The sequence below is a fragment of the Bradyrhizobium sp. CCBAU 45389 genome (assembly GCF_028128625.1).
Taxonomy (GTDB): Bacteria; Pseudomonadota; Alphaproteobacteria; order Rhizobiales; family Xanthobacteraceae; genus Bradyrhizobium; species Bradyrhizobium liaoningense_B.
Window position 1 is genome coordinate 4,490 of the sequence record NZ_LBIY01000006.1, and the last position, 57,671, is coordinate 62,160.

The following is a 57,671-nucleotide window of genomic DNA, read 5'->3' on the forward strand; positions in this document are numbered from 1 at the left end:
GGAGAGCTCTTCGGTCGCGGAGGCAACTGCCTGAACATTGGCCGAAGCTTCCTGGGAGGCGGACGCCACCTCGGTGGAGATATCCTGGGCGCGCGAGGCGGTCGCCGTCAGCGTCCCGGCAGAGGCTTCGAGCTCGTTCGAGGCCGACGACACGGTATTCACGATCTCGCCCACGGCCTGCTCGAACTGGTCTGCGAGCCTGACCATGTCAGCCTTGCGGCTCTCGGCCTGCCGCGCCTCGACCTCCACCTGCTCGTGACGCAGGCGCTCGGTCTCGACCATATTGTCCTTGAACACCGCGATCGCCTTGGCCATGTCGCCGATCTCGTCGCGATTGCCACGGCCGGGAATCTCGACCGCGAGATTGCCGCCGGCAAGCAGCCCCATCGCGCGCGTCATCGAGGTCAATGGACCGACGATGCTGCGGGCGATCAGGAAGGCGACGATCAGTCCGAACAGGACCGCGAGGCCGCCCGCGATCGCCTGCACGGACGTCGTGCCCTCGATCACGGCTTCGGCGGCGGAGCGCGACTCCTTGTAGTCCTTCTTCAGCGTGGTTTCCGCGACCTTGAGCTTGCCGATGCTCTCGACGATGAGCGGGGCGAGGTTCTTGTGGTAGATCTCGTCGGCCTGGAGCATCGCAGCGGAGGTCGTCTCGAACGCGGATTTGTAGATGCCGAGCGAGGTCTTCACCGGCGCGAGCGTGGCGCCCAGCTCCGTCGCCTGCGGGCTCTTTTCGAGCGCCGAAAGGCGCTGCATCGCCCTGTCCACATTGGTCCTGAAATTGGCGGGGCCCTTGGTGTCGCGCAGCGCCAGGAAACGCCAGTTGGCGATCTGAACCTGCAGAAGCCGGGATTCGAGGTCCGCGACGAGGGCCGCGGTGTCCTCATCGACGGCCGCGCGGGCCACATCGACCAGCTTGCCCACCTTGACGGTCAGCTCATCGCCGCTCGGCAGCAGCGTCGCCTTGCCGGTTCGCGCCTCGTTGACGGCGTCCCCGAGATTGTCACGCAAGGCCTTCATCTTGGCGATGTCGGCGATCAGGTCGTTGTAGAGTTTTCGTCGCTCTTCCGAGGCCGTCCCGTTCGCGCCGACCTTCAACAGCTCGGTCGCCGCGGTTTCCCGTTCCGAAGCCTCCTTCATCGCAGGCTCGCTGGCGTCGTAGATGTAGCGCAGATTGGCCCGCTGGATCGCCTGAAGGTGGGTCGATATCTCCAGCACCCGCGCGGTGCTGTCCGAGAGCGCCGATTGCTTTGCGACCTGATCCTGCACGGCCCGCAAATTCCAGACGGCAACCACCGCCATCACGACACCAACCGCCACCAGGGCCATGAAGCCTGCGTACAGGCGTCCCCTGATCCGCAAACGAAATTTCGGCATTCCCACTGTCCACCCAGATGCATGTGACTTCGAGCGGCCGAACGTCCGGCGATCGTCACCCCGGCCACCCCGGCAGCCGCGCGTCGTTTCGCGACGACCCACGCTGCACCGCGATACAATGGGGGACACTCGTTAATTGAACCTTCCAATTTTTCGCGCAGACTCTTGGCGACGCGCACAACTTCTGCTGATTTTATAGCCAGTTGCGCAGGGATTTGGCCTGCGGCCAGCACGCCGCAAGCATTTCGACGATCAACGTCTGTCAGGCGCACCGCCTGCGTCAATTTGCCGAGGGCGCCCGACCACATGGCGCCCCGCCTGCTCCGGGCTTCTACTTCCGCCGAATGGGCTTCTTCAGCTCGTAGGCGATCTCCGACCGGGTCATTCCGCAATCCTGAAGTTCCCGTTCAGTCATGGCAGCGAGCTGGCGTCGGGCCCGGGACCGCTCCCGCCTGATACGCATGAGATCCACCAGCGTCCGCCAGGCCCGCACGAGCATCGCGGGGCGCGATGGACAGGGGCGGCCGGCGGACGTGATATCGTCCAATCCGGTCAGCTCGCGGCCCTCACGGGTGCTTGCGGAAACGGGCCCAGCGCCCTCTCGGTCAGGATCGAGTCGCAATACTCGCGGATCTCCTTGATCTTGCCGTCCTCGAGGCGGAACACCAGGCAATAGTCGTTGTCGTAGCGCACGCCGTCGGGCGTGACGTTGTCGCCCTTGGCTTCCACCACGACGATGTCGTCATCGGCAATGAAGCGGTGGGCCACGGTGCGCGTCCTCTCGCGCAGGCGGGTGCGGACATAGCCGTGCAGATCGTTGAGGATCGCCTCCTTGCCGGTGAAGGTCCGCGACCAGGAATACTGGCCGGTGACGACCCATCTGGCATCGTCGGCAAGGCTTGCGGTGAAGAGTGCGCGGTCGCGCGCAGCCGGATCGGGATTGGCGGCGGCGGCGAAAATATCCTGCATCAGTTTCTTGTTGGCGCTCGCGCTCATGGCGGCATCTCCGTGTGGTGGCAACGCGGAGATCATCGTCGGTCGATCAGCATTCTTCAAATCGATAGAGAATATGATATCTATTCGCCTTATGAATTTGAATTCTCTCGACCTCAACCTGTTGACCGCGCTCGACGCGCTGCTGCGCGAGGCCAATGTCAGCCGCGCGGCGATGAGGATCGGCCTGTCGCAGCCGGCGACGAGCCACGCGTTGCAGCGCTTGCGCGACATCTTCGGCGATCCGCTGCTGGTGCGCACCGGCGCGCGCATGGAGCTGACGCCGCGGGCCCAGGCCCTGCGCGCACCGCTGGCGCAGGCGCTCGATCAGGTCCGCGGCCTGTTCGTGCCTGATGAATTCGATGCCGCGCGCAGCGAGCGGCAGTTCCGTCTGATGATGCCGGACCTCGCGGTCGAGCTGCTGATGCCGCCTCTGATGGAGAAGGTCACGCGCCTTGCGCCCAACGTCCGCATCGACGTGGTGCCGTGGCGGGGACCTGCGATCTTCCATGCCGAGTTCGCCCGCACCATCGACCTCGTGATCTCGATCGGCAATGCCTTCAAAGGCTTTCATCGCCAGCTGCTCTACACCGACAGCGACGCGCTGGCGGTGCGGCGCGGCCATCCTGCCGGAGCGAAGCTGAAGCGGCGCGAGACGTTCCTCGCCGCACGCCATGTCGGCGTCATCATCCGCGGCAACAGCGAGGATCTGATCGACACATGGCTGCGCGCCAAAGGCATCGAGCGGCACATCTCGCTGGTCGTGTCGGGCTATCTCGAAGCGCTGCACGTCGCTGCGCGAACCGACCTCGTCGCCTTCGTGCCGCGCCGGCTAATCGCGGCGCTGTCGAAGCAGCTCGGCCTCGTCACGGTGACGCCGCCGCTCGACCCAGGGATCGACGAGCAGTTCATGTTCCATCCGACCCGGGCCCAGATGGACCCGGGCTCGATCTGGCTGCGGCGGCTGATGCTGGCGACGGGGCGGGAGTTGGAGCAAGCCAGGCGCAAACTCTCGTAGGGTGGGCAAAGCGACTTGTCCGCCGAAGCTCGAAGAGCGAAGGCGGAAGCGTGCCCACCATCCGTCGCCGCCGGAAAAAGATCGTGGGCACGGCGCTTCGCGCCTTTGCCCACCCTACGAGACCTGATGCTGGAGACGGGACGGGAGCTGGAGAAGCGGGGGGCTTCGTAGGGTGGATTAGCCGAAGGCGTAATCCACCAACTTCTGCATCTGCGGAGACAAACAGAGGTGGGTTACGCCGGCGGACTGCGCTTCGCGCAGCCCGCAGGCTAACCCACCCTACGAGAGCCTCACGCCTTCTGCGCGGCCATCACCTTTGCCACGGCCGGGCGATCCGACATGCGCTTGAAATGATCGGCGATCTTGGGCGTGGCATTGATGTCGACGCTGTCGCCTTCGAGCCAGTGCGAGAGCGTGTGGAGGTAGGGATCGCAGATCGTGAACTGATCGCCCATCACCCACGGCCCTTTGAACATCTTCTGCTCGATGAGCTTGAAGCAGGCGGCCATGGTCTTCGGCACCATCGCCTTCATGTCGGCAAACGAGCTCTCCTCCGTCGCCCAGCGCGCGCCGCGCATCTTGTGGGCGTGGTTGATGTGCACGGTCGAGCAGAGATAGGAGTTGAACGACTGCACCTGGGCGAAATCGAAGGGATCGTCCAGCGGCGCGAGCTTCGCCTTGGGGAAGGTTTGCGCGATGTAAGCCAGCATCGCCGGCGTTTCGGTCAGGACGCCGCGGTCGGTCACCAGCGCCGGCACCCGGCCCTTCGGGTTGATGGCGAGATAGTCCGGGCTGTTCTGCTGGTTGTCCTTGAAGCTCAGCCGTTCGGCCGTGTAGTCGGCGCCGGCCTCCTCCAGGGTCATGTAGGTGGCGAGCGCGCAGGTGCCGGTTGCGTAGTAGAGCTTGAGCATGTCTGACCTCATGGGGAAAGCTCGAAATTAACGGCTGTCGGGCGCGAGGTCCATAGCACGCTGTTCGACGTGCTTTGCTCTTCGCAGTTGCCCACATCCGCCCGCCTGTGCCAAGACGCCCGCAATCGGAGGGGTTTTGTCATGACGGTACTCATCGCCGGCGGCGGCATCGGCGGACTGACGCTCGCGCTGAGCCTGCACCAGATCGGCGTTCCCGCAAAAGTGTTCGAGAGCGTCGCGGAGCTGAAGCCGCTCGGCGTCGGCATCAACGTGCTGCCGCATGCGGTGCGCGAGCTGATCGAGCTCGGGCTGATGGACAAGCTCGATGCCAGCGGCGTGCGCACGCGCGAGCTCGCCTATTTCTCCAAGCACGGCAAGCCGATCTGGAGCGAGCCGCGCGGGCTGGAAGCCGGCTACAAATGGCCGCAATTCTCGATCCATCGCGGCACGCTGCAGCAGCTCCTGCTCGACACCGCGGTCGAGCGGCTCGGCCGCGAGAATATCCTCACCAGCCATCATCTGACCGGATGGACCGCGACGGCGAATGGCGTGCGCGCCGACTTCGTCGACAAGGCGACCGGCAAGGCGGCCGGCACTTACGAAGGCGCGATCCTGATCGCCGCCGACGGCATCCATTCCGCCGCGCGAGAGAAGCTCTATCCGAACGAGGGCCCGCCGATCTGGAACGGCCGCATCCTCTGGCGCGGCGTGACGCCAGCAAATGCCTTCCTCAGCGGCCGCACCATGATCATGGCCGGACACGAGATCCTGAAATTCGTCTGCTACCCGATCTCGAAGGAGCCGGATGCGGCAGGCAACCATCTGATCAACTGGGTCGCCGAGCGCCACATGCCGCCGACCTATCAGTGGCGGCGCGAGGACTATAACCGCACCGCGCGGCTGGAAGAGTTCCTGCCCTGGTTCGAGAGCTGGACGTTCGACTGGCTCGACGTGCCCGGCCTGATCAGGAACTGCCCGCACGCCTATGAATATCCGCTGGTCGACCGCGATCCGGTGTCGCAATGGACGTTTGGCAAGGTCACGCTGATGGGCGACGCCGCCCATCCGATGTACCCGATAGGCTCGAACGGCGCCTCGCAGGCGATCCTCGATGCCCGCGTCATCACCCGCGAGATCCTGGCGCACGGCCCGACGCAGGCGGCGCTGCTGGCCTATGAAGCCGAGCGCCGGCCCGCGACCACCGACCTCGTGCTGCTCAACCGCAAGAACGGGCCCGAGCAGGTCATGCAGCTCGTCGAGGAGCGCGCGCCCGACGGCTACAAAGTCGTCACCGACGTGCTGTCGCAGCAAGAGCTGGAGGACATCGCTGCGAACTACAAGCGTGTCGCGGGATTCCAGGTCGAGGCGTTGAACGCGAAGCCGCCGATCGTGAGCAAGGACGCGCGCGCGAGGGCGTGACGTGCTCGCTCGAAGCGAGATGCGCATGAATGTGCCCTCGCCCTTGTGGGAGAGGGCAGCGACGCTGGGAGATGCGAGTTCACTTGGGTGAGGGGTGTCTCTCCGCGAATCCAACTCGCAGTTTGAATCCGCGGAGAGATACCCCTCATCCGGCGCCATAGCCGAAGCTTCGCTTCGGCGTTTTTAAGAACGGCGGCCGAAGGCCGCCCATGCCACCTTCTCCCACAGACAGGGGGAGAAGGAAGAAAGCGCCAGACTATTTACCCACCACCCTCGCCGCCTCCAGCAGCCGCTCACTCGCGCTTGCCGTCGCCAGCACGGTGCCGTCCGCCGCCATCAGCTTGGCCTCGACGAAGGCGATCGTCCTGCCGAGCTGCGTCACCCTGGCCTCGCCGATGATCGGCCCGGGCTTGGCGGGCGCCAGGAAATTTACGGTCATGCTGATGGTGGTGGTGTAGAGCCGCCCCTCGCTCATCACCAGCACGGCGGGACCCATGGTGTCGTCGAGCATGGCCGAAAGCATGCCGCCCTGGATGAAGCCCGCCGGATTGCAGAATTCGGGCTTGCCGTCGAAGCCGAGCCTGATCCAGCCCTCCTCCGGGCGGGCATCGAGCAGGCGCCAGCCGAGCAGCTCGGCGCAAGGCGGCCTTGGAAACTCGTCGAGCGCGGTCTTGACCATGGGGGACCTCCATTGCCGTCACCGATAGCGGAAGCCTGCTGACAGCCTGGTGTCAGCAGGGGGAGCCCGGAGCACGCAATCCGCGGGATTATGGAACCTGGGGGATCCGAAGGGAATTAGGTTCGCTTCAACCAAACGGCTTCACGACCGATTCAATACGATCCAATTGGGAAATCTGCCGGTAAGCGGTTGGAAGTTACCTCATGGGACAAGCGACGGCACAACCGGAGCCTCTCCATGCGGACCTTCCTGCAACAGGCAGCAGACCGCCTGCACGCGATCGAAGATCGACTGGCCGTACGGACGCAGATCGCCGCGGCCGTCGCTGCCATGTCCATCGTGTTGGTGGGCACGCTCGCCGCCGGTGCGGCCCTCGTCAGCTACAGAAACACCGCAACACTCATCGAGAACAATCTGGCCGGGACCGCGGCCATGGTGTCGGGCCGGCTCGATCGCGTCATGGCGACGCGGCGGCAGGAAATGAAGCTGTTCGCAGAGCTGCAACCGATGGAGCAGCTATGGCAGGGCGACCCGGCCGCGTTGCGCAGCTCGCTCGAGGCACTTCAGCATTCCTTCGATTTCGCCTGGATTGGTTTCGCCGACATAAACGGGAACGTCGTCGCGGCAACCGGCGGCCTGCTGGAAGGCAAGTCCGTGGCTGCACGCCCATGGTTCAAGCAAGGCCTCGAGCGAGTCGCCGTCGGCGACGTGCACGAGGCCCTCCTGCTCGCCTCGCTGCTGACGCAACGCGCCAACAACGAACCCTATCGCTTCGTCGACATCGCCGTTCCCGTGCGTGATGCCGGCGGCAAGCTGCTCGGCGTGCTCGGCGGACATCTGGACTGGAATTGGGCGACCAGCCTGATCAAGGACGTCGAAGCCAATGACGGCAATGCCGATGCAACGCTCTCGATCATCAGCAAGGGCGGAATGGTCTTGGTGGGGCCACAGAAGGAAACCATCCGCTATGACGGCGACGACCTCGCCGGCATCCTGAAGGCGGGCGACGGCACCTTCCACGAGACCAGGGACGGACGGCAGATGCTGACCGCGTTCCATGTCGGTCGCGGCTTCCGCGACTATCAGGGGCTGAACTGGATCGTCACCGCGAGCCAGCCGGCGAGCGTCGCGCTCGCGGCAGCGATCTCGTCGGCGCAGACGATTCTGGCTATCGGCGCCGTGACTGCGCTGATCGCGCTGTCGCTGGCCGTACTGGTCTCTCGCCGGATCGCCGCCCCGATCCTCGCCATCACGCAGGAAGCCGATCGCATCGGACGCGCCCATGGCCCGACCATGCTGGCGCGGCAGAGCGGCTCGGCCGAGGTCGTCCAGCTCTCGCGCGCGCTGCGCTCGCTCTTGCGCCGCATCGGCCTCGCCGAGGAGCGCACCAAGGAAGCCGAGCTGCGCGCGAGCGAGAACGCGATGCAGCTCCAGGAGGACATGCTGAAGCTGCGCCAGCTCGCCGACACCGATTTCATGACCGGCCTGATGAACCGCCGCTCCTTCCTCGCCGTCGCCGACGACGCCGTCGCGTTCTGCCGCCGCTACAGGCGCAACATGGCGACGCTGATGATCGACATCGATCATTTCAAGAAGATCAACGACGCTCACGGCCACGCCGCCGGAGACGACGCCATCAAGCGCGTTGCCGAGATCGTCAGCCAGTCGATCCGGACCACCGACAAGGCCGCCCGCTTCGGCGGCGAGGAGTTCGTGGTGCTGCTGCGCGAGATCGACCAGGAGACCGCCGTGCTGCTCGCCGAGCGCATCAGGACGTCGATCGAGAGCGCCACAATACGTCATGGCGACACCGTCATTCCCCTCACCGTCTCGGTCGGGCTTGCGCTGTTCGACGAGCACGACCGCGACGTGCAGGACATCATCGAGCGCGCCGACCAGGGCCTCTATGTCGCGAAGAAGACAGGGCGCAATCGCACCTTCCTGATGCCGGCCGAAGACGAGCGCGCCGCGCGCGCCGCCTGAGGCGTTTCAGCCGAGCGCGTGCGCGATCACCTTGCGCATGACGTTGGGCAGCGCTTCGTCCGCGAGGGTCGCGATCGGCACCCAGCGCATGCCTGTGGGCGCGCGTGTGCGGGCTTCGGCCTTCGCCGTGTAGACCACCAGCTCCAGCGGAAAATGCGTGAAGACGTGGGTGACGACGCCCACCTTGCGCTGCCAGCGCGACAGCCCCTTCATATCAGGCGCCTGCTGCCTGGCCGTCGCATCCTCTTGTCCCGCGAGCCAGTCGGAGCCCGGCACCTCGGTCATGCCGCCGAGCAGGCCCTTTTCCGGCCGCGAGCGGACCAGCAGCTCGGCGCCGCGCGTCACCACGAAAGCGGCGCCGCGCCGCAGCGTTCCGCTCTTCTTCGGCGCCTTGCGCGGAAAGGTCTCCTGGGTGCCCTGCGCGCGCGCCGTGCAGTCCTCGTTCAGCGGGCACAGCGAGCAGGCCGGCTTCTTCGGCGTGCAGATCGAGGCGCCGAGATCCATCAACGCCTGCGCACTGTCGCCGGCGCGCGAGTTGGCGAGCAGGGTCGTAGCCAGTTGCTGGATCAAGGGCTTTGCCTGCGGCAGTTCCTCTTCAACGGCAAAGAGCCGCGACACCACCCGCTCGATATTGCCGTCAACAGGCATGGTGTGGCGGTCGAAAGCAATCGCGGCGATCGCCGCCGCCGTGTACGGCCCAATGCCCGGCAGCGCGCGCAGGCCCTCCTCCGTGTCCGGAAAGACGCCGCCATGCTCGCGCGTCACCGCCACCGCGCAGGCATAGAGATTGCGCGCACGCGAATAATAGCCGAGCCCGGCCCACATCCGCAGCACGTCGTCCTGCGAAGCCCGCCCCAGCGCCGTGACGTCAGGCCAGCGCGCGACGAATTTTTCGAAATACGGCCCGACCGCCTTCACCGTGGTCTGCTGAAGCATGATCTCGGAGAGCCAGACGCGATAGGGATCCGACACCTCGCCGGGCGCGGCGCGCCAAGGCAGGCGGCGGCGGTGGCGGTCGTACCAGGCAAGCAGCAATGTCGGACGAGCCGGCGACGTGCCTGCCGCCGTGCTCTGTTCCTTCTTGCGCGCAGTCGTGGAGGGCATGCGCTTTTACTAGAGGAGGATTTCGCGCGTGGCCAGCGGGACCGAACCGTTGCGCACTATAACGTCTTGCGTTATACACAAGCATGATCCAGAGTTTCGCCAACTCCGAGACAGAGTTGATCTGGTCCGGGCGGCGAAGCCGAAAACTGCCGCCCGACATTCAGAATGTGGCTTTGCGAAAACTGCGCTTGTTGAACCAGGCGCGAGTGTTGGCTGACCTTAGGGTTCCTCCTGGCAACCGGCTGGAGGCCCTCAAGGCCGACCGAGAAGGTCAGCACTCGATCCGGATCAACGATCAGTGGCGCATCTGTTTTGTTTGGGATGACGGAGGACCGAGAGATGTCGAAATCGTCGACTACCACGACTAGGAACGGGCTCCTCCGCAATCCCCATCCCGGCGAGATCCTGCTGGAGGAGTTCTTGAAGCCGATGGAGCTCAGCCAGAACGCGCTGGCGCGGGCCGTGCGTGTGCCGCCGCGACGGATCAACGAGATCGTCCTGGGCAAACGCGACATCACCGCCGATACCGACCTGCGGCTCGCCCGCTATTTTGGTCTGTCGGAGGGCTTTTTCCTGGGGCTCCAGATGGACTACGATCTGATGCAGCGACGGCGGGAGATTGATCGCGACCTCAAGGCCATCCGGCCTCGCGCGGCGGCCTAGCGGACACGGCCCATGTCCAAATCCGGTCCCATCTTCAAGCCCGGTCCCATCAGCGCAAAACCGCTCGGGATCCTGCTCAACGACGTCTTTGCCGAGGCCTATGCCAAGCAGGGCTTTGCCGCGCGCGAGCTGGTGACGCGGTGGGCGCAGATTGCGGGGCCCGAGATCGCGGCCCATGCCGAGCCGCTCAAGATGCAATGGCCACGGCCGGTCGAGGGCCAGCCGCAGGAGCCGGCGACGCTGGTGCTGCGGGTCGAGGGGCCGATGGCGCTGGAGATCCAGCATTCCGCGGACGTGATCCTGGAACGGGTCAACCGCTTCTTCGGCTGGAGCGCCGTCGGCAAGCTGGCCTTCCGCCAGGCCCCCCTGTCGCGGCCAAGGGCCCGGAAGCGGCCCAGCCCACCGGACCCCAAGGCGGTCGCCAAGGTGGCGGAGAGCCTGACCGACATCGAAGATGAACAATTGAAGACCGCGCTGGCGCGGCTCGGGGCCGCCATCAAGCGAAATTGAGCCTCATTTCGCGGGCAATCTGGACCCGTGCTTGCGGCCCGCCATTGCCTCAGGCGACGTTTCAAGCTAGCGACAGGCCGCCCGGGCGGGAACCTTGACCCGATCCCTTGGGCGACATCTTGCCAATTCGGGAGCCGACCTTGATCATCACCCGCCGCGCCTTCACCACGATGCTGTCGCTGACCGGGCTTGCCGCGGTCGCCGGGCTCTCGCCGCTGCGGTTCATCTCGGAAGCCATGGCGCAGTCTGCCGCCGATGTGGCGAAGCCCGTGTCGCTGCCCGACATGGCGCTGGGCCCGAAGGACGCAGCGGTCACCATCACCGAATATGCCTCGATGACCTGCCCGCACTGCGCCGCCTTCAACGAGCAGGTGTTCCCCAAGATCAAGTCGGAATACATCGACACCGGCAAGGTGCGTTACATCTTCCGCGAGTTCCCGCTCGACATCAAAGCGGCAGCCGGCTCGATGCTGTCGCGCTGCATCGCCAAGGACGATGCGCCGAAATACTTCGCCGTCACCGACATGCTGTTCCGCCAGCAGAGCGACTGGGTGTTGAAGAACACCACCGAGACCCTGACGCGGATCGGCAAGCAGGCCGGCCTCACCCAGCAGCAGGTCGAAGCCTGCCTGAAGGACCAGGCGCTGCTCGACAAGATCGCCGCCGACCAGAAATACGCCAGCGACGTGCTCAAGGTGGATTCGACGCCGACCTTCTTCATCAACGGCGAGAAGATCAAGGGCGAGGCCTCGTTCGAGGAGTTCGCCAAGAAGATCAACCCGCTGCTGAAGAGCTGATTCGCTCGTCAAGATCCTGATTCGCATCTCGAAAGCCGTATCTTTCCCGGCATAAATCCCTTGGGAAAAGCAGCTTTCGCCGGTTGCCCTCGCGGCGCACCGCGGCCATTGTCCAGCCGCATGAGGCGCCTCGCGCGACTCGCCCCGGATAGCGACATTGCCTTCCATGGTAGTGTCCCGGCAGGGGGATTCGCGCCTGCCAACAGAGATGCGTGCTTATGAAAATCACCCGCCTGCGACTTCACGGCTTCAAGTCCTTCGTTGAGCCCACGGACTTCGTCATCGAGCCCGGCCTGACCGGCGTCGTTGGACCCAATGGCTGCGGCAAGTCGAATCTCGTCGAAGCGCTGCGCTGGGCGATGGGCGAGACCTCGTACAAGTCGCTGCGCGCCGCCGACATGGACGCGGTGATCTTCGCCGGCTCCGGCAACCGTCCGGCACGCAACCACGCCGAAGTGACGATGACGATCGACAATGCCGATCGCACCGCGCCGGCGGCGATGAACGACAGCCAGCTTCTTGAAATCTCCCGCCGCATCGAGCGCGAGGCCGGCTCGGTCTACCGCATCAACGGCCGCGACGTGCGTGCCCGCGACGTGCAGATCCTGTTCGCCGACGCCGCCACCGGCGCGCGCTCGCCCGCCCTCGTCCACCAGGGCAAGATCGGCGAGATCATCCAGGCCAAGCCCGAGCAGCGCCGCCGCGTGCTGGAAGACGCCGCCGGCGTCGCCGGCCTGCACGCCCGCCGCCACGAGGCCGAGCTGCGGCTGAAGGCGGCCGAAACCAACCTCACCCGCGTCGAGGACGTGATCGGCCAGCTCGCCGGCCAGATGGAAGGCCTGAAGAAACAGGCTCGCCAGGCCGTGCGCTACCGCGAGGTCGCGGCCAAGGTCCGCAAGGCCGAAGCCACGCTGTTCCACCTGCGCTGGATCGGCGCCCATGCCGACGTCAACGAGTCCGGCCAGACTCATGATCTCGCCGTCCGCGAGATGGCCGAGCGCACCCAGCACCAGGCCGAAGCCGCCCGCATCCAGGCGATCCGCGCCGCCGAAATGCCGGCGCTGCGCGATGCCGAAGCGCGCGCTGCCGCCGGCCTCCAGCGCCTGACCAATGCCCGCGAATTGCTCGACCGCGAGGAAGAGCGCGCCAAGGAGCGCGTCGCCGAGCTCGAGCGCCGTCTCGCCCAGTTCGAAGGCGACATTTCCCGTGCTCAGCAACAAACCATGGACGCCGACGTCGCGCTGCAGCGGCTCGACACCGAAGACGCCGAGCTGAAGGAAGAGATCAAGTCGCGCGTCGAGAAGCGCTCCGGCGTCGACGAGCGTGTCGGCGAAGCCGAGGCGGTGCTGACCGAGACCGAGCAGCAATTCGCCGAGCTCACCACCGCGCTCGCAGACCTCACCGCCAAGCGCAACCAGCTCGAAGCCAATGTCCGCACCCATCGCGACAAGCTCGCCCGGCTCGACCAGGAGATCGCGAACGTCACCGCCGAAGAGCAGAAGCTCACCGAGGCGACCGGCGGCTTCGGCGATCTCGACGAGCTGACCGCTCTGGTCGAGACCGCGGAGCAGACGCTGGCGGCCTCGGAAGCCGCGGCGCAGGCCAGCGAAGCCGCGCATGTCGCCGCACGCCAGACGCTGGAATCCTCGCGCTCGCCGCTGAACGAAGCCGACAAGCGCGTGCAGCGCCTCGAGACCGAGGCGCGCACGATCTCCAAGATCGTCAACGGCGAGACCAAGAATCTGTGGCCGCCGATCATCGACGGCATCACCGTCGACAAGGGTTTTGAAAAAGCGATCGGCGCTGCGCTGGGCGACGACCTCGACGCGCCGATCGATCCGTCGGCGCCGATGCGCTGGACCAATGTCGGACACACCGAGGGCGATCCGGAGCTTCCCGAAGGCGCCGTTCCGCTCTCCAACCATGTGCAGGCGCCGGCCGAGCTGGCCCGCCGTCTGGCGCAGATCGGCGTGGTGCCGCGCGAGCGCGGCGCCGAGCTTGTCTCGCAGCTCAAGACCGGCCAGCGGCTGGTTTCGCCCGAGGGCGACGTCTGGCGCTGGGACGGTTTTGTCGCCGCCGCCCACGCTCCGACCGGCGCCGCCCGCCGGCTTGCCGAGCGCGCCCGTCTCGTCGACATCGAGAACGAGCTGGAGCAGGCCCGCATCGACGCGCAGATCAAGCGCCAGGCGCTGGAGAATGCCGAGTCCGAGCTGCAGATGGCGGCCAGCACCGAAGGTGCCAGCCGCGAAGCCTGGCGCGCCGCACAGCGCGAGCTCAACGTCGCGCGCGAGCGTCATGCCACCGCCGAGCGCGAGATCAGCCGCCACGCCGCGCGCAAGGCGACGCTGTCGGAAGCGCACAGCCGTCTCGCCGCCGACCGCGCCGAGGCCGAGGCCGCCTACGAATACGCCGAGGCCGGCATCAGCGAGCTGCCGTCGAGCGAGGACACCGAGACCCGTCTCGCCGCCGTCCGCAGCGACATCGAAGCCCATCGCCGCATGGCCGCGCAGGTCCGCGCCGAGGCGCAGGCGCTGGCGCGCGAGGCCGAGCTTGCCGACCGCCGCGTGCAGGCGATCCTCGCCGAGCGCACCGAGTGGGCGAACCGCAAGGAGAGCGCGGCCTCCCACATCGACACCATTCAGGCCCGTATCGCCGAACTCACGATCGAGCGCAGCGATCTCGAAAACGCGCCGCAGGTGTTCGCCGAGAAGCGCAGCGCGCTGATCACCGAGATCGAATACGCCGAGAACGACCGCCGCATGGCCGCCGACGCGCTCGCCACCGCGGAGACCGCGATGGCCGAAACCGATCGCGTCGCCAAGCTGACGCTCGAGGCGCTGTCCAGCTCGCGCGAGGCCACCGCCCGCGCCGAGGAGCGCATGGAAGGCGCCCGCCGCCGGCTGGAGGACATCGAGCGCGAGATCCGCGACATGCTCGAGGTCGAGCCGCAGGCCGTTGCCGGCCTCGCCGAGATCGAGCCCGGCGCGGAGCTGCCGCCGCTGCACGACATCGAGGAAGACCTCGAAAAGATGCGCCGCGACCGCGAGCGCCTCGGCGCAGTCAACCTACGCGCCGAGGAAGAGCTGCGCGAGGTCGAGACCCAGCACACGGGTCTGGTCACCGAGCGCGACGACCTGGTCGAAGCCATCAAGCGGCTCCGCCAGGGCATCCAGAGCCTCAACAAGGAGGCGCGCGAGCGGCTGCTGACCTCGTTCGAGGTCGTCAACAACCACTTCAAGCGCCTGTTCGTCGAGCTGTTCGGCGGCGGCGAGGCCGCACTGCACCTGATCGAGAGCGACGACCCGCTCGAAGCCGGTCTCGAGATCATCGCCAAGCCCCCGGGCAAGAAGCCGCAGACGCTGTCGCTGCTCTCGGGCGGCGAGCAGGCGCTGACCGCGATGGCACTGATCTTCGCGGTGTTCTTGACCAACCCTTCGCCGATCTGCGTGCTGGACGAAGTCGACGCACCGCTCGACGACCACAACGTCGAACGGTACTGCAACCTGCTGCACGAGATGACCGGCTCGACCGACACGCGCTTCATCATCATCACCCACAACCCGATCACGATGGCGCGGATGAACCGTCTGTTCGGCGTCACCATGGCCGAGCGCGGCGTCTCGCAGCTGGTGTCGGTGAGCCTGGCCGAGGCGGTGGACATTCTCGACCAGAACGTGGCTTGAGAAGATTGACCGTCATTCCGGGGCGATGCGCAGCATCGAACCCGGAATCTCGCGCTACAATCTCTGGATTCCGGGTTCGCGCGTCGCGCGCCCCGGAATGACGCGAGGTTGTTAATGATCCCCCCCACCCTCCCCGCCGAATTGAAAGCCGCGCTCGACGGCAAGCTCCAGGGCTTCTCCCGCACCGACGCCGCACAGCGGTCGCAGAAGATCTCGACCACCTACCGCGCCGGCGGCGGCTCCGGCACGATCAAGTCGGAGGCCGATGCTCTCGCCTATGCATTGGCGCGCATGCCGGCGACCTACGCGGCCGTGGCCGCGAGCCTGAATGCCCTGACCGAGATCGCACCAAGCCTTGCGCCTGAAACGCTGCTCGACGTCGGCGCAGGCCCGGGCACCGCGAGCTGGGCCGCCGCGGAAGCCTTTCCATCGCTGCAGGATTTTACGCTGCTCGACGCCAACGCCACCCTGAGCCGGCTCGCGCTCGAGCTGGCGCGCGACAGCACGCGCCTCGCGGAGTGCCGCTATCTGCCGGGCGATGCCGGCGGCAACCTCGCCGAGGTCTCGCAAGCCGATCTCGTGATTGCCAGCTACATCATCGGCGAACTCAATGAAGGCGACCAGCGCGCGCTGACAGAGGCGATGTGGGCGAAAGCCAGCCATGCGCTGGTCGTGATCGAGCCCGGCACGCCCGCCGGCTATGCCCGCATCCTCGCGCTGCGCCAGCAGCTGATCGCAGCTGGTGCCTACATCGCCGCCCCCTGCCCGCACGAAAAGCCCTGCCCGCTCACCGCGCCCGACTGGTGCCATTTCTCCCAGCGCCTGCCCCGCTCGCAGGCGCATCGCCAGATCAAGGGCGCCGAGGTGCCGTTCGAGGACGAGCGCTTCATCTACGTCGCCCTGACCCGCGCGGCGCCAGAGGCCCGCGCCGCGCGCGTGCTGGCGCCGCCGGATGTCGGCAAGGCCGAGATCACGGCCAAGCTCTGCACCGAGGACGGGGTCGTGCTGGCGAAGATCCCGCGCCGCGACAAGGCCGCCTACGCGAGCGCCCGTCGCTGGCGCTGGGGAGATACGGCGGACTAAGTATCAAAGATTGAGACTGGTGCCGGCTACAACTCTTGTCGATTACCGGCTATCATGGGCCGCACTTCGGTCGGATCACCGCACAATGGTCGAACCTCATCCAACCGTCCTGGACGGAAAGCTCACCTACGTTTCGTCCAAACCCAGTTTGGGCGCAGCCATCGGCGGGACCGTCATTGCCCTCGGCTTAATGTTGGTTTTCGCAAATGGCGCGACCGGAACGGTCGTGACGCCTGCAGGCGCGGCTGGGCTTCTCATCGCCCTCGTCGTGCTCGCGATCTCTCTGCTTCTGACGGTCATGCGACGCTGGACAGTGGAGTTCGATCTCACCGGTCAAAAGTTGACGATTGCGCAAAGCCTGCTTGGCCGCCCGAACACGATCGTTTTCGATTGTCCGCTCGACGAATGCATCCGAGTTGGAACGATGGAATACCGCAACGACGGCGGAGCCAGTTACGGTGCCTATGTCGAACTGAAGCAAGGTGGGAAATATTCCATTCCCCTACCAAACGGGACGCTTCGCGATGTCAGTCTCGCCGTATCGCATCTGGTGCGTGCCACCGGCATCCCCAGGTTCGATACCGTGGCGTAACCGGCAGCCACCGCCATTGCCGAAAGTTAACCCCGATCCGCGCTTTTGCCTTGAACTCGGACGGTTCCTGATCCGACCAAGTCTTACCTCCTCTCCGCGCCGGGGCTCTCGCCCTGTGCCAATTTGGTCTACCCTAGCGCCCGACTTCTTTCCCTCTTCAGGAGTTCTCCATGTCGACCGGCTGGATCGTTCTCGGCGTCATCGTCGTCCTCGTGTTCCTGGCCTTCAGTGCCTACAACCGCCTGGTGGCGCTGAGTCAGCGCGTCGGCCAGGCCTTTGCCGATATCGACGTGCAGCTCAAGCAGCGCCACGACCTGGTCCCGAACCTGGTCGAGACCGTGAAGGGTTATGCCTCGCATGAGCGCGGCACGCTCGACGACGTCATCAAGGCGCGCAATTCGGCGATGTCGGCGCAGGGCCCGGCGCAGGTGTCCGCCGCCGAGACCCAGCTCTCCGGCGCGCTCGGCCGGCTGATCGCGCTGTCGGAGGCCTATCCGGACCTCAAGGCCAACGCCAATTTCCAGCAACTCGCGAGCGAGCTGTCGGACCTCGAAAACAAGATCGCGGCGAGCCGCCGTTTCTTCAACAACGCGGTCCAGGAATACAACACCGGCATCCAGCAGATGCCCGCCGCGCTGTTCGCCGGCATGTTCGGCTTCACCAGGAAGGACTTCTTCGATCTCGGCGCCAGCCGCACCGAGGTCGAGGCGGCGCCTCAGGTGAAGTTCTGATTGCTGCATGACCCTCACCTTCGTCGTTCCGGAGCGCGTCGAAGACGCGAACCCGGAACCTCGACCGCGACACTAAGCTCTGGATTCCGGGTTCACGCCGTTGGCGTGCCCCGGAATGACAGAAGCTAACGGAAGCAGTCATGGCCGCGTATGGTCTCTACACGCACATCGCCTCGAACAAGTTTCGTTCGATGCTGCTGCTCGGCGGTCTGTTCGCGCTGGTCTACGTGCTGGTCTATGCCGGCGCGCTGGTCGCCGAAGTTCTCATCGACAGCAACCGGACCGTCGCCTTCTACCTGAGCCATGCCTTCCATGATCTGATCGTCGCTGCGCCCGTCGCGACGGTCGTGACGGCGCTCTGGGTCGTGATCGCCTATTTCTTCCATCAGTCGATGATCGACGCGGTGACCGGCGGCCATGACGTCACCCGGCAGGAGGAGCCGCGGCTCTACAATCTGCTCGAAAACCTCTGCATCTCGCGCGGCATCACCATGCCGAAGCTGAAGATCATGGAGAGCCCGGCGCTGAACGCGTTCGCGACCGGCCTCAACCCGCGGCAATATTCGGTCACCGTCACCACCGGCCTCCTCAACGCGCTGAACGACAAGGAGATCGAGGCGGTGCTGGGCCACGAGCTGACCCATATCAGGAACGGCGACGTGCAGCTGATGGTGGTCGCCGTCATCATCGCCGGCGTGGTCGGCTTCTTCGGCGAATTGTTCTTCCGACTGTTCACGAATTTGAGCTGGAACTCGGGCGGCTCGTGGTCCTCGGGCTCCTCCTCGTCGTCGCGCTCGTCCTCCTCGAGCAGCGACAGCAAGAGCTCGGGCGGCGGCGCGGTGATCGTCATCATCATCGCGGTCGTGCTGATCGTGGTGGCCTGGCTGATGTCGCAGGTGGTGAAGCTCGCATTGTCGCGCTCGCGCGAATATCTCGCCGACGCTGGCTCAGTCGAGCTGACGAAAGATCCGGATGCCATGATCTCGGCACTGCGCAAGATCGAGAATCGCGGCGAGCTGCCGGCGCGACCTCGGCGGTGATGGAGCTCTGCGTCGACAATCCGCGCGAGGGCTTTGCCGACCTGTTCGCCACCCACCCTTCCGTGCAGTCCCGCGTCGATGCCCTCGTCAAATTCGCCGGCGGCCGTGACCCCGGTCCGCTGCCGGACCCCACTGAGGAGACGGATCAGGGCGAGACGGAACGGCCGGAGACGCAGGATACCCCGCCGCCGCCGTCGCAGGGGCCATGGGGCGATGCAGCCGGTCCGGCCAATCCGCCGCCCGTTCCCGCACCACACCCCTCAGGCGCCCCGGCAGGCAATCCGATGGGACCATGGGGCCGCCACTGAGCGACGCAATCGGCCGCGGTTCGTGGCGGGTTTGACACCGATCGGGAAAAACCTCGGGAATTGCCGCAACCTGGGCGCAAGGAATTGAATTCTCCCTTGTTTCTGCCATGTTCGCGCCCAACAGCAGACTTGGGACGTCCTTTCGGACATCGATTTGGGGCCCGGCCGATTGCGACCTCGCGATCGGGGGCGCGCGTTAGGGGACAGCAATGGCAAAGCCGGCAGTGGTTGTGGTGGGCGCGGACAAGGGCGGGGTCGGCAAGACCACGGTATCGCGCACCCTGCTCGATTATTTCTCAGCCAACAACGTGCCGACCCGCGCGTTCGACACGGAGTCGCCGCGCGGAACCCTGAAGCGCTTCCACCCCGACATCACCGAGATCGTCGACATGACGACGACGGCCGACCAGATGAAGATCTTTGACACGCTCAACGCTGTCAGCCCGTCGGTCACCGTCATCGACGTCCGCGCCGGCCTGCTCTCGCCGGCGCTGGCTTCGCTGCGCGACATCGGTTTCCTCGACGCCGCCAAGGCCGGCCAGATCACCTTCGCCGTGTTCCATATCCTGGGACCATCGATCGCCTCGCTGGAGGAGATCGCCGAGACCGCGGGCTTCATGACCGGTGCGAAATACTTCCTGGTGAAGAACTTCATCAACGACACCCAGTTCTTCCAGTGGGACCAGGCGACCTATAATTCCTACTTCCACCGCATCAAGGACGCGACCGAGCTGACCATCCCCAAGCTCAACGAAATGGCCTATGAGCAGGTCGAGGTGTCCTCCGTTCCGTTCCTGAAGTTCGTCGCCAACAAGGGCATCAGCGACGAGGCCGCGAACTATTCGTTCGTGCTGCGCGGCTATGTCCGGCACTGGCTGGCCAACGTCTGGAGCGAGTTCGACCGCATCCGGCTGACCGACATCGTCGGTTCGAAGCCGGCGACCCGCAACACCGAAAAATAGTTGCGCAAGCAGGGCTGATACGGCTGGATTGGGCGGTGAGTTGGCCTGATATAGCTGTTGATGCCCGCTACGCCCGTCTACATCATCTGCTCGCCCCGCCCGCAGGTCGGTAAGACCCTGCTGGCGCGACTCTTGAGCGAATTCCTGTTGCTCAAGAACGGCAACGTCGCGGCCTTCGACGTCAATCTGAAGGAGCCGTCGCTGCTCGACTATTTGCCGAAGATCACCGAGACCGCCGACGTGATCGACACCTACGGCAAGATGCAGCTGATGGACCGCGTCATCGTCGATGACGGGCTCTCCAAGGTGATCGACCTCGGCTTCCACGCCTTCGACGAGTTCTTCAAGATGAGCGAGGAGATCGGCCTGCTCAAGGAGGCGGCACGCCGCCACGTCGCGCCGCAGATCCTGTTCGTCGCCGACACTGACCGCGTCTCGGCCCGCGCCCATGAGATGTTGCGCGGGCAGATCCCGCGGATGAACCTGATCACGGTGGACAACGAGTATGTCGTGCGCGGCGAGCTGCCGCCTGCAATGGAAGGCGGCCGGCTGTTCCGCCTGCCCGCGCTGCCGGGCTTCCTGAAGACCTATATCGACCGGCTGAGCTTCTCCTTCACCGGCTATCTGCGCCAGGAGAAGGACCACTCCACCGAGCTGCACCAGTGGACGCGAAGGAATTACATCGCTTTCCGGGAGCTCGAGCTCAGCCTGATCCTGCAGCGGTCCTGACCGTCGTCCCGGCCTAATGCGCAATTGCGCACTAGGCCGGGACGACAAGAAGTCAATGTCCCTCGAACGACATCAGCGTGCGCACGGGCACATCCATCGCGCGCAACTTGGCGGCGCCGCCGAGCTCGGGCAGGTCGACGATGAAGCAGGCGGCGACGACGTTGGCGCCGATCTGGCGCAGCAGCTTCACCGCGCCCTCGGCGGTGCCGCCGGTGGCGATGAGGTCGTCGACCAGGATCACGCGCTCGCCGGGCGCGACCGCGTCGACATGCATCTCCATCTCGTCGATGCCGTATTCGAGCGAATAGGCGATCCGCACGGTGGTGTGCGGCAGCTTGCCCTTCTTGCGGATCGGCACGAAGCCGGCGGAGAGCTGGTGCGCCACGGCGCCGCCGATGATGAAGCCGCGCGCCTCCATGCCGGCGACCTTGTCGATCTTGTTGCCGGCCCAGGGATTGACGAGCTCGTCCACAGCGCGGCGGAAGGCGCGCGCGTCCGCGAGCAGGGTCGTGATGTCGCGGAACATGATGCCCGGCTTGGGATAGTCGGGGATGGTGCGGACGCTCGCCTTGATGTCGTGGTCAAAGGTCATTCGTTTCTCGTTTCGTTGTCATTCCGGGGCGGCTCGAAGAGCCGAACCCGGAATCTCGAGATTCCGGGTTCGATGCTGCGCATCGCCCCGGAATGACGAGCATGAAGCATGCACTCAATTCGCCCCGGCATCCAGCCGGAACGCATTTTCGACAATACGCAAGCCCACCTCGCCGCCGAGCGACATCAGCGATTCCGGGTGGAATTGCACGCCGGCGACCGGCAGGGTCTTGTGCTCCAGCGCCATGGCGACGCCGTCCTCGGTGCTGGCGGTGACCGACAACACGTCCGGCATGCTGTCGCGCTCGACATAGAGCGAGTGATAGCGGCCGATGACGATCTCGTTCGGCAGATTGCGCATCAGCCGCCCGCCGCGTACCTGGACCCGCGAGGGCCGGCCGTGGGCGGGATGGGTCAGCTGGCCGAGCTCACCGCCGAAATATTCGCCGATCGCCTGCACGCCGAGGCAGACGCCGAACACCGGCAGCTTCTTCTCCAGCGCCGCATCGATGGTCTTCTTGATCCCGAAATCCTCAGGTCGGCCCGGGCCGGGCGACAGCACCAGCAAATCCCACCTCTTCTGCTTGAGCATGTCGAGCGCATGCACATAGCGGACCACGGTGACCTCGGCGCCGACCTGGCGGAAATAATCGGCGAGCATGTGCACGAAGCTGTCGTCGTGATCGATCAGCAGCACGCGCTTGCCCGACCCGGTCGCATCGGGCGCAAAGGTCGAGAGCGGCTTTGGCGGATCGCCGCGCAGCGCCTGGAACAGCGCGGCAGCCTTGACCTGGCATTCACGGTCTTCCGCAGCCGGATCTGAATCGAACAGGCAGGTGGCGCCGACGCGCACTTCGGCGAGGCCATCCTTCATGCGGATGGTGCGGATGGTGAGGCCGGTGTTGATGCTGCCGTCGAAATTCACCGCGCCGATCGCACCCGCATACCAGCGCCGCGGCGAGCGCTCGTGATCCTCGACGAACTGCATCGCCCACAGCTTGGGCGCCCCGGTGACGGTGACCGCCCAGGCGTGGGTGAGGAAGGCATCGAGCGCGTCGAAGCCGGGGCGCAGCATGCCCTCGACGTGATCGACGGTGTGGAAGAGCTTCGAGTAAGTCTCGATCTGGCGGCGTGCCAGCACCTTGATCGTGCCAGGCACGCAGACGCGCGCCTTGTCGTTGCGGTCGACGTCGGTGCACATGTTGAGCTCGAACTCGTCCTTCTCCGAGTTCAGGAGCTGGCGGATCTGCTCGGCATCGCCGATCGCATCAAGGCCGCGCGCGATCGTGCCGGAGATCGGGCAGGTCTCGACGCGGCGGCCGTCGGAGCGCACGAACATTTCGGGCGAAGCCGAGACGAGAAACTCGCCCTCGCCGAGATTCATCAGCGCGCCGTAGGGCGACGGGTTGATGACGCAGAGGCGCTGGAACACTTCGGCCGGCGAGCGGTCGCAGGGCTCGGCGAAGAGCTGGCCGGGCACGGCCTCGAACAGGTCGCCGCGGGCAAAGGCCGCGCGAGCAGTCTCGACGGTCGCCTGATATTCGCCGGGGGCGTGATCGGCAAAACCCTGGCGCGGCGTCTTCAGATACGGGCTGTCGGCGGTCTCGCGCGGCAGGCCCTCGGTGGACTTGCCCTTCCAGGCGAAATCGTAGGAGAGCACCACGCCGCGACCGGTGGCGCGGTCATAGGCCAGCAGGCGATCGGGCACGTACAGCACGATGTCGCGCTGGTCGGCCTCGCGGGAGCGCTTCTGCACGAGGTCCTCGATCTGGAACACGAGGTCGTAGGCGAAGGCGCCGAACAGGCCGAGCAGCCCGTCGTCATTGGCGGAGAAGGCGGCGACGAGGTCGCGCACCAGCGACATCACGCTGGCGCGGCGGGTGCGCTGGTCTTCCTCGACCGGGGCATCGCCGCGAATGATGTGACCGGCAAGGCGCGTCGTCGACTTCTCGGAGATCACCACGCAGGGCTCGCGCAGCACATCGCCGAGGAAGGCGATCAGCACCTGCCCGCGTTCGTTCAGCGCTTCCAGCTTGAAATTGACGCCAACCGTCTCGAGCTTGAGCGGCGGATCGGAGAAGCCGAGGTCGAAGCTCTCGTAGCGGCCGGGCACGGTCGTGCCCGAGGACAGCACCACGCCGCGGCGGCGGTCGAGCAGGTTGACGAGATCGTCGAGCCTGTTGGCGCCGCCGGTAAACTGCTCCGCCACGCGCGTGATCGCGAGACCCGCGCGGGTCGCGTACTCACTTCTGGCCGGAAGGGCAAAGACTGTCCTGTTCATGTGATCCTCTTGGGGTCCTCTTACGAGACTTGCCGAGGGAACGCCACACAGGACAAACGATCAGGCCGCCGCGCTGTGCTGGCGACCTTCGACGATTTTGAGAAAAGAAATCGCACCGGCCACCTCGTCAGGAGGTGCGCCACCAAAGACGGGCTGGGCGGACGGCGGTGCTCATGGGCGCGATACTCACCATGGCCCGGGGGCGGCGTCAAGGGTGGGCCCCATGCCGTAGCCCGGATGGAGCAACGTCGATCTCCGCCGTCGTCCCGGCCTAGTGCGCAATTGCGCACGGGGGGCCGGGACCCACAGCCACCGAACTGAGTTCGGCGACGACTCGAAGTGGCAGCCCGCCTCAGCCACAAGATCCTGTGGTTATGGGTCCAGGCCTTCGCCGGGACTACACCGGCGCGACTAGCGCACCCCCTACCCCAGATGCTTCCTGAAAAACTCAGTCGCCCGGCCCCAGGCGAGCTCGGCGGCTTCGCGGTCGTGCACGGCCTGGCGCTGCTCGTTGACGAAGGCGTGCTCGGCGTCATAGCGGAACAGCTCCAGCGACTTGCCGGCGGCCTTCATGGCCTTCTCGAAGCCGCTGACCAGCTCCGGCGTGCACCAATCGTCCTTGTTGGCAAAATGGGCCTGGAGCGGGATCTTGACGTCGGCGGGCTTGGCCGCCTGCTCCGGCGGGATGCCGTAGAACACGACGCCGGCCGCAAGCTCCGGGATTTTCGTCGCGCCGATGATGGTCACGGCGCCGCCGAGGCAGAAGCCGGTCAGGCCGACCTTGGCGCCATTGCGCGACAGGTACTGCGTGGCGCCGCGCACGGTCTGCGTGGTGGCGTCCATGAAGTCGAGCGAGTTCATTTCCTTGTTGGCGGAATCCGTGTCGTGATACGGCACCACCTTGCCCTTGTAGAGATCGGGCGCCAGCGCATCAAAGCCGGCCAGCGCGAAGCGGTCGCACAGGCCCTTGATCTGGTCCGACAGACCCCACCATTCCTGGATCACGACCACACCCGGCGCGTTGCCGCGCGCGGCATTGGCGAGATAGCCCGAGGCGTCCTTGCCGTCCGGGCGCTTGAAGGTGATGGCGGTTCCCATGGTGTCCTCCGGGTGAGTTTCTGGGGGAGCGGTTGGCGGTATTTTGGCGGGTGAGAGCCGATGACGCAATCCACACTCCTGTCATTCCGGGGCGCACGAAGCGCGAACCCGGAATCCATTGGGCCACGGAGTTGGTGGATGAATGGATTCCGGGCTCGATGCTGACGCATCGCCCCGGAATGACAGCCAATAAAAAAGCCCCCTTGCGGGGGCTTCTTCGTTTCTCGTCGCGCGCCGCTCAGTGCGAGTCGGCCCAGACCTTCTTCTTGGTGAAGTACATCATGAGCGCGAAGATGATCAGGAACACGAACACTTGGAAGCCGAGCTGCTTGCGGGCCTCCATGTGGGGTTCGGCGGTCCACATCAGGAAGGTGGTGACGTCCTTCGAATATTGCGCGACCGTGGTCGGCGAGCCGTCGTCATAGGTCACCTGGCCGTCGCTGAGCGGCTTCGGCATCTTGATGGCATGGCCCGGGAAGTACTTGTTGAAGTACGAGCCCTCCGGGATGGTGACGCCCTCCGGCACCTTCTCCTCAAACCCCTGAAGCACCGCCGCGACGTAGTCCGGGCCCTGCTCCTGGTACTGGGTGAAGAAGTCGAAGATGAACCAGGGAAAGCCGCGCTTATAGGAGCGCGCCTTGGTGATCAGCGACAGGTCGGGCGGCGCCGCGCCGCCGTTCGCCGCGCGCGCGGCCTGCTCGTTCGGGAACGGCGAGGGGAAATAGTCCGCCGGCCGGCCCGGACGCTCGAACATGTCACCCGCGTCGTTCGGACCGTCCTTGATCTTGTAGTCGGAGGCAAACGCAGCTGCCTGCGCCACGGAATAGCCGGGCCCGCCGGGCTCCGAAAGGTTGCGGAAGGCGATGTAGGACAGGCCGTGGCAGCTGGCGCAGACCTCCTTGTAGACCTTCAGGCCGCGCTGGAGCGCACCGCGGTCGAACTTACCGAAAGGGCCGGCGAACGACCATTTGTTGCCCGGAGGCGTGTCGCTGCCTTCGGAGGCCTTCGCGCTGTCGATCGAGCCCGCGAACAGCGAGCCGGCGAGCGCCAGCACGATCGCGGTCGACACCATCGGCGTCGATCGGCTGCCGGTCTTGGCGAGCACCGCGTCCGAGATCGAGTTCGGCACCGGCCGCGGCTTCTCGATGCGCGAGAGCAGCGGCAGCACGATCAGGAAGTAGGCGAAGTAGCAGACCGTCAGGACGCGGCCGGCGACCACGTAGATGCCCTCCGGCGGCTGCGCACCGAGATAGCCGAGCAGGATGCAGACCGCGACGAAGATCCAGAAGAACTGCTTGGCCAGCGGGCGGTACTTCGACGACCTGGTCTTGGCGGCATCGAGCCAGGGCAGGAAGCACAGGATGATGATCGCCCCGAACATCGCGATGACACCGGCGAGCTTGTTCGGGATCGAGCGCAGGATCGCGTAGAACGGCAGGTAATACCATTCCGGCACGATGTGCGGCGGCGTCACGCCCGGGTTCGCCGGGATGTAGTTGTCGGCGTCGCCGAGATAGTTCGGCATGTAGAAGATGAACCAGGCGTAGAGCAGCATGAAGCAGGCGACGCCGAACATGTCCTTGATGGTCGCGTGCGGCGTGAACGGCACCGTGTCCTTTTCCGTCTTCGGCTCGACGCCGTCAGGATTGTTCTGGCCGGCCACGTGCAGCGCCCAGACATGCAGCACGACGACGCCCGCGATCACGAACGGCAAGAGATAGTGCAGCGAGAAGAAGCGGTTCAGCGTCGGGTTGCCGACCGAATAGCCGCCCCACAGCAGCGTCACGATGCTCTCGCCGACATAGGGAATGGCGGAGAACAGGTTGGTGATGACGGTGGCGCCCCAGAAGCTCATCTGGCCCCAGGGAAGCACGTAGCCCATGAAGCCGGTGGCCATCATCAGGAGGTAGATGATGACGCCGAGGATCCACAGCACCTCGCGCGGCTCCTTGTACGACCCGTAATAAAGGCCGCGGAACATGTGGACGTAGACGGCGACGAAGAACATCGAGGCGCCGACCGCGTGCATGTTGCGCAGCAGCCAGCCGTAGTTCACGTCACGGACGATCAGCTCGACCGACTTGAAGGCGAGATCGGCATTCGGCGTGTAGTGCATCGCCAGGATCACGCCGGTCAGGATCTGCATCCCCAGCATGAAGGAGAGGATGGCGCCGAAGGTCCACCAATAGTTCAGGTTGCGCGGGGTGGGATAGGCGACGAAGGAGGAATGGATGAGACCAAAGATCGGCAGACGCCGCTCGATCCATTGCAGGGCCGGATTGCTCGGCTGGTAGTCGGATGGTCCGCTCATGATGCGATCCTGAGGAAATAACTACGACGAGACGGCGCGAAGCTTCGGACGAAGGCCCGAAGCTCAGCCGATCTGGATTTTGGTGTCGGAAACGAACTGGTACGGCGGCACCGGCAGGTTCGCGGGCGCGGGCCCCTGGCGGATGCGGCCGGACGAGTCGTATTGCGAACCATGGCAGGGGCAGAAGAACCCGTCGTAGTTGCCTTCATGAGCGATCGGGATGCAGCCGAGATGGGTGCAGATGCCGATCACGACCAGCCACTGCTCGTGGCCGGACTTGACCCGGGCCTCGTCGGACTGCGGATCGGGCAGGCTCGCCACGTTGACCGCGCGTGCCTCGTCGATCTGCTTCTTGGTGCGGTGGCTGATGTAGATCGGCTTGCCGCGCCAGAACACCTTGATGTCCTGGCCCTCGGCGATCGGGCTGAGATCGACCTCGATCGGCGCACCGGCGGCGATGGTCGAGGCATCAGGATTCATTTGAGAGATGAAGGGCCAGAGCGCGGCCGCGCCCCCTACTGCTGCAGCTGCCCCCGTTGCAACGAATAAGAAATCACGGCGTGTCGGATGGTCCGCCGAAGACGCTGTCGTCACGATTCCAACCCTTTCTTCTTATGCTGCCGGTGGAACCGTTCCAGGAGCCCCCCAAAGGTCCCCGGAACAGTGCTGCCGGCGCCCGCGGCCCCCCGCGGCGGCAGAACTTCGCTTGTCCCCACCAAAACAGGGCGAAAACAGCAGTCCAGAATCGTTCTATTGGCACCCTTGCCGGGCGAGCGCAAGCCCGCTAACGGCGGGGAAGCGTGCAATGCACGAATTCCCGGGCAGGCGATGTTTTATTGAGACATTTCCGGCCCGCAACCAACCCGCCGCCGCCCATGCAGATCGCACTTTTCCAGCCCGACATCCCCCAGAACACCGGCACGATTCTCAGGCTCTGCGCCTGCCTGGGGATGGCCGCCCATATCATCGAACCTGCGGGGTTCCCGGTCTCCGACCGGCATTTCCGCCGGGCGGGAATGGATTACCTCGACCATGTCAGTATCGTCAGGCACGACTCCTGGGCGAAATTCGAGGACTGGCGCGCAGGCCAAGGCTACCGCCTGCTGCTGTTCACCACCAAGGCCGCCACCGACTACCGCGATTTTCATTACCAGACGTCGGACATCCTGCTATTCGGACGCGAGAGCGCCGGCGTCACCGACGCGGTGGTCGAGGCCGCCGATGCGCGGCTGGTGATCCCGATCGCGGCAGGGCTGCGATCGCTCAATGTCGCCATGAGCGTGGCGATGGCCGCAGGCGAGGCGCTGCGGCAGACCCGGAACCCCAGCGGTCCACAGGATTGAGGAGAGACAATTGAGTTACGCGGTCAAGGAGATCTTCCTGACCCTGCAAGGCGAAGGCGCCCATGCCGGGCGCGCGTCCGTGTTCTGCCGCTTTGCCGGCTGCAACCTCTGGAGCGGCCGCGAGGCCGACCGCATGGATGCGACCTGCAAGTTCTGCGACACGGATTTCGTCGGCACCGACGGCACGCTGGGCGGCCGCTATGCCTCGGCCGCGGACCTCGCCGACACCATCGCCGCACAATGGACGGCCTCAGCGGCCAACCGCTATGTGGTGCTGACCGGCGGCGAGCCGCTGCTCCAGGTCGACGACGCCCTGATCGCGGCGCTCCATGCGCGAGGTTTCGAGATCGGCGTCGAGACCAACGGCACGATCGAGGCGCCCGAAGGGCTCGACTGGATCTGCGTCAGCCCCAAGGGCGGCAGCGAGCTCGTGCTGCGCCGCGGCCACGAGTTGAAGCTGGTCTATCCGCAGGCCCTCGCCGCTCCCGAGACTTTCGCGGACCTCGCCTTCGAGCGCTTCTCGCTGCAGCCGATGGACGGGCCCGAGGTCGCCGAGAACACCGCACGGGCGATCGACTACTGCCTGCAGCATCCGCAATGGCGGCTCAGCGTGCAGACGCATAAATCGCTCGGCATCAGATAGGATTGGTTTTCGAACAGATGTGGGAATTGACGAAATCGTTCCGCTTCGAGGCGGCGCATTCGCTGTCGGGAACGACCTTTGGCGCGGCGAGCGAAGAGATCCACGGCCACTCCTTCCGCGCCGAGGTGACCGTCCGCGGCACGCCCGACCCCGACACCGGCATGGTGGTCGATCTCGGCCTGCTCCAGCGCGCCATCGAGGATGTCCGGCTCACGCTCGACCACAAGTATCTCAACAAGATCGAGGCGCTCGGCAAGCCGACGCTGGAAAACCTCTCGCGCTTCGTCTGGGAGCGGCTACAGCATATCGGCAAGCTGACCCGCGTCAGCATCCACCGCGACAGTTGCAACGAGAGCTGCACCTATTACGGTCCGCAAGGATAGCTACGATCTCGGTCTCGCAGGGTGGGCAAAGCGCCTTGTCCGCCGTAGCTCGTAGAGCGAAGGCGGAAGCGTGCCCACCGATCGAGGACGACAATGATAATTGGTGGGCACGGCGCAGGGGCGCCTTTGCTCACCCTACGAGAGCCGGTTTGGGATTTGGATATGGACGCCTCAACGATCGAAGACCACAAGACGCGTGCTCGCGCCTGGTTCGAGCGCTTGCGCGACGACATCTGCGCGAGCTTCGAGCACCTCGAGGATGATGCGCCGCGAAGCCTCTATCCCGGCGAGGCCGGCCGCTTCGAACGCACGCCCTGGCAGCGCACCGACCACACCGGCGCGGCCGGCGGCGGCGGCGTGATGTCGATGATGTCAGGCCGGCTGTTCGAGAAGGTCGGCGTGCACTGCTCGACCGTGCACGGCGAATTCGCACCCGAGTTTCGCGCGCAGATCCCCGGCGCCGCAGAGGATCCAAAATTCTGGGCCTCCGGCATCTCGCTGATCGCGCATATGCGCAATCCGCACGTCCCCGCCGTGCACATGAACACACGCTTCGTCGTGACGACAAAAGCCTGGTTCGGCGGGGGCGCGGACCTGACGCCGGTGCTGGAGCGCCGGCGCACGCAGGAGGATGCGGACAGCATCGCCTTCCACGCTGCGATGAAGGAAGCCTGCGACCAGCCGAACGGCGTTGCCGACTACGACAAGTACAAGACATGGTGCGACGAATATTTCTACCTGCCGCACCGGAAAGAGGCGCGCGGCATCGGCGGCATCTTCTACGACTGGCACGACAGCGGCGACTGGGACGCCGACCTCGCCTTCACCCAGGATGTCGGCCGCGCCTTCCTGAAGATCTATCCTGACATCGTCAGGCGCAATTTCGCGAGCGCCTGGACCGCTGCGGACCGCGAGGAGCAATTGATCCGGCGCGGCCGCTATGTCGAGTTCAACCTGCTCTACGACCGCGGCACCATCTTCGGGCTCAAGACCGGCGGCAATGTGGACTCGATCCTGTCGTCGCTGCCGCCGGAGGTGAAGTGGCCATGAGCGCTGTGAGACCGCTGCCGCGCGCCATGCTGATCGACATGGACGACACCATCCTGTCGGCCTATGGCCGGCCCGAGATCGCCTGGAACACGATCGCGAACGAGTTCGCCGAGGAGCTTGCGCCGCTGCCGCCGGCTGAGGTCGCGACCGCCGTGCTGGCCTTCGCGCGAAACTTCTGGGCGAATGCGGAAGCCGCCTGGCGGATGAAGCTCGCCGAGGCGCGGCACCTGACGGTCAAGGGCGGCTTTGCCGCGCTTGCGGCGGCCGGCCATCGCGCCCTTCCCGACGATCTCGCCATCCGCCTCGCCGACCGCTTCACCGCCTATCGCGAGGAGGAGATGTTCGTCTTCCCCGGCGCGCATGAGGCGATCGACAGGCTGAAGGCGCTCGGCATCAAGCTCGCGCTGGTGACCAACGGCGCCGCCGACATGCAGCGCGCCAAGGTCGAGCGCTTCGAGTTGGCACACCGCTTTCACCACATCCAGATCGAGGGCGAGCACGGCTTCGGCAAGCCCGAGGAGCGCGCCTATCTGCACGCGATGGACGCGCTCGGCGTCACCGCCAAGGACACCTGGATGATCGGCGACAATCTGGAATGGGAGGTCGTGACGCCGCAGCGCCTCGGCATCTATGCGATCTGGATGGACGTGCACGGCGAGGGCCTGCCCGAGGGCTCGACCGTCAAGCCCGACCGCATCATCCGCTCGCTGACCGAACTGGTGCCGGACCAGCCGTAACGGGGCGCAAACAAAAATTGCGAAAACAACCCCATGCACAGTAGCCGGCTGCTGCAGAATCAAAAGCTTACGGATTTTACGAAACGCGTTTGACCCGTCGGGCAAAACAGGGGCATAATGCCATCGTCGAAACCTGCGATGGACAAGCTCCCGCGGAGCTGAACCCGCGCTCAAGTCTCGGCACCCCCCGTCCAGGGCAATCGCATATGGCACTTTGGACGGCCTGCGCGCACGCCCCATCCTTCGAGACGACCGCTTCCAGCGGTCTCCTCAGGATGAGGCTCATCAGCATCGGCGCCGCTGAAACAACGGCCGCGCACTCCGTCCTCATCCTGAGGAGCCCGCCCAAAGCGGGCGTCTCGAAGGATGGCCGCAGGGAAGGTGCCGTGCGGTACCGACGCGCCCGGCATGCCCCCTCGCCCGTGTTCGGCGTGTCATGACCGCCTGCTAGCCTCCGCCGGGTCGATCAACCCGAAAGGACAATCCATGGACTTGAAAGCCGGCGATGTCGTGATGCTGAAATCCGGCGGCCAGCCGCTGACGGTTGCGGAGGTGAAGGCGGACGAGGCGCTCTGCCTCTGGATGGGCATGGAAGGCGATCTCTTCCGCGAGACGCTGCCGCTGGCCGCGCTGGTGCAGGTGGAAGAGGACGAGGAAGAAGACGACGAAGACGAGGACGACGACGAGGAGTAGACACCACTAAAACCGCATCCTCGTCGGATCGGAGCGTTCCGCTCCGGCGCTCCCGCTGTCCGCTTCTCGGCCGATCACGGCGCGATAGCGGACATCGGTGGATGTCGCGGAGGGGCCAGGAGCTGACATGGAGCTGACATGGCAGCCGCCTGGAGCGTGTAGTTCGCATTCTCCTCCGTCACCATGTGCATGGCAGTCATCCGCAGAAATCGTTTCAACCCCCGGTAGTCAGGTTCGGAAGTTTCGGCTAGCATTTTGCGGCGTGCCTGATTGGGACGGATTGTCCGTCCGCGAAAGGACATATCATGAGATTGTCGCCAGGATTTGTCGCGCCTTCAGCCTTCGCTTTCTTGTCAACGGTCTTGCTGTGCGGCCCGGCCGTGTCGCAAACGGCCACAAGCCCCGCCACCCAGGTCCCCTCCGTCACGGTCGAAGCGCCGAAGCAGGCGGCAAGGCCGAAACAGGCGGTCAACACCGGGGCATCTCGCTCGACCTCGTCAACCCGCCGCATCCGATCGGCAACCGGTGAACCGTCAACCGGCCGAACGCCAGCGCCGGCGCCGGGTTCACCATTGGCGAGGCTTGCCGCGCTGGAGAAAGTCGCCAGCAGTTGCAACGGTGGCTGTCAAACAAGCTTCAGACACGGCAAGGATCCCTGGGTCGGGTGCAGCGAGTCGGGCGGCGGACAAGCCAATGCACCTTTCTCGCCGACCTGCACGGACACCATCACTCACAAGAGCTACGTGGATTGCGTCGAGACCAGGGTGTTCCTGGGCGACTATCGGAACAGAGCCTACTGGGTCTGCAGCAGCCTCTCCGCCGGCAACAAGTTTCAGGTCGCCGAGCTCAAGCGATCGAAGCGCTAGCGCGAAAGCATTTTCGAGCGACGTGCATTCCGGTTCGCTCGAAGAAGGAGTGTCTCCGTTCCGATTCCATCGGGACGGAGCCACCGGCCATGTCAGCTATCGTCAGTTCTGAGCGTCGGAGAATTGATCGGGATCAACCCGAAATCACAGTATTGGAACGCCTATAGCTCCGGACCAGAAAGTCCGACCTCTCGCTCAGCGCGAAGGACATTGCCATAGAGACTGCTGATCCATTGTCTTCCGCTCGAGGTTACATTCAAATAGCGAATGGCAGTTTGGATGTGCGGTGCGACCTTGGTCCAGTAGAACTGAGGATATTTGTACACCACGTCCGCGGGCGTGGCGTATCCGAGCGATTTGTTGAGTCCTATCTCCTCGAACTCGTAGAACAGCGCATTTGATTTCCTCATGTAGTTCGGATCGCCGAGCTGTCCGATCAGGTCGGCGGCGCGAAGCAACAAACCTTCCTCTTCATCAAGATCATCCTTGAGTTCGTTCGCTGATGCCTCTGCATAAGGAAAACGAGTGTATTCGATGGCTTGGGCAACGCGAGCGGCGTCAATTTCGTCAACTGCGTCAAGACGCTCCACGGCGAATAATTTTGAGCGGTCGACATGATAGGGCGCAAGCGCTGCATCGGAGGAGCCGATCGGTAACTTAACCGTTCGGCCGGTACCATCAACCACATAGGTACCGTCCTCGTCTCCGTGAACTATTCCCCGAACGTAGCCAATGTCGTGAAGCAGGCACGCCAGGATGAAGTGAGCATAGTCGCTAGCCGTCGTTGGCCTAAGAAGGGAGCGCCCGATCAGGATGTCGTGCCCCACCAGCGTGACCAACAAGGTGTGCTCGACGTTGTGGTAGAGTGCATCGCTGTTACCAATACATTCCAGGGCCAGCTTTGCTGCATAGGGGAGCAATTCCGGCAAGTTGGCGTGGGACGAGCCGAAGCGACCGCTTGTCTCCGAGATCAGGAACGCACCGAGCGCCTGGGACGTCAGTTCTGGGATCGTTATCATGAGCAATCTCTCACTTTGGTCGCCGAACCTTCAGGAGGCCTTCTGCAGGATCGGGAGGGAGAGGACGACCGTAGTGGTGTGAAGCCAAAGGATGGGTGATCATTGACTTAGATCAACAGCAGCGACGCCGGACTACGCGTGTGCCCAGTAGCGACTTCTGCTTAGCGTCACAAGCCGTCGATGACGGCCATGCCGGGCGACTTCCGGTTTGGGCTCGCAAGCCGACGCTATGGGTATAGCGTTCGATTCATAGTCCCCGGCGCGAATGCCGATTGCGCCGGGATCATCTACGCGACGAGCTGCTCCGCCGCGGCCGTTGGACAAAAACGCGGAGACCTCGGAGGGAGCAAGTCCGCTCCGCCCTGCCAAGCGGACCACAATGGACTTCGCAGATCGGCCGGAAGCGAACATTCAGGCTGAGGCGTGCGCCAGCACAGACCTACTTCCTCGCTTGTTCAATCCTGACCGTGCTGCTCGGACCGACACTCGTCGCTTGAAGAACGACCTCGCCGTCCTTTGCCATCGCGAAATGAGAGATTTTCGCTGGTTCAATCAGGAACGAGCCGGGCGGGTATGCCCTGAATTTGCTCTCATCCCACTGATCGCCGTTCGCATAGTACAAGGTGCCGGACAGAACGATGGCCATTCGTGTCTCACCATGCCAATGCGGCATGATCTTGTAGCCAGCCGGGATCTTCACCCGTTCCAAAAACACTCCCGCCTTCTTCGGGTCGCCATACAGGGTCGCGAGCCCCACCGCTCCGGCATGTCCCTCGAAATGAATGTCCTGAGGAAGCGTTGCGACGACCGCATCCTGGGCAAGAGCGGGCGTCGATCCGACCAGCGTCGGGCCTGACGCAAAAGTATGGCAGGCTAATCATATGCAAGCCATGAATTGCGATGACGTGCACTTAGTTGAGCCGACCCGCTTAAGCTCAGCAAGCTGATCGAAGCCGCGCTGTCTGACGGTGATATTAAAGCACTGTCACCGTAATCGCCGGATCAGTCGGGAAGACCTGAAGCGCGCATTGCTTCGATAAGAGGTGCTGCAAGCACCGGCACGCAACCGATGGCGGAGCACTGACCATTGCTGCTGAAGTTGGGTTGAAGCTGCATGACCCGTTCGGCAGCCGCGTTCGCATCTTGCATTCGTCCGAGCTTGGCGAGCGATGCGGCCAGAAACATGTGCGAGACGCTAAAACCTGGCTTGCTCCGAATGGCCCGTTGCGCCGCCGCAGCAGCATCTTCATAGCGGCCGCGAAGAAAATGGCCCATGCAAATGCCATGCAGCGCCGCCGTGATCCACGGATCGAGCGGACTGAGCCGGATACCCCGCTCGCCCCATTCGATGGCACGCTCGGCTTCCCCTCCCCAGCCCAAAATCAACGCGCCCCAGGAATACGCCCACGCTGCCGATGGGGAAATTGCGAGGGCAGCCTCGAACGTTTCGAGAGCCAGCACACGGTCGTGTTCGACAAGACCGATCGCGATCGCGGCGTAGACAAGTGCCGGGGCATCGTCGGGGCCAAGCGCCACTGCGGTGTGCGCGTGCCGTATCGCAGCTGCGCGATTTTCTTCACGCCTGCCCGCTCGCAGATACAGGATTTCATTGCAGAACGCCGTCTGCCCGTGCGCGAGCGCGTAGTCCGGCTCGAGTTCAAGTGCGCGCTCGAGGAGTGGCACAGCCTGCGACGCGCCCTCCGGCATCCCGGTATCCACCAGAGGCGTCGCACGAAGCACAAGGTCGTAGGCGTCGAGACTGTCAGGACGCTTGCGCTTCGCCCGTTCAATTTCGGCCTGGCGCAGGCTAGGCTCGATCGCGGCGACCGTGCTCAAGGTGATTTCATCCTGCAAGGCGAAGATGTCGTCGACGGCGCGGTCGTAGCGATCCGCCCAAATATGGGCCCTGGTCTCGGCGTCGATGAGCTGCGCTGTGATCCGTACCCGGTCGCTTGCCCGTCGCACGCTGCCTTCCAGCACGTAACGAACACCCAGCTCCCGTCCAACCTGCCGGATGTCGACGGACCGCCCCTTGTAAGTGAAGGTCGAATTGCGGGCGATCACGAACAGCCATTTGAAACGCGACAGCGCAGTGATGATGTCTTCCACCATGCCGTCAGCGAAGTACTCCTGCTCGGGGTCGCCGGACATGTTCTGAAACGGCAGAACTGCGATCGAGGCCTTTTCCGGCAACGGCAGCGGCCGATTGCTGTCCGCAATGTTTGCCTTCGGCGCGTTACCAGGTTTGACGCCATATAGTCGAACCTTCCGGTCGATGTTCTTCAGCGATCGTTCGCCGAGATCGTCGAACTCGAATTTCGTTTTTCCCCTGACTTGTTCGAACGCACTTCCGGACAGACACACGCCACCCGGCGGGCACTCGTTCTCGACTCGCGCGGCGACATTCACGCCATCACCAAAGATGTCGTTTTCATCGCTGATGATGTCGCCGATGTTGATGCCGATGCGAAAGGCAATCTGCCCTTCCCGGCCAGCCATCTTCTCTTGAACAGCCATGGCGCAGGTCACCGCGTCGACAGCGCTGGCGAATTCGACCAGGAGGCCGTCGCCAGTCGTCTTGACGATCCTGCCCTTGTGCTCCGCAATGGCTGGATCAACGATTTCGCGGCGAATGGCCTTGAGGGCTTCGAGCGTGCCGACTTCATCAGCGCCCATCAACCGCGAATAGCCGGCAACGTCCGCTGCCAACACCGCCGCCAACCGCCTCTCAACGCGCGCCGTGACCACCGCTGCCCCCTGCTGGTTTGGACTGACGACAGCAGCGTAGCTCTCAGGCGGCAGACTTGGAAGCCCAACAATAATCCCCCGATCGCCCAGCACGACAGGCGCCGTCCCATCCGGACGAAGGGCGGCGGAGACGCCGGTGCCGAGTGATATCCCTCGCGCCGGTCGCGATCACGAGCGGCGACAGTGTCTGTCAGCTTGGCGGAGCCATGCTGTCGGGGGCAAAGTCGGTGGGCAGGCCGTCGATGCTCTTCATGTTCTTCAGGCGCCAGTATTAGCGCAGATTGGCGAGGCCCTGCGCCGTCCAGTAGCGCACCTCTCGGCGAATAACGATGATACGTCAGCCATAGAGGAGACATCAGCTTCTTCGTGCGCTATCTTGAGTGAATGCAAAATGAGCTTCCAACACTTGCCGGCGACAAGGCGACTATTCGACGAGTTCGCGCTGAAGATGTCGAAGGCTTCCTAGCGCTTGAAGGCGATCCAGAAATTCACGAAATGTTTGGGGGAAGCCGTGACACTTATCGGCCCATGACGCGATCGGTGGCCGAAGGGATCGTCAAGCGCTTATCCGATCACCCGTTTGCATGGGGAATTGAGCACGCCTCCAAGGTGATCGGTGAAGTCCGCCTCGATCGCGTCGATATGCAGGATCGCCGCGCGTCATTTGCTGTCGGTATTCTTGATCCTAAGTATCTCGGGAGGGGCATCGGAACGGAGGCAATGCGTCTCGCTCTTGGATTTGCGTTTGAGAGGATAAAGTTGCACCGAATCTCGGTGCGAGTGCTCGCTCATAATCACCGAGCCATTCGCGCTTACCGAAAGTGTGGCTTCGCAGTCGAAGGGCAGGAGCGAGAGTCTGCTTGGGTGAACGACCGGTGGCATGACGACCTCATCATGGGGTTGCTCGACCGCGAGTTTCGATAACTGGGCACGATGGCCGCTTTGGGGTCATAAGCTGCCGGACGACTTCCGGTTTGTGCTCGGAGCCGACGTTGGTGGCACGAATGCCAATTGCGCCGTGATCATCTACGCGACGAGTTGCCTCGCCGCCGAAGAAATCATCACCAGCCCGCCCGTGATCACCGCAACGTCGAGGATCGCAGTGTGGATATGCCCCGGCATCCGCATCGCCGACGGTACGGCGATGCCCCCACTCCAAAGGTAGTACCACCTCTTCGCCCATTTACCGGGAACTTTCCCGCCCATTTACTAGGGAACTTAATTCGTAGGTTGCTCGCATTTCTTTCGTGAGCACTACGCTCAGCCGCAGCGTAGTGCAGGTGTCGCGATTTCAGCGACAATGTTTCGGTTGCTTCTCCACGAGTCGTCCGCAGCAGTTTGCAGCAGATCGAGGGAGCATAGCATGCAAAAGCGTTTGATCATTTTCTTGCCGGTACCCCTCTCTCCGACGGCCCCTTCAACCCGTTACGCCCCCTTTTCATGGACTGCCAGAAACTGACGACCCTCACGGCGAGCGCGACAGCTCGGCGGAGAGCGGGCGCATGGAATGTCGATCACGCAGGAATTTTCGGCACCGCTCGCAGGCCAGGGTGCGATCCGGCGACCACCCAAATAGGGATCTTATGGCTCTCAGCATCCAATTCGGAACCGATAGGAGACGACAATGGCACTGACCATCAATGTCAGCGGAAGCACGAAAATCGACGAAACGGCCGGCTTGCAGGATGATGACATCGCGCTAGCCAGCGTGCCGACGAATGTCTCGACCGCGTTCAGCGACGCGGGAGTCAACCTCGCGAATGCAATTCAAGTCGCAGGCGGAGGGGGCGATGATGTCACCGTCACGCCCGACACTGGTTTCACCATCAATGGCCTCGGCTTTGTGGACGCAACCAACGGTGCGCTTAACGGGGATCCCAGCGGGCTTTACACCCTCGAGGGCAGGCAGATCTTCCTCTACGCCGATCCCAATAACGACAACGTCGTCCTCGGCAGAGAGGGCGCGGCGGTCGGAGGGGGGGCGGATGCGAACGGCGCCATAGTTTTTGCGATCTATCTCGAAGAGACCAAGACCGGAACACTGGTCACCGGCGGCAAGTTCTGGACCGCGCTTTTCGAGCCGCTGAAGCACACGGACGCCAACGATCACGATTTCACTGTCAATCTCGACAACAACATCAAGGTCGCGGCGACACAATCAACGACCTTCGTCTTCGACAATGCACCATCGGGCGCCAACGAGTTCATGATGTTCGGCAACAATCCCGGGGGCGTCAGCACCAGCGGCATCGTGGTGACCGGGCGCAGCCCCGACCCGAACACCGAGGACAATGACAATAAAGGCGACACGGTCAGCAGCAGCCAGGCCGGCCCCCACGCGACCGTTGGAGTGAACGGCCAGCATCTCGCGCCGGGCAATGGCTTAAGTTTCACTTTCGTAAATGATCCAGCCGAATCTTTCACGGTGGCCCCAAACCCCGACCCACACGCGCCCGCAGGTCTCGACGCTACAGAGGCCGACCATGAAGGCAACATCCAGTTTAGCGGCTATACCCCAGGCGTCACCTCGGCCTCGTTCACGGTCGCTCAGGTGAACCCGACCGGTAGCGTAGTCACAGTCAAGATTTCCGCCTTCAATGATCCGAATGCGGCCGAAACAGGCACAGGTTTTGTCGAGGGATTCGCTGATGACGTCGCGGTCAACATCACCCAGGTGAAGGTCAATGGCGTTGTGGTCGCTGCGAACCTCAACGGGGATACGGCGGTCGTCTCGGGCGTCAAGAACGGGGATGTTGTTGAATACACCACCACCAGCGCCCACACCCGGGTGCTGATCGAAAACGTCCAACCGACGAAGGGGCCGGGTTCGAACATCACCCTCGACATCGGCGGATTCACGATCTTGAGCTCCACGGGCGCGAGCGAGTTTGCCGGCACGCAACTCCAGTTCGACGATGACGGGCCGACGATCGCCGCGGTCGCGAGCACGGCGTCGGTTCGCCACGATGAGACGCCCGGGCTGGACGACACCGATGTGGCCGGCTCGGCCATCGCCTTCGGTTCGACGACGATCGCGTCGCTTTTCACCAACGTGCCGTCGGCTGGCGACGATCCGGATGTGACGGGCAGTGGCGCAATCGGCTTCGCCCGCAGCACCGCTTCGCTACTGACCGTGACGGGCAGCGCCGGGGCCGACGGGCCGGCGGCGCAGCAGCTCAGCTATGCGCTGAGCGTGGCTGACGGCGCCGACTCGGGGGTGGAGACCACCGCGGGCACCAAGATCTTCATGTACAACGGCACCGGCGCCGCCGCAGGCTTGATCCTCGGCCGGGTCGGCACCGAGAACGCGGGCGGTGATACCGCCAATGCCGCCGGCACGGTGGCCTTCGCGCTGGCGACCAACCCGGCCAATGGCGAGGTCTTCCTCACCCAGTATCTGTCGCTGAAGCATCCCACTCCCGGCGCCTCGCATGACGAGACCATCACCTTGGCGGCGGGCGCGGTGCAGATGAGCGTCACCCGTACCGACGGCGACGGCGACACCGCCACCGACTCCGGCAACGACATCGGCCTGCTCATCAAGTTCGACGATGACGGGCCGACAATCACCGCTGCAGCGAGCGGCACCGCCTCTGTGCGCCATGACGAAACCGTCGGGGTGCAGGCGGACACCGACGTCGACGGCACGGCGATCGCCTTCGGCGCGGCAACCATCGCGAGCCTGTTCACCAACGTACCGTCGCCGGGCGATGATCCGGATGTGCCGAGCACCGGCGCGATCGGCTTCGCCCGCAGCACCAACCCCCTGGCGACGGTGACCGGCGGCGATGCCGGGGCCGATGGACCGGCGGCGCAGGAGCTCAGCTACGCGCTGAGCGTGGTCAACGGCACCGATTCGGGGGTGGAGACCACCGGCGGCACCAAGATCTTCATGTACAACGGCACCGGCACGGCCGCGGGCTTGATCCTCGGCAGGGTCGGCACCGAGAACGCGAGCGGTGATACTGCCAATGCCGCCGGCACGGTGGCTTTCGCATTGGCGACGAACGCAACCAATGGAGAGGTCTTCCTCTCCCAGTACCTGTCACTGAAACATCCGACCGGCGGCGCCTCGCATGACGAGACGATCACGCTGGCGGCGGGAGCGGTGCAGATGAGCGTCACCCGCACCGACGGCGACGGCGACACCGCCACCGACTCCGGCAACGACATCGGCCTGCTCGTCAAGTTCGACGACGACGGGCCGACGATCAACCCGGCCATTGCGGACGGACAGGTCGCCTTCACCGCCAATTCGTCCGACAGTGACACAGGCTTCCTCGACTATGGCGCAGACGGCCCCGCCTCGGCGGGTCCCTTCAAGATCACCAGCTTCGAGGCGATGCCGGACAATACCCCGCTCGGGACGATCACCGAGACCTTGTCGGCAGGCGATACGGTGCTGACGTACTCGAGCGCGACTCACGGCGACCTGTTCCGCCTGACGCTCGATGCGACGGAGCCCGGCGGCTACACGTTCACCGTGCTGCGAGATGTCCCGAACGTGCTCAATTTCCTCGATTTCGGTTCGGTCAATCCGGGCGGCCCGGTCGAGGAGATCACGATCAATGCGCCAGGGGGCACCGGCGTCACCTTCGATGGCTTCCTCGCCAGCGATTTTGATGGCAGCCCTACCTCCCTCAAGGCTCAGTTTGGGGCAGCCAGCGGCGACCAGAACGCCAATCCCATTGAAGATGTCAACGTCAGCACGCAAGGGATCGGCCTGAAGGACAACCAGATGGATCCCAACGTCAGCGGTACCCTGGACGAGGCTCTCAAGATGAGCTTCAGCCAGGATGTGGATGGCGTTCAGGTCGTGTTCGATGGAGCGACCGGCGGCGGGAACACGTTCAGTGCCACGTTCGAGGCCTATGACGACGGTGTGCTTGTCGACACCATCACGTTCAGTAACCTCGCAGCGCCGAAAGGCAGTGCAACAACGACCGTGACGTTCACTCCGGACCCGGCCCATGACTTCGACGAGCTCTACATCGGCCTGAATCTCGCCGACAAGAGCGGCGTGCGGATCCACCAAGTGGCCACGATCGAGAAGGCCGACATCCCCGATTTCGCGCTCGACTATACGGTGCAGGCCACCGACGGTGATGCCGACACGGCAAGTGACACGTTCACGGTCAAGATCGACAGCAATCTCGACGGTGTCCTCAACGTGTGATCGCGGACTCGTCGGCTGGGCCCCTTTCGGGGGGCCCAGCGGCGATCCCACGGCCACGGTCTTCGATCTCCCGGAGCCGTGCCGTCCGCTAGCGGAGCAAGATTGATGTCGGATGCATCCGCCTCGTGGTGCCGCGATCCGACCGATTGGTGCGGTCGGATCATCGGCTACGTCGAGGGCCTGCGCGGCACCAGCGCGGTGGAATTTGCCATCCAGGTGAGCCCGTTCGTTACGGCCGCGTTCATTCTGAGCCTGCTGGCATGGCGCGTTCGCGCGCGCACGCCGGCGCAAGCGGGCGATCGTGCCGGCCCGTCGGCCCAACCACAAAACATGTCCTCGCCGCTTCAGGCCTGCCGCGGCGTGCTGGTCGGGCTCGGCCTGATCACGGCCATGTTGAACGTGCTGTACCTGACGGGCTCGTTCTTCATGCTCGAGGTCTACGACCGCGTGGTGCCGAGCCACAGCGTGCCGACGCTGATCGGCCTCGCCGCGCTGGTCGGCGCCCTCTACGTGTTCCAGGCATTCCTCGACATTCTGCGCGGACGCATCCTCGTCCGCATCGGCGAGTGGCTCGACCGCGCATTTTCGGCGCGCGCCTACGACATCGTCGCGCGCTGGCCGCTGCGTGCGCGCGCGAGCGGCGACGGGCTGCAGCCGGTGCGCGACCTCGACCAGGTGCGCAGCTATCTCTCCGGGCTCGGCCCCACCGCGCTGTTCGACCTGCCGTGGATTCCGTTCTACCTCACCATCTGCTTCCTGTTTCATCCGCTGATCGGGCTCACGGCGACGATCGGCTCGCTGGTGCTCGTGTCCCTGACCCTTCTGACCAACCGGCTGACGCGTGCGCGCATGAAGGAAGTCGCCGGCCAGATCGCGCAGCGCAATGCGCTCGCCGAGGCCAGCCGCCGGAACGCCGAGGTCTTGCAGGCCATGGGCATGCGCGGGCGCCTCGCTGCGCGCTGGGCGGAGGCCAACGACAGCTACATGGCCACCCAGCGCAGTGCCGCCGATATCACCGGCGGTTTTGGCTCCGTTTCCAAGGTGCTCCGCATGGTGCTGCAATCGGCGGTGCTCGGCGTCGGCGGCTATCTCGTCATCATCCAGGAGGCGACCGCCGGAATCATCATTGCCGGCTCGATCCTCGCGTCGCGCGCGCTCGCGCCGGTCGAGCTCGCCATCGCCCATTGGAAGAGCATGACTGCGGCCCGGCAGAGCTGGAAACGCCTGCAGCAGCACTGGGCGCAACTCCCGGCCGAGGAGGAGAAGACGCCGTTGCCGCCGCCGTGCAAAGCGCTCGCCGTCGAGGCCGTCTCCGTGGTGCCGCCGGGCGAACAGACCCTCGTGGTCCAGGAAGCGTCCTTCGCACTGACCCCGGGACAGGGGCTCGGCATCGTCGGTCCGAGCGCATCGGGCAAGTCGTCGCTAGTGCGCGCCATCGTCGGCGTGTGGGTGTCGGCGCGCGGCAAGGTGCGGCTGGACGGCGCCGCGCTCGACCAATGGAGCTCCGAGGCGCTCGGCCGCCACATCGGCTATCTGCCGCAGGACGTCGAGCTGTTCGCCGGCACGGTGGCGCAGAACATCAACCGCTTCGAACCGGCCCCCGACGCGGAGGCGATGATCGCCGCCGCGCGGGCGGCGGGCGTGCACGAGATGCTGCTGCGATTGCCGAAGGGCTACGACACCCCGATCGGCGAAGGCGGCGCGGCGCTCTCTGCCGGACAGCGGCAGCGCATCGCGCTCGCCCGTGCGCTCTACCGCGATCCCTTCCTGGTGGTGCTGGACGAGCCCAACTCCAATCTCGACGCCGAGGGCGACCAGGCTCTGACGCATGCCATTCACGGCGTGCGCGCGCGCGGCGGCATCGTCATCGTCGTCGCGCATCGCACCAGCGCGCTCGCGGCCGTGGACCAGTTGATCGTGATGGCCGAGGGGCGCGTGCAGGCGTCCGGACCCAAGGACGCGCTTCTGACCAAGATGGTGCAGCCGCGAGCGGGGCCGGTGCCGCTCAAGGTCGTGACCGAGGGAGCTGGTCCATGACCCGCGAGCCGATCAACGTGGTTCCGCGCTCGATCCGCCGGCATCTTTGCGCCGGCCTCGTCGGGGTCATCGTTCTCGCCGGCGGCGTCGGCGGCTGGGCGGCGACCACGGAATTGGCCGGCGCCGTGATCGGCTCCGGCACGCTGGTGGTGGACAGCTACACCAAGAAGGTGCAGCACCCGACCGGCGGCGTGGTCGGAGAACTCAACGTCCGCGAGGGGGCGCGGGTGAAGGCCGGCGACGTGGTCGTGCGCCTCGACGAGACCGTGACGCGGGCCAATCTCCTGATCGTCGTGAAGAGTCTGGACGAGCAGACGGCGCGCCGGGCGCGGCTCGAGGCGGAGCGCGACGGCCAGGACTGGCTCGGCTTTCCCGTGGACCTCGTCGGGCGTGCCGCTGATCCGGATGTCGCTCGCTTGATCGTCGGCGAGCGCAAGCTGTTCGAGCTGCGCCGCGCCGCCCGCGCCGGCAAGAAGGCGCAGCTCAACGAGCGCATCGGCCAGCTTGGCGAGCAGATCCGCGGACTCGACGAGCAGATCCAGGCGAAAGACCGCGAAACCACCTTCATCGACCAGGAGCTTCTGGGCGTGCGCGATCTGTGGCGGAAGAATCTGGTCCAGATCACGCGCCTGACGACGCTCGAGCGCGACGCGGTGCGTCTGCACGGCGAACGCGGTGCCTTGGTCGCCGCTATTGCCGAAGCCAGAGGCCGGATCACCGAGACCACGCTGCAGATCATGCAGATCGATCAGGATCTGCGCACCGAGGTCGGAAAGGATCTCGCCGAGATTCGCGCCAAGACCTCGGAACTGGTCGAGAAACGAGTCGCCGCCGAGGATCAGCTCAAGCGCATCGATATCCGCGCGCCGCAGGACGGCACCGTGCATCAGCTGGCGCTGCACACCGTCGGCGGAGTGATCAGCCCCGGCGAGCAGATCATGCTCATCGTCCCCGCCCACGACGCGCTGGTCGTCGAGGTGCGGATTCCCCCGCACGAGATCGATCGTCTGTCGGTCGGCCAGCCGGTGCTGTTGCGCTTCTCGGCCTTCAACCAGCGCACCACGCCCCAGCTCAACGGCGAAGTGAGCCACGTGTCCGCCGACGTCGCTGTCGACCAGAAGAGCACGACGAGCTTCTATGTGGCCCGCATCGCCGTTCCCGAGGCCGAGCTGGCACGGCTGGGCGACCTCAAGCTGATCGCCGGCATGCCGGTCGAAGCCTTCATTCAGACCGGTCAGCGCACCGTGATGTCGTACCTCGTTAAGCCGTTCTCCGATCAGCTGATGCGCGCCTGGCGCGAGCGCTAGTGCGAGCACGGAAAACGTCAGCTTCGAGTTAGCTTCGACACTTGCGCGCAATCGGCGCGCGCTTGCGAAAAGGGAGACTTGATGCCTCCCATTCCACCCCCAATTCGGATCTGCTGGTTAGAAGTGATAGTTCACACCAATGCGGGCGATGTCGAAGCTCGACTTGATATCGACGTGAGTCGCGATGACGCCCGTCAACCCGGCCGGAGATTGAAGCGAGCCAGTCAAGTTGTAGCTTTTCGTTCCGAAGCCCATGTGCAGATATTCGCCCTTGATCGACCACCCCGCCCCCAAGGCGTATTCGACACCGCCGCCAACCGCGTAGCCGATCAGGACGACACTGTCAGAAGCGTTCATGGAGCCCAGGGGTCCCAGGATCGGCGGAACGAGGTTGGTGACGATACTGCCCGAACTATTGGCTTGCCGCCGCTGCAGCAGTCGCCACATATTTCGTGTAGAATTCGGCGACCCGGCCGCGCCACATGCCGACGAACGCCTCTGACGTCACGTTGTCCACCGATTTCCAGGTGCGCTTGAAGGCCGGAAGTGCATTGCCCCAAATCGCGCGTTTGCACCACCTCTCACCCTTCTCCTTGCCTTCGCTGGTGGCGCACATTGATTTCCAGGCGGTGCGAGCGGGCCGGCTGATGTGCTCAGCGGCGCCTTCCCAGCCCTGCTGATGGATCAGGTAGAGATCGCTCATGTCCGGCGTCCGGTGCGTGATCCACGCGAACTGGACGCCTTCGGTAATGATTTTGTAGGCAGCCGCAACGGCGTTGTCCCGCGGACTGCGAATCTGCCCGAAGCCGAACTTCCCGAACTCATATTGGCTCAGCTGAAACAGCCCGATATACGACCCGGTGCGTTGATTGGGGTTGAAACCGGATTCGATCTTGGCAACCGCCATCATGAAATTGAAATCGAGACCAAACGCGTCGGAAGCGCGCTTGATCTCTTCGGCCGGTGTACCGACCGGAATATCCTTGAACGCACGCAAGACGATCTCCGCCGGTTTCTCGGCGGGCGGCAGTTCGGACCAGACGTAGTAGACCAGATAACGGAAATCCTGCGCCGACGCCGCCTTCGGAGCATCGTTGGACGCATCGCGCTCTGGCGGCAGCGGTTGGACGACATCCTGTCCCAACGACGCCAATTTTGGCGCGACGGCTCCATCGACGATCTCGGCTTCAGTGCTCAACGGCCCGGTACCTGCTGACGTCACCGAGCCAAGCTCTGCTCTTTCTGTCCGAAGCGCTGCCGCAAGTCTGGCGGATGCCTCTGCGTACAAGTCAGGCGTCACCATGTTCGCAGGAGCCGCCATGCTCGCTGTCGCTTCCGGCATGACATCCGGCACCGTCGCGGCCGGTCTGTTACCGGCAGCCAGATAAAATCCCACGGATGCGATGACAGCCACGATGCAGCTGGTCTGCCAAACCTTCACCGCCCGAAGTCCACGGATGGCTTCTGTACAAAGGCTGTTCGCATGGTCCTGCGCCCTGTGGGTGACCCCTCTTCGTAGAATCTTAAGGTTTAAATGTGGTGAACCAGAGCAGGCTTTCTGCCTCGCAACTCGATTTGTTCCCCTTTTGTGTCACAAGCGGCCCCTGGTGGGAGACGCTTGTGGGGGGCGATGGGTCATGAGACGCCGTGACAGCCAAGCGCGGCGACTTCCAGTTTGGACTCGGAAGGCGGCGTTTGTGGCTATGCGCCCCGACAGGCTTCGATCCGCATCTACCCTATCAGCTGCCTCGCCGCCGCCGAGATCATCACCAGCCCGCCGGTGATGACCGCAACGTCGAGGATCGCCGTGTGGATGTGCACCGGCATCCGCTCGACGAAAGCCTTTGCGAGGAACGCGCCGGGGATCGCGATGCCGCCGATCAGAAGTGCAAAGGCCAGCACCTGCGCGGTGACGGCGCCGGCGAGGCCGAACACCGAGATCTTGATGAGGCCGGTGCCGAGCGAGATCATCGCGTCGGTCGCGATCACGGCGGCGCCTTCGAGGCCCGCGGCCATCAAGAGCGAGAGCAGGATCACGCCGGAGCCGGAGGTGCCGCCGACCAGCACGCCGTAACCGACGGAGCCGGCGGCAAGGCCGGTGTCGCCGATCCTGACCTGGCGCCGTCGCAGCACGCGGCGCAGCGGCACGCTCAGCATCAGCATGGTGCCGATCACGAGCGCGGCGCCGGCATTGGTGAGGCGCGTATAGCCGTAGGCGCCGAGCGCGGTGGTCAGCGCCGCACAGGCGAGCACGATCAGCGCGCGGCGACGGTCGGCATGGCGGACATAGGCAAGCGCGCGGCTCGCATTGGTCAGCATCGCGGAGATCGCGATGATCGGCACCACCGGCTCGGCGCCGACCAGCGGCACCAGCACCAAGGGCATCAAGGCGCCGGTGCCGTAGCCGGCGAGACCACCGATGATCGAAGCAAACAACGCCATCAACGCGACCAGCAGGAGCTGAAGGATCGAGATGTCGGCGAAGCCTGAAACGATGGTCACGTTTTCCCGTCGCGGCTGACGCGTGCCGCAGCTTGATCGGCGATGGAAGCGAGCGCGGCTTCCTCTAGGGGAAAATCCGCCGCAAGCCAAGCGTCCTCGGCGAGCGTCAACACATGTCCGAGCGCGGGTCCTTCCGCGAGGCCGCGCGCGATGAAGTCGGCGGCGCGCAGCGGGAATTTCGGCGCAGTCCAGCGCTGCGGCAACTCGGCGAGCGCACGCCAGCGCGGCGAATGCACCTCACCGGCGGCGCGCGCCCAGGCGAGCAACACGCGATCGTGATAGCGCTCAGGGCCGAGCCGGTAGAGCAGCCGCCGTGCATGGGCCTCGTCCTTGGCGGCAAACCGCCACCAGCGATGGCCCATCGAATCCAGCGCCTTGGCTTCGGCATTGGAGAGCCGCAGGCGCACGGCGACGCGCTTGGCGTCCTCCGTCACGGCGACCGTCAGCGCGGCGAGGCGCCGCGTGCTGCTGGGGCTGAGGCCAAGCTCGCGCTCGATCGCGATCATCATCTCCAGCGGGCCGGTATAGGCGACGCCGCCGATCAGCGTTTGCAGCAATCCGCCGTCGGCCATGGCCAATGCGGCCGCGGAGGCGCGAGCTGCCACCAGCAGCTTCAGCATCTCCATGCGCACGCGCTCGGCCGACAGGCTGGCAAGGCCCGCGCGTCCCCGGATGCAGGCGAGATAGCCGTCGCGGTCGGGCACGCCGACCCCGAAGGCGGCGTGGATGCGGAAGAAGCGCAGGATGCGCAAATAGTCCTCGGCGATGCGCTGGTCGGGATCGCCGATGAAGCGCACGCGGCGTGCTTTCGCATCCGCGATGCCGCCGACATGGTCGTAGACGACGCCCCGTGCGTCGACCGACAGGCCGTTCATGGTGAAATCGCGCCGCTCGGCGTCCTTCACCCAGTCGCGGCCGAACGCGACCTTGGCCTTGCGGCCGAAGGTCTCGGTGTCCTCGCGCAGCGTCGTGACTTCGTAAGGATGCCCGTCGATAACCAGCGTGATGGTGCCGTGGTCGATGCCGGTCGGCACGCTCTTGATGCCGGCGGCCTTGGCGCGGCGGATCACCTCCTCCGGCAACGCCGTGGTCGCGATGTCGATGTCGCCGGGCACGAGGCCGAGCAGCGCGTTGCGCACGGCGCCGCCGACCACCCGCGCCTCCTCGCCATCAGCGCCGAGCAATTGCAGGACGCGCGCGGTCCCGCCTGCAGTCAGCCAGGGCGCATCGGCAAGGATCGGCTCCGCGCTCATCATCCAGATCCTATCTTTCCGTGCCCGGCACGAACTTGCCGTTCTCGATATGAGCGGGAACGTAGGTCGAATCCGGTCCGCCGCCGGAGAATTGTGCAAGGCCAATCAGGCCCGCGATCACCAGCGCGACCGCGACCAGGGCGAGGCGGGAGACGATGGTGACCGGCCAGGACGATCGCGCGAACAGTCCGGAACGGGTAGCGGCCAGGAACAACGCATAGACAGCAAAGGGGATGAGGAAGATTCCGATCTCGGTCAGAACCGTCCGGATCATGATGAATAGATCCGCTCATACAGCACACGCAGCATTCCGGCCGTCGCACCCCAGATGTAGCGCTCCGCGAACGGCATCGCGTAGTAGAACCGCTCCATGCCGCGGAATTCCTTGCTGTGCAGCTGATGGTTCACCGGGTTCATCAGGAAAGATAGCGGCACCTCGAACGCGTCATCAACCTCGGAATGGTTGATGGTGAGCGCAAAGCCCGGCCGCACCTTGGCGACCGTCGGCAGGATGCGGAAGCCGAAGCCGGTGCCATAGAGATCGAGATAGCCGATCGGCTCGACGAAATCCCTGGACAGACCGACCTCCTCCTCGGCCTCGCGCAGCGCGGCATCGAGCGGCGACGCGTCGGTCGCGTCGATCTTGCCGCCGGGAAAGGCGATCTGGCCTGCGTGATCGTTGAGATGGGCCGAGCGCTGCGTCAGCAAAATGGTCGGCTCGGGATGGTCGACCACGGCGATCAGCACCGCTGCGGGGCGCACCGGCTGCTCGCGCGCGATGATCTCCAGCATCTTGTCGGTGCCGGGATCGCCCGAGGCGGGAATGATGTTGGGGTCGTAGAGGCCGGGCGGCACGTCGAAGCCGAGCCGAGCCCGCGAGCGGGCGAAGAAATCCGTAGCTCCCAGCGCGACGGGTTCGCGCTCAGGCTTGCTATCGGGGATAGGCTTGTTCAAAGCGCGGCCCTCACCTGCTCCGCGTCGGCCATGGCGAAGAATTCGCCGGCCGACTCGACGCCGAACATCGGCTGGCCATCGACCATCCGCTCCTCGCCCATGTCAACCAGATCGTAGTAGAGCGCACGGGTCACCTTGGCCCAGAGATCGGCGCGGACATGCAGGTAAGGCGTCAGCCCGCCGTCCGCCGCCTGCTCGAAGCGCAGCCGGTGCGCGGCATCGCAAATCACCCAGTCGTCGACATTGGTGCGGAAGCTCAGCACGCGATGGTTGTCCTCGCCCTCCTTCTGCATTTCGACCGCCATGAACGGCGCGTCGTCGACGCGGATGCCGACCTTCTCCACCGGCGTCACGAGGAAATGCTTGTCGCCCTCGCGCTTCAGGATAGTCGAGAACAGGCGGACGAGGGCGTGACGCCCGATTGGCGTCCCCATGTAGAACCAAGTACCATCGGAAGCGATTCGGATGTCGAGATCGCCGCAAAACGGCGGATTCCACAGATGCACCGGAGGCAGGCCCTTTTTGGCGCCTTCGGCACTGGCAGCACTTTTGGCGGCGGCAGTCAGCCCCTCAAGACCGCGCTCGGCGCTCTGCCCTTGGTTCGCCATGGTTTGCCCTGACTTTGTCATCTGGCACGATTGGTGCAGGTCTACGTCGTAGATTGGTGCTCGGTTCCACCCCGGATTAGTCCGGTGTGCAGGTCGCCACTTCGTGATGCCCTACATACCCTTAAGCCGATAAGGTGGGGATAGGTTAATTCAACGAATACATGGCCTTCCTGCAAGTCTAGCATAGGGCCCATGTGCTGGCGTGACGACGCAGGAAAGTGACGACGCAAGCAAGCCGCATGGCAGGCTGAAGGAGCGAGCGAAATGGCGGAGAGTGTCGAGAAACTCGAGGACGGGATCGTCCGTTCGGCCGAGCAGGTGTCGGCCCAGGTTCGCGCGGCGAAGGAGGCGATCGCATCCGTCATCTTCGGCCAGGACCGCGTCATCGAGAACACGCTGGTCACGATCCTCTCCGGCGGCCATGCGCTGCTGATCGGCGTGCCCGGCCTTGCCAAGACCAAGCTGGTCGAGACGCTCGGCGTCACGCTCGGTCTGGACGCCAAGCGCATCCAGTTCACGCCCGACCTGATGCCGTCGGACATCCTCGGTGCCGAGGTGCTGGATGAGAGCACCGCGGGCAGGCGCGCCTTCCGCTTCATTGCCGGTCCCGTGTTCGCGCAGCTCTTGATGGCCGACGAGATCAACCGCGCCAGCCCGCGCACGCAGTCCGCGCTCCTGCAGGCGATGCAGGAGCAGCACATCACCGTTGCCGGCGCGCGTCATGATCTGCCGAAACCCTTCCACGTGCTCGCCACGCAAAACCCGCTGGAGCAGGAAGGCACCTATCCGCTGCCGGAAGCGCAGCTCGACCGCTTCCTGATGGAGATCGACGTCGACTATCCCGACCGCGAGGCCGAGCGACGCATCCTGTTCGAAACCACCGGCGCCGAGGAGACGCTGGCGAAGGGCTCGATGAGTGCGGATGCGCTGATCACCGCGCAGCGGCTGGTCCGCCGCCTGCCGGTCGGCGATTCCGTGGTGGAAGCGATCCTGTCGCTGGTGCGCTCGGCCCGTCCGGGCGAAGAGAGCGGCGAAGCCGGCAAGTTCATCGCCTGGGGCCCCGGCCCGCGCGCCAGCCAATCGCTGATGCTCGCCGTGCGCGCCCGCGCGCTGATCGACGGGCGTCTCGCACCCTCGATCGACGACGTGCTCGACCTTGCCGAGCCCATTTTGAAGCATCGCATGGCGCTGACGTTCCAGGCGCGCGCCGAAGGGCGCACGATTCCGGACGTGATCCGGCAATTGAAGACACGGATCGGTTGATGGCCGCAGAGACCGGGCACACAGCGAAGGAGATCATTGCGATCCGACGTGCCGATGGCGAAAGCCGTACGCTCGCCGCTTCGCTGCCGCGCCTTGTCCTCGAAGCCCGCCGCGTTGCCGCCAACGTCATCCACGGCCTGCACGGCCGTCGCCGCGCCGGCTCCGGCGAAAATTTCTGGCAATACCGCCGCTTCGTCTCCGGCGAGCCGGCGCAGAACGTCGACTGGCGCCGCTCGGCGCGCGACGACCATCTCTATGTCCGCGAGCTCGAATGGGAAGCCTCGCACACCGTCTGGATCTGGCCCGACCGCTCGCCCTCGATGGCGTTCGCCTCGAAGGCCGCGCGCGAATCCAAGCTCGAGCGGACGCTGATCGTCGCCTTCGCGCTGGCCGAGCTGCTGGTGTCGGGCGGCGAACGCGTCGGCATTCCCGGGCTGATGGCGCCGACCGCGAGCCGCAGCGTCATCGACAAGATGGCGCAGGCGATGCTGCATGACGATGCCGACCGTCTCAGCCTGCCGCCCTCCTTCGTTCCGTCCGCGCTCGCCGAGATCATCGTGCTGTCGGATTTCTGGTCGCCGATCTCCGAGATCAGTGCGACGCTCGCCGGGCTCTCCGGCTCCGGCGCGCATGGCACGATGGTGCAGGTCGTCGATCCCGCCGAGGAGTCGTTCCCCTATTCCGGCCGCATCGAGTTCGTCGAGCCCGAGGGCTTTGGCGTGATCACCGCCGGCCGCGCCGAGAGCTGGGCGCAGGATTACACCGCGCGCCTTGCGCTGCATCGCGACCAGATCCGCGCCGAGACCTCGAAGCTCGACTGGCTGTTCACGACGCATGCGACCGACCGCTCCGCCGCCGAGCTGCTGCTGTATCTGCACGCCGGCATGCAGGTGAGCAAATCTGGCGCGCGCACCACGACCATCAAGGCGGGGCCGGCCGCATGATGGGATTACCGCTCGCTTTCACCGAACCGTTGCTCCTGATCGGCCTCGTCAGCCTGCCGGTGCTATGGTGGCTGCTCCGCGTGATGCCGCCGCGGCCGCGCCGCATCGAGTTTCCGCCGACACGACTGCTGTTCGACATCGCACCGCGCGAGGAGACGCCCTCGCGGACGCCGTGGTGGCTGACCGCGCTACGCCTTTTGGCTGCGGCCCTCGTCATTTTCGCCGCCGCCGGCCCGATCTGGAATCCGCAGGTCGGCGCCGCAGGCAGCAAGGCGCCACTGATGATCATGCTCGACGACGGCTGGAGCGCGGCCTCGAACTGGGACGTCAGGATCAGGGCCGCCGACGAGCTGATCGCGAATGCCGACAATGATCGCCGCGCCATCGCGCTGGTGCCGCTGTCCGAGCCGAACCGCGACATCACCCTGATGCCGGCGGGCGCGGCGCGCGTGGCGCTGCGCCAGCTCGCGCCAAAGCCCTATTCGATCGAGCGCGTCGAGACGCTCGCCGCGGTCGACCGCTTCCTCAAGGCGACCGGCGATTGCGAGATCGCCTGGCTGTCCGATGGCGTCGACACCGGCCGCGGCGAGGAATTCGTAGCTGGCCTCGGCAAGACCTTAGGGGATCGCAGCCTGACCATCTTCGAAGGCGGCACCTCCTCGCCGCTGGCGCTGGTCGCGGCCGAGAACGCCGCGGCGAAGATGACGGTGAAGGTGCTGCGCACCGACAGCGGCATTGCGGTCGGCACCGTGCGCGCGCTGGACCAGAAGGCCTCGCCGATCGGCGAAGCGCGCTTCTCGTTCGGCCCGCAGGACAAGGAGACCGACGCCGCATTCGACCTGCCGGTCGAGCTGCGCAACGACATCACCCGGCTCGAGATCTCGGGCGAGCGCTCGGCCGGCGCGGTGCAGCTGCTCGACAAGCGCTGGCGCCGCCGTGCCATCGGCATCGTCTCGGGCTCGACCAGCGAGACCGCGCAGCCGCTGCTGGCGCCAACCTTCTACCTCACCCGGGCGCTGGCGCCGTTCGCCGACGTGCGGCTCGCCGACAAGGGCTCGCCGCAGCAGGGCATCACGCAGTTCCTGGACCAGAAGCTGCCGATGATCATCCTCGCCGATGTCGGCACCATCGCCCCCGAAATCCGCGAGCGCCTCAACGCCTGGATCGACCAGGGCGGCGTGCTGGTGCGCTTCGCAGGTCCCCGCCTCGCGCAGGCCGAGGACGATCTCGTGCCGGTGAAGCTTCGCAAGGGCGGCCGCACGCTCGGCGGCAGCCTGACCTGGGAGAAGCCGCAGCATCTCGCCTCTTTCGCGAGCGACGGCCCGTTCGCCGGCGTCGTGGTGCCCAAGGACGTCACCGTGAGCCGCCAGGTGCTGGCCGAGCCCGACGCGGTGCTCGCCACCAAGAGCTGGGCCTCGCTGGAAGACGGCACGCCGCTCGTCACCGGCGAGCATCGCGGCAAGGGCATCGTCAGCCTGTTCCATGTCAGCGCCGACATGCGCTGGTCGGATCTGCCGATGTCGGGCATCTTCGTCGAAATGCTGAGGCGGGTCGTCGACATGTCCGGCTACACCAGCAAGCCCGGCCCCGGCGTTGCCAGCGAGGCGACCACTGAAACGGTGGCGCCGCTGCACATCCTCGACGGCTTCGGTGCGTTCGGCCCGCCGCCGGCGACCGCAAAGCCGCTGCCTGCGGACTATCGCGACCGCGCCACACCCGATCATCCGCCGGGCTTCTATGGTCCCGCAGAAGGACCGCTCGCCGTGAACACGCTTGCCAGCGCCGACCGCATCGCCGCCCTGAACACCGCGAGCCTGCGCGCCCGGCACGCCACCTACACCAATGCCGAACCGCGCGATCTGCGCGGCTGGCTGCTGTCGACCGCGCTCGGGCTGTTCCTGATCGACGCCATCATCGTCGCACTGCTCGGCGGCGGCCTCGCCGCGCTGCTGCGCCGCCGCGCTGCGCCGGCGATGATCGTCCTCGGGCTCGCGCTTGCGGGCACCATTGCACTGTCGCCGACGCCGTTGCGTGCCGACAGCGCCGCGGACGAGTTCGCGATGAAGGCGGTGTCGCAGACCCGCCTCGCCTATGTCGTCACCGGCAATGCCGACGTCGATTCCATCGTCAAGGCCGGCCTCACCGGACTGACGCTGTTCCTGGCGCAGCGCACGGCGCTGGAGGCCGGCGATCCCGTCGGCATCGATCCCGCGCGCGACGAGCTCGCCTTCTTCCCGCTGATCTACTGGCCGATCGTGCCCGGTGCGCCCAAGCCGCCGCAGGACGCCATCAACAAGATCGACGCCTATATGAAGCAGGGCGGCACCGTGCTGTTCGATACCCGCGACGCCTATGAGGCGCCTCCCGGCGACAACGGCGCCTCGCAGACGCCGGGCATGCGGGCCTTGCGCGAGATCCTGTCCTCGCTCGACGTGCCCGAGCTCGAGCCGGTGCCGCGCGAGCACGTGCTGACCAAGACCTTCTACCTGCTGCGCGACTTCCCCGGCCGCTTCAACACCGGCCAGACCTGGGTCGAGACCCTGCCGCGCGACGAGGACGAGGACAGCGCGCAGCGCCCGGCGCGTGGCGGCGACGGTGTCTCGCCGATCATCATCACCTCGAACGATCTTGCCGGCGCCTGGGCCGTGCGCCCCGACGGCCAGTACATGCTGCCGGTGACCAGCGGCGACACCCGCCAGCGCGAATTCGCCTACCGCGCCGGCGCCAACATCGTGATGTACACGCTGACCGGCAACTACAAGGCCGACCAGGTGCACGCACCGGCCCTGATCGAACGGCTGGGGCAATGAGCATGATCCGGAAAAGTGGAAGCCGGTTTTCCGGCGAGATCATGCTCTCAACGAATAGAAGCTCGATATGAATTACGGCATCGCGTTCACGCCGCTTGTTCCCGCGATCGTCCTGTGGCTCGCGCTGGCCGCGATCGTGGTCATCGCCATCCTGCTGCTGGTGGCGCGTGCCCGCGGTGCGGCCGTGCGTGTGGCCGCGCTGGCGCTGTTCCTGCTGGCGCTCGCCAATCCCTCCTTCACCCGCGAGGACCGCGATCCGCTCACCTCGGTCGCGGCCATCGTCGTCGACAAGAGCCCGAGCCAGAATTTCGGCAACCGCAATCGCGAGGCCGCCCAGGCGCAGGAGGCGCTGGTCGACGGCCTGAAGAAGATCAAGGGCCTGGAGGTCCGCGTCGTCGACGCCGGCCAGGCCGACGGCGAGACCGACGGCACGAGACTGTTCGGCGCCCTCGCCTCGGCGCTGTCGGACGTGCCGGTCGACCGCGTCGCCGGCGCGTTCCTGATCACCGACGGCCGCGTTCACGATATTCCCGCGAGCGCCGCCGCGCTCGGCTTCCAGGCGCCGGTGCACGCGCTGATCACCGGACAGAAGGACGAGCGCGACCGCCGCATCGCGATCACGGCGGCGCCGCGCTTCGGCATCGTCGGCCAGATGCAGACCATCAGCTACCGGCTCGACGACCAGGGCGTTTCCGGCGAGCGCGCCAGGGTCACGGTGCGCCGCGACGGCGAGGTGATCAACGAGCGCACGCTCTCCAGCGGCCAGAGCGCGAGCGTCGACGTCGACATCAAGCATGCCGGGCCGAACATCGTCGAGATCGAGGCCTCGCCGCTCGAGAAGGAATTGACGCCGGTGAACAACCGCGCCGTCGTCGCCATCGACGGCGTGCGCGACAAGCTGCGCGTGCTGCTGGTCTCGGGCGAGCCGCATTCCGGCGAGCGCACCTGGCGCAACCTCCTGAAGTCCGACGCCAGCGTCGACCTCGTACACTTCACGATTCTAAGGCCGCCGGAGAAGCAGGACGGCACGCCGATCAACGAATTGTCGCTGATCGCGTTTCCGACCCGCGAGCTGTTCCAGCAGAAGATCAACGAATTCCAGCTGATCATCTTCGACCGCTACGCCCGCCAGGGCGTGCTGCCGATCGCCTATTTCGACAACATCGCGCGCTATGTGCGCGGCGGCGGCGCGGTGCTGGTCTCGGCCGGCCCCGACTACGCCTCCAACACCAGCATCTGGCGCACGCCGCTGGATTCGGTGCTGCCGGCCGAGCCGGTCGGCGTGACCGAAAAACCGTTCTATGCGCATCTGTCCGATATCGGCAAACGCCATCCGGTCACGCGTGGGTTGGAGGGATCGGGATCCGAGCCGCCGCGCTGGAGCCGGTTCTTCCGCACCGTCGACACCCGCAATTCCGTCAACCCGCCGGTGATGACGGGCCTCGACGGCAAGCCGCTGCTGTTCCTGTCGCGCTTCGGCGAGGGGCGCGTCGCGCTGCTGCTCTCCGACCACATCTGGCTGTGGGCACGCGGCTATGAGGGCGGCGGCCCGCATCTCGATTTGCTCAGGCGGATGTCGCATTGGCTGATGAAGCAGCCCGATCTCGACGAGGAAGCGCTGCGCCTCCAGGTGCAGGGCAAGAATCTCGTCGTGGTGCGCCAGACCATGGCGGACAGCGTCCAGCCCGTCAGCGTGACCTCGCCGTCGGGCGTGTCGCAAGACCTGACGCTCAGCGCCGGCGATCCCGGCGAGTGGCGCGCGAGCCTGCCGGCGAACGAGCTCGGCCTGTGGCAGGCGACCGACGGCACGCTGAAGGCGCTCATCAATGTCGGCCCGACCAATCCGAAGGAATTTTCGGAGGTCACCTCCACCACCGAGACATTGAGGCCGCTGACGCAGGCGACCGGCGGCAATGCCGTGCGCGTCGTCGACGGCAACAATGTCGAGCTGCCGCGCATCGTGCCGTCGCGCTCGGCGAGCGTCTTTGCCGGCGACGGCTGGATGGGCGTGCGGATGCGCGACGCCAGCGTCGTGAAGGGCGTCGGCGTGCTGCCGATCTTCGCCGGCCTGATCGGCCTGCTGCTGCTGCTCGGCGCGTTTGCTGCGACCTGGGTGCGCGAGGGGCGCTAGTTGCCCGAAGGACACATCGGGCCGGCTGCCTGTACGCGCGGCCCGCCCTGCCGTTGACATCCACCGACCGGTCAGGCGATGTTACATTATAACATCGCGATGCCCCAGGGTTGGCGCCTCGCGATGCGGGGTGGCGTCTGCAGATGAAGTGGTTCCGGTCGAATATCAGGCACGGTGCCCGGCTCGCGTTGTTCGCGATGCTGGTGCAATTCGCGCTGACCTTCGGCCATAGCCACTGGTTCGCCCAGGCCGCCCCCCTCGCGGCAGCCTCGCTTCAGCAGACCGACAGCAGCAAGGACATCGCTTCGGTCGACGATGCTTCGGTCCAGAAGCAATCG

General features: G+C 65.3%; 49 protein-coding genes and 2 pseudogenes (1 of these 51 cut by a window edge). 29 read left to right on the top strand and 22 right to left on the bottom strand.

What is annotated here, in order from left to right:
- From XH79_RS04705 to XH79_RS04715, 3 genes are all read right to left on the bottom strand, one after another.
- A partial coding sequence (locus XH79_RS04705; RefSeq protein ID WP_271580878.1) for a methyl-accepting chemotaxis protein occupies positions 1-1,380 on the bottom strand: 1,380 nt, incomplete at its 3' end.
- 331 nt (positions 1,381-1,711) lie between these two features.
- Positions 1,712-1,879, bottom strand: coding sequence for a DUF1127 domain-containing protein (locus XH79_RS04710; protein ID WP_212347998.1), 168 nt, complete (start codon positions 1,877-1,879; stop codon positions 1,712-1,714).
- Between the two features lie 53 nt (positions 1,880-1,932).
- Positions 1,933-2,376: a nuclear transport factor 2 family protein gene (locus XH79_RS04715; RefSeq protein ID WP_212347725.1), complete on the bottom strand. Its 444-nt coding sequence runs from the start codon at positions 2,374-2,376 to the stop codon at positions 1,933-1,935.
- Between the two features lie 91 nt (positions 2,377-2,467).
- Between XH79_RS04715 and XH79_RS04720 the strand changes: the two genes are divergently transcribed.
- Complete coding sequence (locus tag XH79_RS04720; protein ID WP_271580879.1) at positions 2,468-3,391, top strand: LysR family transcriptional regulator; 924 nt, start codon at positions 2,468-2,470, stop codon at positions 3,389-3,391.
- A 290-nt stretch (positions 3,392-3,681) separates the two neighbouring features.
- On the opposite strand, the gene XH79_RS04725 is transcribed toward XH79_RS04720, so the two are convergent.
- Positions 3,682-4,302 carry a glutathione S-transferase family protein gene (locus tag XH79_RS04725; RefSeq protein ID WP_271580966.1) on the bottom strand — a complete coding sequence of 207 codons (621 nt, stop codon included), beginning with the start codon at positions 4,300-4,302 and terminating at the stop codon, positions 3,682-3,684.
- Positions 4,303-4,443: 141 nt separating this feature from the next.
- On the opposite strand from XH79_RS04725, the gene XH79_RS04730 reads away from it, so the two are divergent.
- The gene (locus XH79_RS04730; RefSeq protein WP_271580880.1) at positions 4,444-5,721 is read left to right on the top strand and encodes a flavin-dependent oxidoreductase; all 1,278 of its coding nucleotides are present in this window, start codon (positions 4,444-4,446) and stop codon (positions 5,719-5,721) included.
- Between the two features lie 256 nt (positions 5,722-5,977).
- On the opposite strand, the gene XH79_RS04735 is transcribed toward XH79_RS04730, so the two are convergent.
- The gene (locus XH79_RS04735; RefSeq protein WP_271580881.1) at positions 5,978-6,400 is read right to left on the bottom strand and encodes a PaaI family thioesterase; all 423 of its coding nucleotides are present in this window, start codon (positions 6,398-6,400) and stop codon (positions 5,978-5,980) included.
- Positions 6,401-6,637: 237 nt separating this feature from the next.
- On the opposite strand from XH79_RS04735, the gene XH79_RS04740 reads away from it, so the two are divergent.
- A complete protein-coding gene (locus tag XH79_RS04740; RefSeq protein ID WP_271580882.1) occupies positions 6,638-8,383 on the top strand; it encodes a sensor domain-containing diguanylate cyclase in 1,746 nt (581 codons plus the stop codon).
- A 6-nt stretch (positions 8,384-8,389) separates the two neighbouring features.
- On the opposite strand, the gene mutY is transcribed toward XH79_RS04740, so the two are convergent.
- On the bottom strand, positions 8,390-9,487 hold the full coding sequence (gene mutY / locus XH79_RS04745; RefSeq protein ID WP_271580883.1) for an A/G-specific adenine glycosylase: 1,098 nt from the start codon (positions 9,485-9,487) through the stop codon (positions 8,390-8,392).
- Between the two features lie 83 nt (positions 9,488-9,570).
- Here mutY and XH79_RS04750 point away from each other — a divergent pair, with 83 nt between their 5' ends.
- The 11 genes and pseudogenes from XH79_RS04750 to XH79_RS04800 all read left to right on the top strand — a co-directional run bounded on the left by XH79_RS04750 (position 9,571) and on the right by XH79_RS04800 (position 20,585).
- Complete coding sequence (locus XH79_RS04750; protein WP_271580884.1) at positions 9,571-9,855, top strand: type II toxin-antitoxin system RelE/ParE family toxin; 285 nt, start codon at positions 9,571-9,573, stop codon at positions 9,853-9,855.
- The gene (locus tag XH79_RS04755) at positions 9,827-10,150 is read left to right on the top strand and encodes a HigA family addiction module antitoxin (RefSeq protein WP_212347707.1); all 324 of its coding nucleotides are present in this window, start codon (positions 9,827-9,829) and stop codon (positions 10,148-10,150) included. The genes XH79_RS04750 and XH79_RS04755 overlap by 29 nt, the downstream gene beginning before the upstream one ends.
- Before the next feature lie 12 nt (positions 10,151-10,162).
- Entirely contained in the window at positions 10,163-10,660 is a 498-nt protein-coding gene (locus XH79_RS04760; protein WP_212347704.1) for a DUF721 domain-containing protein, read from the top strand.
- Positions 10,661-10,800: 140 nt separating this feature from the next.
- Positions 10,801-11,457 carry a DsbA family protein gene (locus XH79_RS04765; protein ID WP_018648824.1) on the top strand — a complete coding sequence of 219 codons (657 nt, stop codon included), beginning with the start codon at positions 10,801-10,803 and terminating at the stop codon, positions 11,455-11,457.
- Between the two features lie 218 nt (positions 11,458-11,675).
- The gene (gene smc, locus XH79_RS04770; RefSeq protein ID WP_271580885.1) at positions 11,676-15,140 is read left to right on the top strand and encodes a chromosome segregation protein SMC; all 3,465 of its coding nucleotides are present in this window, start codon (positions 11,676-11,678) and stop codon (positions 15,138-15,140) included.
- Between the two features lie 114 nt (positions 15,141-15,254).
- On the top strand, positions 15,255-16,223 hold the full coding sequence (locus tag XH79_RS04775; protein ID WP_271580886.1) for a small ribosomal subunit Rsm22 family protein: 969 nt from the start codon (positions 15,255-15,257) through the stop codon (positions 16,221-16,223).
- 85 nt (positions 16,224-16,308) lie between these two features.
- Positions 16,309-16,815 carry a hypothetical protein gene (locus tag XH79_RS04780; protein WP_212347698.1) on the top strand — a complete coding sequence of 169 codons (507 nt, stop codon included), beginning with the start codon at positions 16,309-16,311 and terminating at the stop codon, positions 16,813-16,815.
- Between the two features lie 170 nt (positions 16,816-16,985).
- Positions 16,986-17,546, top strand: coding sequence for a LemA family protein (locus XH79_RS04785; protein WP_212347695.1), 561 nt, complete (start codon positions 16,986-16,988; stop codon positions 17,544-17,546).
- Positions 17,547-17,686: 140 nt separating this feature from the next.
- A pseudogene (locus XH79_RS04790) lies at positions 17,687-18,894 on the top strand (M48 family metallopeptidase).
- A gap of 209 nt (positions 18,895-19,103) precedes the next feature.
- On the top strand, positions 19,104-19,856 hold the full coding sequence (locus tag XH79_RS04795) for a hypothetical protein (RefSeq protein ID WP_212347688.1): 753 nt from the start codon (positions 19,104-19,106) through the stop codon (positions 19,854-19,856).
- A gap of 60 nt (positions 19,857-19,916) precedes the next feature.
- Positions 19,917-20,585, top strand: coding sequence for a hypothetical protein (locus XH79_RS04800; RefSeq protein ID WP_212347685.1), 669 nt, complete (start codon positions 19,917-19,919; stop codon positions 20,583-20,585).
- 52 nt (positions 20,586-20,637) lie between these two features.
- On the opposite strand, the gene XH79_RS04805 is transcribed toward XH79_RS04800, so the two are convergent.
- The 5 genes from XH79_RS04805 to petA all read right to left on the bottom strand — a co-directional run bounded on the left by XH79_RS04805 (position 20,638) and on the right by petA (position 27,460).
- Positions 20,638-21,177, bottom strand: coding sequence for an adenine phosphoribosyltransferase (locus XH79_RS04805; RefSeq protein WP_036024845.1), 540 nt, complete (start codon positions 21,175-21,177; stop codon positions 20,638-20,640).
- Positions 21,178-21,291: 114 nt separating this feature from the next.
- The gene (locus XH79_RS04810) at positions 21,292-23,457 is read right to left on the bottom strand and encodes an anthranilate synthase component I (RefSeq protein ID WP_271580887.1); all 2,166 of its coding nucleotides are present in this window, start codon (positions 23,455-23,457) and stop codon (positions 21,292-21,294) included.
- A 423-nt stretch (positions 23,458-23,880) separates the two neighbouring features.
- Positions 23,881-24,555: a dienelactone hydrolase family protein gene (locus XH79_RS04815; protein ID WP_254116873.1), complete on the bottom strand. Its 675-nt coding sequence runs from the start codon at positions 24,553-24,555 to the stop codon at positions 23,881-23,883.
- Between the two features lie 238 nt (positions 24,556-24,793).
- Positions 24,794-26,866, bottom strand: coding sequence for a cytochrome b/c1 (fbcH, locus tag XH79_RS04820; RefSeq protein ID WP_271580888.1), 2,073 nt, complete (start codon positions 26,864-26,866; stop codon positions 24,794-24,796).
- Positions 26,867-26,929: 63 nt separating this feature from the next.
- A complete protein-coding gene (petA, locus tag XH79_RS04825; RefSeq protein WP_011085272.1) occupies positions 26,930-27,460 on the bottom strand; it encodes a ubiquinol-cytochrome c reductase iron-sulfur subunit in 531 nt (176 codons plus the stop codon).
- A gap of 281 nt (positions 27,461-27,741) precedes the next feature.
- Here petA and XH79_RS04830 point away from each other — a divergent pair, with 281 nt between their 5' ends.
- The 6 genes from XH79_RS04830 (at position 27,742) to XH79_RS04855 (ending at position 31,715) form a co-directional block, all read left to right on the top strand.
- Entirely contained in the window at positions 27,742-28,209 is a 468-nt protein-coding gene (locus XH79_RS04830; RefSeq protein ID WP_271580889.1) for a tRNA (cytidine(34)-2'-O)-methyltransferase, read from the top strand.
- A gap of 10 nt (positions 28,210-28,219) precedes the next feature.
- Complete coding sequence (queE, locus tag XH79_RS04835; protein ID WP_271580890.1) at positions 28,220-28,852, top strand: 7-carboxy-7-deazaguanine synthase; 633 nt, start codon at positions 28,220-28,222, stop codon at positions 28,850-28,852.
- Positions 28,853-28,869: 17 nt separating this feature from the next.
- A complete protein-coding gene (locus tag XH79_RS04840; protein WP_018648838.1) occupies positions 28,870-29,235 on the top strand; it encodes a 6-pyruvoyl trahydropterin synthase family protein in 366 nt (121 codons plus the stop codon).
- A 162-nt stretch (positions 29,236-29,397) separates the two neighbouring features.
- The gene (gene hemF / locus XH79_RS04845) at positions 29,398-30,285 is read left to right on the top strand and encodes an oxygen-dependent coproporphyrinogen oxidase (RefSeq protein WP_271580891.1); all 888 of its coding nucleotides are present in this window, start codon (positions 29,398-29,400) and stop codon (positions 30,283-30,285) included.
- Positions 30,282-31,022, top strand: coding sequence for an HAD family hydrolase (locus XH79_RS04850; RefSeq protein WP_442869910.1), 741 nt, complete (start codon positions 30,282-30,284; stop codon positions 31,020-31,022). Before hemF ends, XH79_RS04850 begins: the two co-directional genes overlap by 4 nt.
- Positions 31,023-31,508: 486 nt before the next feature.
- Entirely contained in the window at positions 31,509-31,715 is a 207-nt protein-coding gene (locus XH79_RS04855; protein WP_271580893.1) for a YodC family protein, read from the top strand.
- 1,027 nt (positions 31,716-32,742) lie between these two features.
- Here the strand turns inward: XH79_RS04855 and XH79_RS04860 are convergent.
- The 3 genes from XH79_RS04860 to XH79_RS04870 all read right to left on the bottom strand — a co-directional run bounded on the left by XH79_RS04860 (position 32,743) and on the right by XH79_RS04870 (position 36,312).
- Positions 32,743-33,600 (bottom strand): HD domain-containing protein, encoded by an 858-nt coding sequence (locus XH79_RS04860; RefSeq protein ID WP_212347659.1) that lies wholly within the window; start codon positions 33,598-33,600, stop codon positions 32,743-32,745.
- A gap of 439 nt (positions 33,601-34,039) precedes the next feature.
- Entirely contained in the window at positions 34,040-34,357 is a 318-nt protein-coding gene (locus XH79_RS04865) for a cupin domain-containing protein (RefSeq protein WP_271580894.1), read from the bottom strand.
- Between the two features lie 245 nt (positions 34,358-34,602).
- Complete coding sequence (locus XH79_RS04870; protein ID WP_271580967.1) at positions 34,603-36,312, bottom strand: adenylate/guanylate cyclase domain-containing protein; 1,710 nt, start codon at positions 36,310-36,312, stop codon at positions 34,603-34,605.
- Between the two features lie 420 nt (positions 36,313-36,732).
- Here XH79_RS04870 and XH79_RS04875 point away from each other — a divergent pair, with 420 nt between their 5' ends.
- Entirely contained in the window at positions 36,733-37,272 is a 540-nt protein-coding gene (locus XH79_RS04875) for a GNAT family N-acetyltransferase (protein WP_271580895.1), read from the top strand.
- Positions 37,273-37,374: 102 nt separating this feature from the next.
- Here the strand turns inward: XH79_RS04875 and XH79_RS04880 are convergent.
- A pseudogene (locus XH79_RS04880) lies at positions 37,375-37,515 on the bottom strand (sulfite exporter TauE/SafE family protein); the annotation flags it as partial.
- A 457-nt stretch (positions 37,516-37,972) separates the two neighbouring features.
- Between XH79_RS04880 and XH79_RS04885 the strand changes: the two are divergent.
- The 3 genes from XH79_RS04885 to XH79_RS04895 all read left to right on the top strand — a co-directional run bounded on the left by XH79_RS04885 (position 37,973) and on the right by XH79_RS04895 (position 44,868).
- On the top strand, positions 37,973-41,524 hold the full coding sequence (locus XH79_RS04885; protein ID WP_271580896.1) for a DUF5801 repeats-in-toxin domain-containing protein: 3,552 nt from the start codon (positions 37,973-37,975) through the stop codon (positions 41,522-41,524).
- A gap of 330 nt (positions 41,525-41,854) precedes the next feature.
- On the top strand, positions 41,855-43,561 hold the full coding sequence (locus XH79_RS04890; RefSeq protein ID WP_271580968.1) for a type I secretion system permease/ATPase: 1,707 nt from the start codon (positions 41,855-41,857) through the stop codon (positions 43,559-43,561).
- On the top strand, positions 43,558-44,868 hold the full coding sequence (locus XH79_RS04895; protein ID WP_212347645.1) for an HlyD family type I secretion periplasmic adaptor subunit: 1,311 nt from the start codon (positions 43,558-43,560) through the stop codon (positions 44,866-44,868). The genes XH79_RS04890 and XH79_RS04895 overlap by 4 nt, the downstream gene beginning before the upstream one ends.
- Positions 44,869-44,985: 117 nt before the next feature.
- Here XH79_RS04895 and XH79_RS04900 read toward each other — a convergent pair whose 3' ends face one another.
- The 7 genes from XH79_RS04900 to XH79_RS04930 all read right to left on the bottom strand — a co-directional run bounded on the left by XH79_RS04900 (position 44,986) and on the right by XH79_RS04930 (position 50,185).
- The gene (locus tag XH79_RS04900) at positions 44,986-45,225 is read right to left on the bottom strand and encodes an outer membrane protein (protein ID WP_212347642.1); all 240 of its coding nucleotides are present in this window, start codon (positions 45,223-45,225) and stop codon (positions 44,986-44,988) included.
- A 55-nt stretch (positions 45,226-45,280) separates the two neighbouring features.
- Positions 45,281-46,309, bottom strand: coding sequence for a transglycosylase SLT domain-containing protein (locus XH79_RS04905; protein WP_271580897.1), 1,029 nt, complete (start codon positions 46,307-46,309; stop codon positions 45,281-45,283).
- A 290-nt stretch (positions 46,310-46,599) separates the two neighbouring features.
- Positions 46,600-47,370 carry a sulfite exporter TauE/SafE family protein gene (locus tag XH79_RS04910; protein ID WP_271580898.1) on the bottom strand — a complete coding sequence of 257 codons (771 nt, stop codon included), beginning with the start codon at positions 47,368-47,370 and terminating at the stop codon, positions 46,600-46,602.
- The gene (locus XH79_RS04915) at positions 47,367-48,623 is read right to left on the bottom strand and encodes a CCA tRNA nucleotidyltransferase (protein ID WP_271580969.1); all 1,257 of its coding nucleotides are present in this window, start codon (positions 48,621-48,623) and stop codon (positions 47,367-47,369) included. Before XH79_RS04915 ends, XH79_RS04910 begins: the two co-directional genes overlap by 4 nt.
- Before the next feature lie 10 nt (positions 48,624-48,633).
- Complete coding sequence (locus XH79_RS04920; protein WP_271580899.1) at positions 48,634-48,897, bottom strand: DUF6111 family protein; 264 nt, start codon at positions 48,895-48,897, stop codon at positions 48,634-48,636.
- Complete coding sequence (locus tag XH79_RS04925; protein ID WP_212347627.1) at positions 48,894-49,577, bottom strand: CoA pyrophosphatase; 684 nt, start codon at positions 49,575-49,577, stop codon at positions 48,894-48,896. Before XH79_RS04925 ends, XH79_RS04920 begins: the two co-directional genes overlap by 4 nt.
- Positions 49,574-50,185: a DUF1285 domain-containing protein gene (locus XH79_RS04930; RefSeq protein ID WP_212347624.1), complete on the bottom strand. Its 612-nt coding sequence runs from the start codon at positions 50,183-50,185 to the stop codon at positions 49,574-49,576. Before XH79_RS04930 ends, XH79_RS04925 begins: the two co-directional genes overlap by 4 nt.
- Before the next feature lie 264 nt (positions 50,186-50,449).
- On the opposite strand from XH79_RS04930, the gene XH79_RS04935 reads away from it, so the two are divergent.
- The 5 genes from XH79_RS04935 to XH79_RS04955 all read left to right on the top strand — a co-directional run.
- A complete protein-coding gene (locus XH79_RS04935; protein ID WP_271580900.1) occupies positions 50,450-51,448 on the top strand; it encodes an AAA family ATPase in 999 nt (332 codons plus the stop codon).
- Positions 51,448-52,392 (top strand): DUF58 domain-containing protein, encoded by a 945-nt coding sequence (locus XH79_RS04940; RefSeq protein WP_271580901.1) that lies wholly within the window; start codon positions 51,448-51,450, stop codon positions 52,390-52,392. The genes XH79_RS04935 and XH79_RS04940 overlap by 1 nt, the downstream gene beginning before the upstream one ends.
- Positions 52,389-55,202 (top strand): DUF4159 domain-containing protein, encoded by a 2,814-nt coding sequence (locus tag XH79_RS04945; protein WP_271580902.1) that lies wholly within the window; start codon positions 52,389-52,391, stop codon positions 55,200-55,202. Before XH79_RS04940 ends, XH79_RS04945 begins: the two co-directional genes overlap by 4 nt.
- A gap of 67 nt (positions 55,203-55,269) precedes the next feature.
- Positions 55,270-57,333 (top strand): hypothetical protein, encoded by a 2,064-nt coding sequence (locus XH79_RS04950; protein ID WP_212347612.1) that lies wholly within the window; start codon positions 55,270-55,272, stop codon positions 57,331-57,333.
- Positions 57,334-57,476: 143 nt separating this feature from the next.
- Positions 57,477-57,671, top strand: partial view of a DUF2946 domain-containing protein gene (locus tag XH79_RS04955; protein WP_271580903.1) — the beginning only. The gene runs 210 nt beyond the window's last position; only the first 195 of its 405 coding nucleotides appear in the window; the start codon lies at positions 57,477-57,479; its stop codon lies off the right edge, out of view.

Coding starts and splice junctions, on each gene's coding strand:
- XH79_RS04710 (WP_212347998.1), bottom strand. CDS start 1,879: ATGCTCGTGCGGGCCTGGCGGACGCTGGTGGATCTCATGCGTATCAGG.
- XH79_RS04715 (WP_212347725.1), bottom strand. CDS start 2,376: ATGAGCGCGAGCGCCAACAAGAAACTGATGCAGGATATTTTCGCCGCC.
- XH79_RS04720 (WP_271580879.1), top strand. CDS start 2,468: ATGAATTTGAATTCTCTCGACCTCAACCTGTTGACCGCGCTCGACGCG.
- XH79_RS04725 (WP_271580966.1), bottom strand. CDS start 4,302: ATGCTCAAGCTCTACTACGCAACCGGCACCTGCGCGCTCGCCACCTAC.
- XH79_RS04730 (WP_271580880.1), top strand. CDS start 4,444: ATGACGGTACTCATCGCCGGCGGCGGCATCGGCGGACTGACGCTCGCG.
- XH79_RS04735 (WP_271580881.1), bottom strand. CDS start 6,400: ATGGTCAAGACCGCGCTCGACGAGTTTCCAAGGCCGCCTTGCGCCGAG.
- XH79_RS04740 (WP_271580882.1), top strand. CDS start 6,638: ATGCGGACCTTCCTGCAACAGGCAGCAGACCGCCTGCACGCGATCGAA.
- mutY (WP_271580883.1), bottom strand. CDS start 9,487: ATGCCCTCCACGACTGCGCGCAAGAAGGAACAGAGCACGGCGGCAGGC.
- XH79_RS04750 (WP_271580884.1), top strand. CDS start 9,571: ATGATCCAGAGTTTCGCCAACTCCGAGACAGAGTTGATCTGGTCCGGG.
- XH79_RS04755 (WP_212347707.1), top strand. CDS start 9,827: ATGTCGAAATCGTCGACTACCACGACTAGGAACGGGCTCCTCCGCAAT.
- XH79_RS04760 (WP_212347704.1), top strand. CDS start 10,163: ATGTCCAAATCCGGTCCCATCTTCAAGCCCGGTCCCATCAGCGCAAAA.
- smc (WP_271580885.1), top strand. CDS start 11,676: ATGAAAATCACCCGCCTGCGACTTCACGGCTTCAAGTCCTTCGTTGAG.
- XH79_RS04775 (WP_271580886.1), top strand. CDS start 15,255: ATGATCCCCCCCACCCTCCCCGCCGAATTGAAAGCCGCGCTCGACGGC.
- XH79_RS04780 (WP_212347698.1), top strand. CDS start 16,309: ATGGTCGAACCTCATCCAACCGTCCTGGACGGAAAGCTCACCTACGTT.
- XH79_RS04785 (WP_212347695.1), top strand. CDS start 16,986: ATGTCGACCGGCTGGATCGTTCTCGGCGTCATCGTCGTCCTCGTGTTC.
- XH79_RS04795 (WP_212347688.1), top strand. CDS start 19,104: ATGGCAAAGCCGGCAGTGGTTGTGGTGGGCGCGGACAAGGGCGGGGTC.
- XH79_RS04800 (WP_212347685.1), top strand. CDS start 19,917: ATGCCCGCTACGCCCGTCTACATCATCTGCTCGCCCCGCCCGCAGGTC.
- XH79_RS04805 (WP_036024845.1), bottom strand. CDS start 21,177: ATGACCTTTGACCACGACATCAAGGCGAGCGTCCGCACCATCCCCGAC.
- XH79_RS04810 (WP_271580887.1), bottom strand. CDS start 23,457: ATGAACAGGACAGTCTTTGCCCTTCCGGCCAGAAGTGAGTACGCGACC.
- XH79_RS04815 (WP_254116873.1), bottom strand. CDS start 24,555: ATGGGAACCGCCATCACCTTCAAGCGCCCGGACGGCAAGGACGCCTCG.
- fbcH (WP_271580888.1), bottom strand. CDS start 26,866: ATGAGCGGACCATCCGACTACCAGCCGAGCAATCCGGCCCTGCAATGG.
- XH79_RS04830 (WP_271580889.1), top strand. CDS start 27,742: ATGCAGATCGCACTTTTCCAGCCCGACATCCCCCAGAACACCGGCACG.
- XH79_RS04840 (WP_018648838.1), top strand. CDS start 28,870: ATGTGGGAATTGACGAAATCGTTCCGCTTCGAGGCGGCGCATTCGCTG.
- hemF (WP_271580891.1), top strand. CDS start 29,398: ATGGACGCCTCAACGATCGAAGACCACAAGACGCGTGCTCGCGCCTGG.
- XH79_RS04850 (WP_442869910.1), top strand. CDS start 30,282: ATGAGCGCTGTGAGACCGCTGCCGCGCGCCATGCTGATCGACATGGAC.
- XH79_RS04855 (WP_271580893.1), top strand. CDS start 31,509: ATGGACTTGAAAGCCGGCGATGTCGTGATGCTGAAATCCGGCGGCCAG.
- XH79_RS04860 (WP_212347659.1), bottom strand. CDS start 33,600: ATGATAACGATCCCAGAACTGACGTCCCAGGCGCTCGGTGCGTTCCTG.
- XH79_RS04875 (WP_271580895.1), top strand. CDS start 36,733: ATGCAAAATGAGCTTCCAACACTTGCCGGCGACAAGGCGACTATTCGA.
- XH79_RS04885 (WP_271580896.1), top strand. CDS start 37,973: ATGGCACTGACCATCAATGTCAGCGGAAGCACGAAAATCGACGAAACG.
- XH79_RS04890 (WP_271580968.1), top strand. CDS start 41,855: ATGTCCTCGCCGCTTCAGGCCTGCCGCGGCGTGCTGGTCGGGCTCGGC.
- XH79_RS04895 (WP_212347645.1), top strand. CDS start 43,558: ATGACCCGCGAGCCGATCAACGTGGTTCCGCGCTCGATCCGCCGGCAT.
- XH79_RS04900 (WP_212347642.1), bottom strand. CDS start 45,225: ATGAACGCTTCTGACAGTGTCGTCCTGATCGGCTACGCGGTTGGCGGC.
- XH79_RS04915 (WP_271580969.1), bottom strand. CDS start 48,623: ATGAGCGCGGAGCCGATCCTTGCCGATGCGCCCTGGCTGACTGCAGGC.
- XH79_RS04920 (WP_271580899.1), bottom strand. CDS start 48,897: ATGATCCGGACGGTTCTGACCGAGATCGGAATCTTCCTCATCCCCTTT.
- XH79_RS04930 (WP_212347624.1), bottom strand. CDS start 50,185: ATGGCGAACCAAGGGCAGAGCGCCGAGCGCGGTCTTGAGGGGCTGACT.
- XH79_RS04935 (WP_271580900.1), top strand. CDS start 50,450: ATGGCGGAGAGTGTCGAGAAACTCGAGGACGGGATCGTCCGTTCGGCC.
- XH79_RS04940 (WP_271580901.1), top strand. CDS start 51,448: ATGGCCGCAGAGACCGGGCACACAGCGAAGGAGATCATTGCGATCCGA.
- XH79_RS04945 (WP_271580902.1), top strand. CDS start 52,389: ATGATGGGATTACCGCTCGCTTTCACCGAACCGTTGCTCCTGATCGGC.
- XH79_RS04950 (WP_212347612.1), top strand. CDS start 55,270: ATGAATTACGGCATCGCGTTCACGCCGCTTGTTCCCGCGATCGTCCTG.